Annotated in this window: 48 protein-coding genes (2 of these 48 running past the window's edge); 23 read left to right on the top strand and 25 right to left on the bottom strand. The window is 60.8% G+C overall.

Annotated elements, in window-relative coordinates; translation table 11 throughout:
* The 9 genes from AB4Z43_RS30385 to AB4Z43_RS30345 form a co-directional block, all read right to left on the bottom strand.
* Positions 1–88 carry the 5' portion of an HlyD family type I secretion periplasmic adaptor subunit gene (locus tag AB4Z43_RS30385; RefSeq protein ID WP_120145542.1) on the bottom strand. Its footprint begins 1,256 nt before the window's first position, so the window shows 88 of its 1,344 coding nt (coding positions 1–88); its start codon is at positions 86–88; its stop codon lies off the left edge, out of view.
* Between the two features lie 26 nt (positions 89–114).
* A complete protein-coding gene (locus AB4Z43_RS30380) occupies positions 115–1,827 on the bottom strand; it encodes a type I secretion system permease/ATPase (RefSeq protein ID WP_167470461.1) in 1,713 nt (570 codons plus the stop codon).
* Between the two features lie 391 nt (positions 1,828–2,218).
* The gene (locus AB4Z43_RS30375) at positions 2,219–2,980 is read right to left on the bottom strand and encodes a class I SAM-dependent methyltransferase (RefSeq protein WP_064986343.1); all 762 of its coding nucleotides are present in this window, start codon (positions 2,978–2,980) and stop codon (positions 2,219–2,221) included.
* A 237-nt stretch (positions 2,981–3,217) separates the two neighbouring features.
* A complete protein-coding gene (locus AB4Z43_RS30370) occupies positions 3,218–4,477 on the bottom strand; it encodes a polysaccharide biosynthesis/export family protein (protein ID WP_441940437.1) in 1,260 nt (419 codons plus the stop codon).
* Positions 4,464–5,747, bottom strand: coding sequence for a hypothetical protein (locus tag AB4Z43_RS30365; RefSeq protein ID WP_441940435.1), 1,284 nt, complete (start codon positions 5,745–5,747; stop codon positions 4,464–4,466). Before AB4Z43_RS30365 ends, AB4Z43_RS30370 begins: the two co-directional genes overlap by 14 nt.
* Entirely contained in the window at positions 5,744–6,748 is a 1,005-nt protein-coding gene (locus AB4Z43_RS30360; RefSeq protein WP_019860115.1) for an NAD-dependent epimerase/dehydratase family protein, read from the bottom strand. Before AB4Z43_RS30360 ends, AB4Z43_RS30365 begins: the two co-directional genes overlap by 4 nt.
* 46 nt (positions 6,749–6,794) lie before the next feature.
* The gene (locus AB4Z43_RS30355; protein WP_027047197.1) at positions 6,795–7,469 is read right to left on the bottom strand and encodes a sugar transferase; all 675 of its coding nucleotides are present in this window, start codon (positions 7,467–7,469) and stop codon (positions 6,795–6,797) included.
* The gene (locus AB4Z43_RS30350) at positions 7,466–8,602 is read right to left on the bottom strand and encodes a DegT/DnrJ/EryC1/StrS family aminotransferase (RefSeq protein WP_038644803.1); all 1,137 of its coding nucleotides are present in this window, start codon (positions 8,600–8,602) and stop codon (positions 7,466–7,468) included. The genes AB4Z43_RS30355 and AB4Z43_RS30350 overlap by 4 nt, the downstream gene beginning before the upstream one ends.
* A gap of 50 nt (positions 8,603–8,652) precedes the next feature.
* Positions 8,653–9,375, bottom strand: a complete 723-nt coding sequence (locus AB4Z43_RS30345) for a nucleotidyltransferase family protein (RefSeq protein WP_019860119.1) — start codon at positions 9,373–9,375, stop codon at positions 8,653–8,655.
* Between the two features lie 623 nt (positions 9,376–9,998).
* On the opposite strand from AB4Z43_RS30345, the gene AB4Z43_RS30340 reads away from it, so the two are divergent.
* The gene (locus AB4Z43_RS30340) at positions 9,999–10,676 is read left to right on the top strand and encodes a LuxR C-terminal-related transcriptional regulator (RefSeq protein ID WP_019860122.1); all 678 of its coding nucleotides are present in this window, start codon (positions 9,999–10,001) and stop codon (positions 10,674–10,676) included.
* 138 nt (positions 10,677–10,814) lie between these two features.
* Here AB4Z43_RS30340 and AB4Z43_RS30335 read toward each other — a convergent pair whose 3' ends face one another.
* Entirely contained in the window at positions 10,815–12,557 is a 1,743-nt protein-coding gene (locus tag AB4Z43_RS30335) for a sensor histidine kinase (RefSeq protein ID WP_038644798.1), read from the bottom strand.
* A 289-nt stretch (positions 12,558–12,846) separates the two neighbouring features.
* On the opposite strand from AB4Z43_RS30335, the gene AB4Z43_RS30330 reads away from it, so the two are divergent.
* The gene (locus AB4Z43_RS30330; protein WP_019860125.1) at positions 12,847–13,524 is read left to right on the top strand and encodes a helix-turn-helix transcriptional regulator; all 678 of its coding nucleotides are present in this window, start codon (positions 12,847–12,849) and stop codon (positions 13,522–13,524) included.
* Positions 13,525–13,761: 237 nt separating this feature from the next.
* Complete coding sequence (locus tag AB4Z43_RS30325) at positions 13,762–14,844, top strand: NAD-dependent epimerase/dehydratase family protein (protein ID WP_441940450.1); 1,083 nt, start codon at positions 13,762–13,764, stop codon at positions 14,842–14,844.
* Between the two features lie 277 nt (positions 14,845–15,121).
* Here the strand turns inward: AB4Z43_RS30325 and AB4Z43_RS30320 are convergent, their stop codons facing one another.
* From AB4Z43_RS30320 to AB4Z43_RS30300, 5 genes are all read right to left on the bottom strand, one after another.
* Complete coding sequence (locus AB4Z43_RS30320) at positions 15,122–17,356, bottom strand: oligosaccharide flippase family protein (protein WP_064986338.1); 2,235 nt, start codon at positions 17,354–17,356, stop codon at positions 15,122–15,124.
* 76 nt (positions 17,357–17,432) lie between these two features.
* Positions 17,433–19,637: a GumC family protein gene (locus tag AB4Z43_RS30315; protein WP_019860128.1), complete on the bottom strand. Its 2,205-nt coding sequence runs from the start codon at positions 19,635–19,637 to the stop codon at positions 17,433–17,435.
* Position 19,638: 1 nt separating this feature from the next.
* Positions 19,639–21,636, bottom strand: coding sequence for an asparagine synthase (glutamine-hydrolyzing) (gene asnB, locus AB4Z43_RS30310; RefSeq protein WP_441940448.1), 1,998 nt, complete (start codon positions 21,634–21,636; stop codon positions 19,639–19,641).
* A 1-nt stretch (position 21,637) separates the two neighbouring features.
* Positions 21,638–22,897, bottom strand: coding sequence for an O-antigen ligase family protein (locus AB4Z43_RS30305; protein ID WP_019860130.1), 1,260 nt, complete (start codon positions 22,895–22,897; stop codon positions 21,638–21,640).
* Positions 22,894–24,117, bottom strand: coding sequence for a glycosyltransferase (locus AB4Z43_RS30300; protein ID WP_441940430.1), 1,224 nt, complete (start codon positions 24,115–24,117; stop codon positions 22,894–22,896). Before AB4Z43_RS30300 ends, AB4Z43_RS30305 begins: the two co-directional genes overlap by 4 nt.
* A gap of 294 nt (positions 24,118–24,411) precedes the next feature.
* On the opposite strand from AB4Z43_RS30300, the gene AB4Z43_RS30295 reads away from it, so the two are divergent.
* The 3 genes from AB4Z43_RS30295 (at position 24,412) to AB4Z43_RS30285 (ending at position 29,304) form a co-directional block, all read left to right on the top strand.
* Positions 24,412–27,183 carry an AMP-binding protein gene (locus AB4Z43_RS30295; protein WP_441940428.1) on the top strand — a complete coding sequence of 924 codons (2,772 nt, stop codon included), beginning with the start codon at positions 24,412–24,414 and terminating at the stop codon, positions 27,181–27,183.
* Between the two features lie 303 nt (positions 27,184–27,486).
* Positions 27,487–28,974 (top strand): calcium-binding protein, encoded by a 1,488-nt coding sequence (locus AB4Z43_RS30290; protein ID WP_019860133.1) that lies wholly within the window; start codon positions 27,487–27,489, stop codon positions 28,972–28,974.
* Positions 28,975–29,091: 117 nt separating this feature from the next.
* Complete coding sequence (locus AB4Z43_RS30285) at positions 29,092–29,304, top strand: DUF768 domain-containing protein (RefSeq protein ID WP_019860134.1); 213 nt, start codon at positions 29,092–29,094, stop codon at positions 29,302–29,304.
* 130 nt (positions 29,305–29,434) lie between these two features.
* Here the strand turns inward: AB4Z43_RS30285 and AB4Z43_RS30280 are convergent, their stop codons facing one another.
* On the bottom strand, positions 29,435–30,160 hold the full coding sequence (locus AB4Z43_RS30280) for an AAA family ATPase (protein ID WP_038644785.1): 726 nt from the start codon (positions 30,158–30,160) through the stop codon (positions 29,435–29,437).
* 316 nt (positions 30,161–30,476) lie between these two features.
* On the opposite strand from AB4Z43_RS30280, the gene AB4Z43_RS30275 reads away from it, so the two are divergent.
* The 5 genes from AB4Z43_RS30275 to AB4Z43_RS30255 are packed head-to-tail and all read left to right on the top strand — an operon-like array spanning position 30,477 to position 38,112.
* Positions 30,477–33,233, top strand: coding sequence for an AMP-binding protein (locus tag AB4Z43_RS30275; protein WP_441940425.1), 2,757 nt, complete (start codon positions 30,477–30,479; stop codon positions 33,231–33,233).
* Positions 33,230–34,213, top strand: coding sequence for an NAD(+) synthase (gene nadE, locus AB4Z43_RS30270; RefSeq protein WP_083246621.1), 984 nt, complete (start codon positions 33,230–33,232; stop codon positions 34,211–34,213). The genes AB4Z43_RS30275 and nadE overlap by 4 nt, the downstream gene beginning before the upstream one ends.
* Before the next feature lie 6 nt (positions 34,214–34,219).
* Positions 34,220–36,247, top strand: a complete 2,028-nt coding sequence (gene asnB / locus AB4Z43_RS30265; RefSeq protein WP_441940423.1) for an asparagine synthase (glutamine-hydrolyzing) — start codon at positions 34,220–34,222, stop codon at positions 36,245–36,247.
* Positions 36,237–37,790 carry a class I adenylate-forming enzyme family protein gene (locus AB4Z43_RS30260; protein WP_441940421.1) on the top strand — a complete coding sequence of 518 codons (1,554 nt, stop codon included), beginning with the start codon at positions 36,237–36,239 and terminating at the stop codon, positions 37,788–37,790. Before asnB (AB4Z43_RS30265) ends, AB4Z43_RS30260 begins: the two co-directional genes overlap by 11 nt.
* A 55-nt stretch (positions 37,791–37,845) precedes the next feature.
* Positions 37,846–38,112, top strand: a complete 267-nt coding sequence (locus AB4Z43_RS30255; protein WP_019860142.1) for an acyl carrier protein — start codon at positions 37,846–37,848, stop codon at positions 38,110–38,112.
* A 54-nt stretch (positions 38,113–38,166) separates the two neighbouring features.
* Here the strand turns inward: AB4Z43_RS30255 and AB4Z43_RS30250 are convergent, their stop codons facing one another.
* Positions 38,167–38,859 carry a N5-glutamine methyltransferase family protein gene (locus tag AB4Z43_RS30250; protein WP_019860143.1) on the bottom strand — a complete coding sequence of 231 codons (693 nt, stop codon included), beginning with the start codon at positions 38,857–38,859 and terminating at the stop codon, positions 38,167–38,169.
* Between the two features lie 95 nt (positions 38,860–38,954).
* Positions 38,955–40,112 (bottom strand): aldo/keto reductase, encoded by a 1,158-nt coding sequence (locus tag AB4Z43_RS30245; protein ID WP_441940418.1) that lies wholly within the window; start codon positions 40,110–40,112, stop codon positions 38,955–38,957.
* Between the two features lie 467 nt (positions 40,113–40,579).
* Between AB4Z43_RS30245 and AB4Z43_RS30240 the strand changes: the two genes are divergently transcribed.
* The 3 genes from AB4Z43_RS30240 to AB4Z43_RS30230 all read left to right on the top strand — a co-directional run bounded on the left by AB4Z43_RS30240 (position 40,580) and on the right by AB4Z43_RS30230 (position 43,610).
* Positions 40,580–41,542, top strand: coding sequence for a GAF domain-containing protein (locus tag AB4Z43_RS30240; RefSeq protein ID WP_019860146.1), 963 nt, complete (start codon positions 40,580–40,582; stop codon positions 41,540–41,542).
* Between the two features lie 144 nt (positions 41,543–41,686).
* Positions 41,687–43,204, top strand: coding sequence for an aldehyde dehydrogenase (gene adh / locus AB4Z43_RS30235; protein WP_019860147.1), 1,518 nt, complete (start codon positions 41,687–41,689; stop codon positions 43,202–43,204).
* Between the two features lie 67 nt (positions 43,205–43,271).
* Positions 43,272–43,610 (top strand): DUF779 domain-containing protein, encoded by a 339-nt coding sequence (locus tag AB4Z43_RS30230; protein ID WP_019860148.1) that lies wholly within the window; start codon positions 43,272–43,274, stop codon positions 43,608–43,610.
* 216 nt (positions 43,611–43,826) lie between these two features.
* Here the strand turns inward: AB4Z43_RS30230 and AB4Z43_RS30225 are convergent, their stop codons facing one another.
* The 5 genes from AB4Z43_RS30225 to AB4Z43_RS30205 form a co-directional block, all read right to left on the bottom strand.
* Positions 43,827–44,192 (bottom strand): hypothetical protein, encoded by a 366-nt coding sequence (locus AB4Z43_RS30225; protein WP_027047201.1) that lies wholly within the window; start codon positions 44,190–44,192, stop codon positions 43,827–43,829.
* A gap of 153 nt (positions 44,193–44,345) precedes the next feature.
* A complete protein-coding gene (locus AB4Z43_RS30220) occupies positions 44,346–45,419 on the bottom strand; it encodes an HD domain-containing phosphohydrolase (RefSeq protein ID WP_019860150.1) in 1,074 nt (357 codons plus the stop codon).
* A 2-nt stretch (positions 45,420–45,421) separates the two neighbouring features.
* On the bottom strand, positions 45,422–47,611 hold the full coding sequence (locus tag AB4Z43_RS30215; protein ID WP_441940415.1) for an ATP-binding protein: 2,190 nt from the start codon (positions 47,609–47,611) through the stop codon (positions 45,422–45,424).
* Complete coding sequence (locus AB4Z43_RS30210; protein WP_064986495.1) at positions 47,608–48,111, bottom strand: molybdopterin-dependent oxidoreductase; 504 nt, start codon at positions 48,109–48,111, stop codon at positions 47,608–47,610. The genes AB4Z43_RS30215 and AB4Z43_RS30210 overlap by 4 nt, the downstream gene beginning before the upstream one ends.
* Positions 48,112–48,276: 165 nt before the next feature.
* Positions 48,277–48,543 carry a hypothetical protein gene (locus AB4Z43_RS30205; RefSeq protein ID WP_171880428.1) on the bottom strand — a complete coding sequence of 89 codons (267 nt, stop codon included), beginning with the start codon at positions 48,541–48,543 and terminating at the stop codon, positions 48,277–48,279.
* A gap of 24 nt (positions 48,544–48,567) precedes the next feature.
* On the opposite strand from AB4Z43_RS30205, the gene AB4Z43_RS30200 reads away from it, so the two are divergent.
* A complete protein-coding gene (locus AB4Z43_RS30200; protein ID WP_236952284.1) occupies positions 48,568–48,855 on the top strand; it encodes a potassium channel family protein in 288 nt (95 codons plus the stop codon).
* 12 nt (positions 48,856–48,867) lie between these two features.
* On the opposite strand, the gene hemN is transcribed toward AB4Z43_RS30200, so the two are convergent.
* Entirely contained in the window at positions 48,868–50,217 is a 1,350-nt protein-coding gene (hemN, locus tag AB4Z43_RS30195; protein WP_019860154.1) for an oxygen-independent coproporphyrinogen III oxidase, read from the bottom strand.
* A 156-nt stretch (positions 50,218–50,373) separates the two neighbouring features.
* On the opposite strand from hemN, the gene AB4Z43_RS30190 reads away from it, so the two are divergent.
* Positions 50,374–51,102 carry a Crp/Fnr family transcriptional regulator gene (locus tag AB4Z43_RS30190; protein WP_027047203.1) on the top strand — a complete coding sequence of 243 codons (729 nt, stop codon included), beginning with the start codon at positions 50,374–50,376 and terminating at the stop codon, positions 51,100–51,102.
* Between the two features lie 2 nt (positions 51,103–51,104).
* Here AB4Z43_RS30190 and AB4Z43_RS30185 read toward each other — a convergent pair whose 3' ends face one another.
* Positions 51,105–51,515, bottom strand: a complete 411-nt coding sequence (locus AB4Z43_RS30185; protein WP_441940446.1) for a hemerythrin domain-containing protein — start codon at positions 51,513–51,515, stop codon at positions 51,105–51,107.
* Positions 51,516–51,757: 242 nt separating this feature from the next.
* Between AB4Z43_RS30185 and ccoN the strand changes: the two genes are divergently transcribed.
* The 7 genes from ccoN to AB4Z43_RS30150 all read left to right on the top strand — a co-directional run.
* Positions 51,758–53,368 (top strand): cytochrome-c oxidase, cbb3-type subunit I, encoded by a 1,611-nt coding sequence (gene ccoN / locus AB4Z43_RS30180; protein WP_019860158.1) that lies wholly within the window; start codon positions 51,758–51,760, stop codon positions 53,366–53,368.
* Positions 53,369–53,377: 9 nt separating this feature from the next.
* Positions 53,378–54,109 (top strand): cytochrome-c oxidase, cbb3-type subunit II, encoded by a 732-nt coding sequence (gene ccoO / locus AB4Z43_RS30175; protein WP_441940412.1) that lies wholly within the window; start codon positions 53,378–53,380, stop codon positions 54,107–54,109.
* Between the two features lie 11 nt (positions 54,110–54,120).
* Positions 54,121–54,270, top strand: a complete 150-nt coding sequence (locus AB4Z43_RS30170; protein WP_019860163.1) for a CcoQ/FixQ family Cbb3-type cytochrome c oxidase assembly chaperone — start codon at positions 54,121–54,123, stop codon at positions 54,268–54,270.
* 2 nt (positions 54,271–54,272) lie between these two features.
* A complete protein-coding gene (gene ccoP / locus AB4Z43_RS30165) occupies positions 54,273–55,136 on the top strand; it encodes a cytochrome-c oxidase, cbb3-type subunit III (RefSeq protein ID WP_019860164.1) in 864 nt (287 codons plus the stop codon).
* Between the two features lie 210 nt (positions 55,137–55,346).
* A complete protein-coding gene (ccoG, locus tag AB4Z43_RS30160) occupies positions 55,347–56,906 on the top strand; it encodes a cytochrome c oxidase accessory protein CcoG (protein ID WP_441940409.1) in 1,560 nt (519 codons plus the stop codon).
* Complete coding sequence (locus AB4Z43_RS30155; protein ID WP_064986310.1) at positions 56,903–57,400, top strand: FixH family protein; 498 nt, start codon at positions 56,903–56,905, stop codon at positions 57,398–57,400. The genes ccoG and AB4Z43_RS30155 overlap by 4 nt, the downstream gene beginning before the upstream one ends.
* Positions 57,397–57,671: the 5' end (the start) of a cation-translocating P-type ATPase gene (locus AB4Z43_RS30150; RefSeq protein WP_441940406.1), read on the top strand. Its footprint extends 2,017 nt past the window's final position; the window shows 275 of its 2,292 coding nt (coding positions 1–275); it begins with the start codon at positions 57,397–57,399; its stop codon lies off the right edge, out of view. Before AB4Z43_RS30155 ends, AB4Z43_RS30150 begins: the two co-directional genes overlap by 4 nt.

The raw sequence follows: 57,671 nt of genomic DNA, 5'->3' as shown, positions 1-57,671 counted from the left end.
TCAGGTTGGACCTGATATCATCGCGCGCCTCGACCGAATTCGCCTCGACCCTTCGGCTCCCGTTATCGAACGGAGCATACGAGACCATCGTCGCGTCAGACATGAAACAGCACCTCACGCATGACCGCTCACCCCTTTCTGCATCGGAACAACCGATGCCTGCCGTTCGGCAGGCGTCGGGAAGGGCCGGATGACATTGGCCAGGACCTCCTCGCGCGAGCCGAAGGAGTGAAGCATCCCATTCGACATGACGAGTACCTTGTCGATATTGGTGAGGGCAGAAGGACGGTGCGCAACAATGATGACGATCCCTCCACGTCGGCGCACCCCCAGGATCGCGCCGGCCAGGGCGGCATCGCCATCGACGTCCAGGTTTGAATTCGGCTCGTCCAGGACGACCAGAAACGGGTCGCCATAAAGTGCCCGGGCAAGCCCAACCAGTTGCCTCTGTCCGGCCGACAAGGCTGCCCCGCCCTCGCCTACGCGTGTTTGAAAACCATTCGGCAACCGCATGATCATCTTGTCGATGCCGGCGGCCCTGGCAGCCGCCAGCACGCCCTTGGCGTCGTCCTTGCCACCAAATCGCGAAATGTTATCGGCAACCGTCCCGTCAAACAGTTCGACGTCCTGCGGCAGATAGCCGACATGAGCGCCAAGCTCTTCCGAATTCCATTGGTCGAGCGAGGCTTCGTCCAGCCTTACCCTTCCGCGTAGCGGCTGCCACACTCCAACCAGCGCGCGCACAAGTGTCGTTTTCCCAGAACCGCTCGGGCCGACAATGGCCATTCCTGCGCCCCCGGACAGGCTAAAGCTGACATTGGCCACCGTCGGTTTTTGCTGGCCCGGCGGCGCTATTGTCAGGTCCTCGACCGCAAGCGCCGCCTGCGGGCGCGGCAGTTCCATGACTTCTTCATGCCCACCGACGACAGCCAGCACCTTGGCCAGTTGGGAATAGCTTTGCCGGAAAGCCGCGAAGCCTCGCCAGTTTGCGAGCGCAGCGTCAACCGGAGCCAACGAGCGGCCCAGCAGTATCGACGATGCTATGATCACACCTGGCGACGCTTCCCCCCCGATCACGAGATAGGCGCCCAGTCCCAGAACAGAGGACTGCAAGGCCATCCGCAGCGCCCTCGAGAGGGCACCGGTGGCGCCGACAATGTCGGAAAGTCGTTCCTGGTGCGTGAGATAGGCGTGGTTGATCTCGCTCCAGCGGCGGGCAAGCCGCCCGGAAAGGCCCATCGCGCGCACAACCTCCGCGTTGCGGCGGCCGGAATCGGCAAGATTGCGTTGCGACACCATCGTCTCGGACGCGCGTGCCGCGGATGCGCGGCCAAGGACTTCCGCTATCACCGTGAGCAGAACGACAATAATCGCACCGCTTGTTGCCAGCAGACCGAGCGCAGGATGCAGAAGATAGATGATCAGCAGATAAAACGGTATCCAAGGCGCGTCGAAGATGACGGTCGGCCCCAATCCCGAAAGGAAGCCGCGGATCTGATCCAGATCACGCAGCGGCTGTATCCGGTTCGCGTCCTGCCCGCCGATGAGCGGTAAGGACAGCGACAGGCCGAACACCCTTTGCTGCAGATTCTTATGGAGACGATTGCCTATTCGAACCAGGAGGCGAAGCCGTACGAAATCCAGCAATCCATAGACCGCGTAAAGGCCCAGCATTCCGACCGTAAATCCGACAAGGGTCGGAACGCTCTGCGAAGGCAGAACGCGGTCGTAGATCTGCAGCATATAGACGGAGCCAGTCAGGGCGAGAAGGTTTATCACCGCCGAGAAGACGCCGACGCCTACCAGCCCGGGCACGGCACCAAGCATGGCGCCACGCAGATCGGGCGAACGTATCCCTCCGGAGCTCATCGCTTGCGACCTCCGGTGAGAAATCGTTGCGCAAGCTCACTGGCCCCGTTGGCCACGGACAATTTTTGGGTTTTCAGGAGCGTATCCCTCTTTGCCTTCTAATTTACGCCCCACTAACGTACGTGGCCTTCGGTCAAAATGTAGCGAAATCGTGGCGCCGAGCCGAGAAACCCGAATCTGACGCATTAAATCAGGGGAAAACTACCGTTTTAAGGAGTACCGGAAGGCTGTGGAGGTCGCGTTCCCGGCAACGCGAGCGACACCGCGCCGTCCTTTTCGGAGGGTGAGTCGCCCCTCAGGCAAACGGCTCCCGGCCGTTTTCACGTCGCCATTTGAGTGTGCGATTCCGCTAGCGCTTCTTCGCGATAACCAGGAAATGTTGCGCCAGTTGTCCAGGAACGTGAAGAGTTCTGGACGCCTTTTCGAAGGGCTCCATCAACGCTTCACAGACTCCGGGCAAGAGGTTTCCCGGCCGGGGCAGATAGCCGTAAGGTATCATCTCCTCGACAAGGAATCCCGACGCGGTCAGGAGCTCCTTGAACTTCGCCACGCTCAGCGTGTTGCGAATTGTCCGTCCAAACAGCCGATTGAGCAGCCGGCAAACCAGGCCGATTGGTGAAGTCGCATTCATGTGAACGTTGCACACAAGACGCCCGCCGTCCTTCAAATGTTCATTTATCGCCTTCAACGCATCCCGCTTCAGCTGATCCTCGGCGTTCAGGAAGAAGCGAAATGCCGTTACGACATCAAAGGTTTCGCCGAGAGGTTCTGTTGTCATGTCGACGTGGCGCAGTCTCACATTGGGCGGAACTTGCGCGCTGCCCAGCATGGATCTCGAAATGTCGGCGCCGACCACCTCGCCAAACACGCCGGCTGCCACGCTGGTGATGCGACCTGTTCCGCATGCGAAATCGAGGCAGTTCCGGCCGGCTCCGCCCATTGGGCGAAGAACGTTCAGGATCAAGGGTTTTTCGATTTTCTCCCAAAGCGCGCCGTAGTAGCCGGACTCGTGCGTCTTGTTGTAATGCGCGCCGTAGCCCGGTGCGCAATGGCTGGCCCTGTAGTCGTCCGACACCCGGTCGCCCGGCGTGTGGACCTGCTGGTTGGACATCAGCTCCTGCCAAATTCCGGGCTCACCGGTCCGCGGCTTGGCCCGGGGAACTCGCGATGCCGAAGGCGTATCGAAAGCGTAACTTGCTGACTGAGCCATCCGAGCCGCGTTCGTCGGCGGCACCCCTTGCCTGGAATTGAGCCTCACCTGTATCTCCCGTTCGCTTGTGTTCGACGCCCTGATCGAACAGTAAGTTCCCCCAACTCATTTCTTTTTTCGGACTGCGACTAAAGCGGCCTATTGGATTGCCGCGCTTTGCAGATCGCTGCTGAACTTGGCTTCGACAGTATCTCCCGGCATCACGATCGTGTCTTCGTCAGCCGACAGCTTGCGCCACTCATCGCCGACCTTGCGGACGATCGTGACCTGAGCCCGGATTGTTTCGCCGGCAATCGGCAATGGCTGGGCGGACGCTCCGGTCGGTTGCAGCTTCTCGCTGGCGGCGTGGAGCCTGGCGGTGACATCACCCAGCCGCGCGTTGGTGTCCTTCAGATCCGTCAGCAAGGCAATCTTCCTTTGATTGTCATTGCGTTCGTGCTGCCTGACATAGTCCTCCTGCTGGCGCCGCGCTCTCATGAGCTCGACCGAGGTTTGCAGCGCACCGCTCGACGACAGAAGCAAGGCGCGCCTGACATCGGCGAGCCGAGTGTTGGTCAGATTGCCTGCATCAAACGCCTTGGTTACTTTCGCCAGGTCTTCCTGATCCGCCTTCACGCTCTCGGCCTCGACCTGTTCGCGCTTCTGCAAAACCTCGATTTGATCAGCCGCATCCTTCTCGCCCCTCTCAAGAAAAGTCTGCTCCTGCTGGAAATCGCTCAGCGCAATCTTCAGCCCGTCCGTTTCAGCCTGGGCGATCGCAGCTCCGACGCTGGGCGACAGAGGTGACCCCTGCGGCGTCTGCTTGTCGAAATCCGCCTGGCCCTGAAGTTCGGCGCGGACACGGGCGGCGTGAAAATAGTCTTTGGTGTACTCCCCCCAAAGTGTTTCGTAATCGCGCCTGAGATCAACCGGATCGGGACCCGTTTGGCCCGCCCGTGACCGCAAAAGGCTGAAGCCGCCGGAGACGGCAAGCGCCTGCCGTACGGTCATGAGCGGACGGTAGGCCTGTTGTCCAGGGGTGAGCACGTCGCCCATCACGTAGATTGGACGATACTCCACGATGATGGCGGTCACGTCGTCCGGTTTGACGACAACCATCTGCTCCCGTCCATCGGCCAGACGCACGTGAAAGATCTTGGTCGGCAAAAGCGCTTGCATGCGCGTCTGCAATTGAGACGCCGTCAGGCCTGCGACCATGATCATCCCGACCTCGGGAAGGGCGATATTGCCATCCATCTGGACCACGGCGCGCTGCGCTCGTTCCGGGATCGGCGCTATCCCTATCTCGACGGTATCGCCAGGTGACAGTTGATATTGCTCGGCTTCGCCTGCGGCGGCCATCGATGTCAGGGACATCACCGCAACCGCGGCAAGAACGGTTCGTTTATTGAAGGCCATTTGCGACAATCTCCTTCTGGTTCGGGACCGGCTCCGAAGGCCACTCAACACGGGTAACGAAATCGTATACCGGGCCACCGGGCACACCCCAATTGCTCGACCAGATTACCTGTGAGCCGTCCGGCGAGGGCGAGGCATGCGTCTCGCTCCAGTAGTCGAAGTGGGTGTTCTGCGTTTCCACGATACGGCGGACCTCTCCGCTGCCGTCCGTGCGCACCGCAATGACCTGCTGCGCGTAAGGCGCCCAGTCCGGGTGCTGCGATACTTCGGCTGGCGTTCCGCCATAGCTCAGAAACACCCACCCGGGCCTGTCCAGGGACCTGAGCGACGCATGCATGGCCTCGCCATATTTCATCAGCGACGTGACCTTGCCGTCGGCCAATCGGCGCTTGATCACCTGATATATGTCGGGATTCGATTTGCTGATCCCGACATAGATTTCGCTGCCGTCGGCATCGACCGTCATGTCGCCGTGACCGGGCCGGTGGTGCTCCATCCACTTCTGTTGCAAGACGCCGTCGATGGAAAAGACGAAGGTCGGTTCATGGTCTTCCGACAATGCCTGTGAGCACACAATATTGATCCCCAGCGGAGAGATCGAGCAGGAGCCGGTGGTCCCCGGAAGCTGGGTAAGATCGATATCCGGGAATTTCCGCCGCTGCTTGAGGTCGTAGCCAAAGACCACCGATTTGCCGTCATTGCGCGTTGCACGCACCGCAATACGGTTGCCGTCGCGGCTCGGATTGCCTTTGTAAGGTCCGAACTGAAGTTTGCTGTAGGCTGCCGTGTCGAACACGACATCCTCATGATTTGTGCGCGGCGCCCAGGTGTAAATCTGCCTGCCAGCGACGCAGATCATCAGCTGGGGATCCCTGGGATGCCACTCGCATTCAGTTTCATTCGAGCGGTCGCGATGGAACAATGGCACGTAGCTGTGCCCGTCGAGGAAGCACATGCCACCACAACCATTGACGATCACGAGAAGGCTCTGGTCAGCATTCCAGGCCTGTGCACTCGAGTAACGGTGGGTGCAGTATTTCTTCCCGCAGACACCCGCCAGGCCGAGAATTCCAGGCTGGGTGATCCGTACGAAAGTCGTGCCGGACCAGAGATCCGTTGCTTCGCCAAGATAGTCCGGCAGGTTTTTCACCGGTGGTGTGGCCGACGTTTGCGATGCGCTGCTTTCGCGACCACCGAGCATATAAATATTCGCGAACATGGCACCGGCAATCAGCAGCAGTACCAACATGTGCCGGCGGAGCAGGGTCATGTCATGTAACCCATTTCGCGCCGTACCCGGCCTTCACTAAGGCGCGCGCGCCACCATGCGATCGTTCGCTCCAGCCCGTCGCGCAGGCTGGTCTGCGCCTGCCACCCAGTCTCGCCTTCAAAACGCGAGGAATCGGCGAGCAAGGCGCGAACCTCCGAATTTTGCGGCCGCAAACGCCTTTCGTCACGATGGACCGGTTTCTTGGAACCGCTTAGTTCCAGGACAAGATCCAATACGTCGGAGATGGTCACGGCGCGTTGGCTGCCGGCATTGTAGGCGTGGCCGAATTCGAGCCCGGCCAGGCCCGCGGTCTGGAAGGCCGCCGCGGTGTCTTCGACAAAGGTCAGATCACGGATCGGGCTCGTGTCGCCGACCATGATCGCCGGGCAATTCGGATCGAGAGCCTGCCGGATGATGGTCGGCACGATGGCGCGTTCGCTCTGGCGCGGACCATAAGTGTTAAAGGGCCGCATGATGACTACAGGGACATCGAACGACCTGGCGTAGGACTCCGCCATCATGTCGGCGCCTATCTTGGATGCCGAATAGGGCGACTGTCCCTGCAGCGGATGCGTTTCGCTGATGGGCATGGTCTGGGCGGTTCCATAGACCTCGCTCGTGGAGGTATGCACCACCCGCTCCGTCTCCCATTGACGCGCCGCTTCAAGAACGTTCACCGTACCCAGGATGTTGGTTTCCACATAGGACTGGGCAGCCGCGTAGGAATATGGAATCGCAATGAGCGCAGCCAGGTGAAACACGACGGCCTGACCGCGCACGATCCGGTTCAGGAACGCGCTGTCGCGGACGTCACCGCGGACGAGCTTCAGCTGGCTGCGGATCTTGTCCGGCAAATCGTCCAGCCATCCATGGCTGTCGAAGGAATTGTAAAGCGCCAGAGCAGTGACATCCGCGCCGTTGCGGACGAGCGCCTCAGTGAGATGCGAACCGATAAATCCATCCGCGCCTGTCACCAGAACTTTCTTGCCGTTGTAGCTCATGACTGCGCATTCCCTTGGCTGACTGGAGCGCTTTTCCTTTTGGGGTTCATACGTCGATCGGCTGTGATGGAACCCAGCCGACAACCGCCAGGACGCCACGCGCCATCCACACGATGTCGGAGACGATGGTGCGCTGCGGATAATAGGAGAGGTCGAGTCTGGCCTTGGCGGGGAACATAACCTCCCGATAGAACAGGATCGGATCCGCGGATCGGGGGAAGAAATGCGCCTCGTGCCGGAAGACAACCTGGGTTGGCCCCAGCAGGCCGGGCTTGTATTGCAGGACCGCCTCGAGGCCGCCTCGGAAACAATCGGCGAAAGCCATGCTCTCGGGTCGTGGCCCGACGATCGCCATTTCGCCTTTGAGGACGTTCCACAGCTGCGGCAGTTCGTCGAACTTTGTTGCCGCGAGGAACCGGCCCACCGTCGTCATGCGGCTGTCGCCCACGACGGTCAGTGCGAGGCCTTGGGAACCGCAGTTCACACCGAACTTGCGAAATTTGTACATGCGGAAGGGTCGGCCACCGGCGCCCATGCGGGTCTGTGCGAACAAGATCGAGCCACCGCCTTCGAGCAGAAGCGCTCCGGCGATCAAAAGCATCAGCGGTGCAAATACGATGAGCGCGGCGCCCGCGACCGCGAGATCGATCGAGCGTCGCGCCAAACCATGAGCGGGGTTTGAGACGAAGCGCCGATGAAGGGAACGGTCCGACGCATTCATGCCGCAGTTCCTGTTTGGGCACCGCCGTTGAGTGCGCTTGCAAGTGCAGCCACAACCGCCTCGGCGAGAGTTGAGGTGATTTGAGGGTGCAGCGGGATTGTCAGCTCTCGCTGAGCAAAGTCCTCTGTACGCGGCAGAGTGATGTCGGGATAACGCTCGCGATAGAACGTCATCTGGTGCACCGGCGGATAATGGATCGTGGTCTGTATCCCCTGCGTCCGCAGTTCGTCGATCACGTCCTGCCGCCTTGCGTAGCGCGGCAGGAGGATCGGCATGATGTGGTGAGCCGACGTCCGGGGTTCGCTGAATGGAATGGTCACGGCCGGGCAATGTTCCGCGATGAGGCGCCGATACAGGACGGCCAGGATACGCCTGATCTCGTTCCACTCTTGCAGGTTCTGCAGTTGAACGAGCCCGATTGCCGCACGCATTTCGTCCATGCGGTAGTTGAACCCGAGCATCGTGACATCATATTGCGGGGTACGGCTGTTCAGCCGCTGGTGCGTCCCGCTGGTCATCCCGTGCCCGCGGGCTTGGCGAACCCTGTCGAGCAGATCGGAATCACGGGCGATCACGGCACCGCCTTCCGCCGTCGTCATGTTCTTGTTGCCATAGAAGCTGAAGGCCGCCGCAGTGCCGAACGTTCCCACTTCCCTCAGGCCAGGGGCATGCGCGGCGTCCTCGATGATATGGAGCCCTCGAACCCGGGCGAACCGCTGCCATTGTTCCCTATTGGCGAGATAGCCCGCGAAGTGAACGAGGATGACCGCCTTCGTGCGTGAGGTGCACCGCGCTTCGGCTTCCGCGAGAGACATCAACGGCACGTCGACCGACTCGATATCGACGAAGACCGGAGTCGCTCCGACATAAAGCACTGCATTCGCGGTCGCCACGAAAGTCAGCGACGGGACCAATACTTCGTCGCCGGGTCCTATTCCCAGTGCATGCAGGATGAGATGAAGCGCTGCGGTGCAGGAACCAACCGCCACGCAATCTCGCGCGCCATGCATATCGGCAAAGGCCAGTTCGAATGCGCGCACCTGCTCCCCCATGGTAAGCCAGCCGCTGTCAATTACCTTTGACAAGGCTGCCTTCTCCGGCTCGCCTAGAATTGGGGCGCTCACCAAGAGCATCTTGACCTCCTAAAGATCCTTGTGATGGGTTCGGCCTCTACATCCGGATTTCATGCGGCCGCGGCGGCTACCTCGATCGAGGTCGACTGCTCTTCCCAGGCAATCGCCTGCGCATTTTGGAAGTCATCGACGCGACCGATATCGAGCCAGAGACCGTCATGCTTGTACACGTGCACGGTCGTGCCACCCTGCATCATCTGCAACATCAGGTCATCGAACCCGAATGGGATGCCCGAAGGTATGAACCGCAGGACATCCGGGTTCATGCAGTAAATCCCCATGCTGACAAGGTGGGAAAGCGTCGGCTTTTCCCGGAAGAGCTGAACGGCATTGTCGACCTCGTCGATGACGCCGAAATCCATCTTGATGAGGCGGCAGGCAGTGGCGATCGTAACCGGATCCTTATGCATGCGGTGCGCCGCCACAAACCGGCTGAGGCTCAGGTCGGTAAGAACATCGCCGTTGAGCACGACAAAGGTGTCGTTCAGTTCATCCCTGATCAGAGAGAGAGGCCCAATGGTGCCCAATGGCTCCATTTCCTGCGTGTATTTGATCTTCAGATTCCATTGCGATCCGTCGCCGCAGACGCTGCGGATCAGGTGCCCGAGATACCCGGTCGTGATATAGACCTCCTCGATGCCGTTGCGCCGCAGCCACTTCAGAAGCAGCTCAAGAACGGGCCTGGCTCCTATCGGCATCAAGGGTTTCGGTAGGACCGACGTGAAGGGCCGAAGGCGCGTACCCATCCCACCACATTGAATCACCGCTTTCATCCGATCCTCCTGATTTGCAATTGCCTGTGTCCGGGCATTTCGTGTTCGAGCTCATTCGGACCTGGCATTCCGTCAAATCCGGCTCGACCCTCGGCGGCAATCCGAACATCATACTTGAAGGGTATGTGACAGCCGGGGCGGCTGTCGTCGTGCATTCGAATGGTACCGATCCGAAGCGTTTCCGGTATTAGATAACCGTGAGATCAAGGACGGACCCAAGCATCTGGACCTGGCCATGAGACCAATGAAGCCGAACGAGTCCTGCGATCAAAAAGCAGCGATCCGCCAAGTGCCGGAACCATCCCGCGCACCCTCGGTGAAGGCAAGTGCCGCCATCAAAATGCCCTGCCGCACACCGAACATTGGAGGCGGGCACTCGATATCGCTCGGTAGGCAGGCACGGGACGCCAGCGTTAAAAAAAATAACGACGGCTCTCACAAATTAGTATTATATTAGCCATGTGTGATGTGCGTGGGTTGGGACGCTGCGACCATCACAGTGATGTGATGACCAGCGGTTGGCTACGACTTTTAGACTCACCGCGGTTCCGACCATCACAGAGGACTGGGAGGTTCCAGCGAGTGTTCTCGTCGGGAACCGGGTAACGCGTTGGGGTAGTTCAATGTATCGGATCGTCATCGCCGACGATCACGGCTTGTATCGGCGCGGCCTTCGGCTGGCACTTTTGGCTGGAATTCCAAACGCCGAAATATTCGAGGCCTCGTGTTTCGATGCTGTGGTCAATCTTCTAGAGGAGCAGGCATCCATCGATCTTGCGATCCTCGACCTGAACATGCCGGGGCTGGTTAACCAGGAGGTGCTCAGCGACGTTCTCTCTGCGTATCCTGACACACGTTTTGCGATCGTTTCCGGGGACGATTCTCGCTCGGAGATCCTGACCGCTCTTTCGATCGGGCTTCACGGTTACATCGTCAAATCGCAAAAAGACGAAGAAGTCGTTTTGGCGGTAAATGAGATCCTTGCAGGCCGGATCTATGTACCATCACTCTTGTCTCGAACGTCTGCCGACCAGAGAGCGTATGCCGCCCTCCCCTCGGTGAAAAATCCAATCCGTCAGCGCATGGGCTCAAGCGATCTTGGCAGACTGACATCGAGGCAAAGGGACGTCCTCAAGCTGATGGCGGAAGGGTACTCGAACAAGGAGATCGCCCGCAATCTGGATATTGCCGAAGCGACAACGAAAATCCATGCCGCCGCCATTCTGCGCGAGCTCGGGGTGCGAAACCGGACTGAAGCAGCCGTTTTGCTGCAAACGTGGATGTCGAGAAATATGAACTGATGTTTGCCACCCGAAGCGGGAAGCGGTTCGGACCGGCATGCATGGGATAGACTTAGGCGCGTCCCATGAACCGGCGCGCTTTTGATCGTCTTACTGTGCATGTGCCCAAATCCGAAGTCGCTTTCGGAGCGGCAGGCACTACAACTCAATCTCCTTCCGCGATAATCGCAACGAATATCGCAGTCCATACTCCGATATTTCCAATTTCGGCGAATGCCCGACAAGCGGCGTGCCGTCCACGCCGATTATCATGGACCCGAACCCATGGCGCACGACGTTTGAGTTCTTCCGACCTCCCGATTCCACCCAATCGAAAACCAGATCGTCCCCTGCCCCGTCGGATGCGAATTGCCACTTAACTCCGACCTTGCCTTGTGAGTCACCCAACGCGCCGTGTTTCACGGAGTTTGTCGTCAGCTCGTGAAGGATCATCGCAAAGCTCTCTGCGACGCCACTTGGCACTGTGAGCGAGGGGCCACTGATCGTTATGTCCCGTGTCTCCTTGAAGGGCTGCAACTCCCGAGCCACGAGATCGTGGAGCATCCCCGACAGGCTCTTATGACGAGACAGGATGAGATGCGTCGCTTCCAGCGTTCTGATCCGATCGATCAGCATCTCCTTGTATTTGGCAACGTCGTTCTCGGGAACATTGATCATTTTTACCAGGGCCGTGATCACCGGGAACAAATTGCTGAACCGATGGCGGTCTTCGAGCATGATGCGCTCGTGCTTCTTTACGGCGGCGCGAAGAAGCGTGGTCTGTCGACGTTCTGTCAGATCGGCCGCCACCCCGATGCGCATTGCGCGGTCGCCATGTTCTTCCTGCCGTCCGCGCAGAGCAACCCAGCGTATGTGCCCGTCCATCCGCCTGACACGAATCTCGACGTCGTAGTTCACTGCCTGCGAGGGTTTTGCCGAGGCAGCCAATTTCGGCCAGTCGGCCGGATGGACCACGGCCGAGAGTTCTTCCAAGGGGCGGACGGGCTTGGAGGGCAGGCCGAGAATGTCCCAGAACTTGCCGGAGCCCGCGACTGTCCCCTCCTTGATATCTATTCGCCACGTGCCCAGGCGTCCGGCAGACAGAGCGAGATCGAGCCATTCCTTCTGAGCCCGGAGGGCCTCGCGTGCGGCTCGTCGCTCGGAAATATCGTCGACCACCACGAACACGCTTTCGGTGGATGCCTCGTCAGGCCGCGACGAGGACAGGGCCAGACGAGCCCAGAATGCCTTGCCGTCCTTGCGCAACACGCGAATATCGGCCGCGGACGACGCGGCGCCATTATCCAGATCCTTCAACAAGGCCCGCACGGCATCTCGATCGTCGGGAAGAACGAGCCCTTCCAGCTTCAGCTGGGCAAGCTCCTTTTCTCCGTAGCCGGTCATCTCAAAAAAACGTCTGTTCGATTGCAACAGTTCGCCACGTCGATTGGCATTTGCAAAACCCAAGGCAGCGCGCTCGAAGGCCCAACGATAGCGGCTCTCGGCTGCATCGATGGCAGCGAGCCTCGCCTCTGCAACCTCGAGCGCCCCGCGCAAATCCTGTCGCAGGCGATGGAACACGGATGCGATCAGGCCACCCGAGACCAGAAGGAAGATAGCGCTCGTCCAGTCTTCAGCTGAGAGTTGGGCGTTCAGGACGCGTCGCATCCACAAGCCGGCGGCGGCCATGAGAAGCGTTACGGCGATGGCAACCAACCGCCCTTCGAGGTACACGATAACAATAATTACGGGGATAAACGCAATAAACGTAACCCCCTGGCCGATGTATATCGTATTTATCGCTTCGAGTATTATCGATCCCGCAAGCACCAATAGCGAAGCTACATGAGCCAACGGGGTGCTTGACACGTTCGATTTAAGCCAGCGCAGATACGAACCCATGCGCCCAGACTACATCCTTATGTCTAGTTCGTCGAGACTAGGCCACGAGGAGGCAGCCTAATACCACTGCCGGATTGCCATGCCTTTGCCTGCGAATAGAATCAGGATCGGCAGGGTTCTTCAGGAAGCCATATTCAAGGAACGCTGCGGAAAAACCTTCCGCAGATTTCTACAATTGTGTCGAAATTCGAGTCGAAGGAGCAAATTCCCGCCAGCAGGCGGAATTCGAATCAAGTAAATCACACAAAATTTACTTGAGTGGGCAGCAACTAGGGTTGGGGTAGAAGCGATGACACTGATTGAGAGGCGCAACGAAACCGTTGCAGTCAGCCAATACATTGTATTGAAAGATTCTCGTCACGCACGTCCGATACATCTTTCGGATCGGCCAGACGCCAGACCTGGCGGGCCGCAGCGACGCAGTTTGGAATCCATAACCGGCATGCTTGAGCGTATCGGCTGCGGCTATATCGTGCTGGACCGCGACAGGAAAGTAATCGAATGGAACGCAGCCGCGCAGGAGACGCTTGAGCGCCAGGGCGAAGCGGCTGACACGGCCGTCGAGCTGTCCGCAGGGCTAAGGCGGCTGGTCGCGAATGTTCCGGTCCATTTCCAGCCGGGATTACTCTCATGGGTGGTGATCCGCAGCAGAGGCGATAGGCCTGTGATCCTGAATGAGGCGGGCGTCGTCACACCCGACGGGACAAGCATCGTCGCATTGCTGGACCGGGAGAACACATCGGCGGCCAACCCTCAGACCTTGCAAAGGATGTTCGGTCTGACCAGCGCGGAGACGCAGCTGGCATTGCGCCTGGCGCAAGGCGATGCGCCCCTGGAGATTGCTCGCAGTTGGCATCTCAGTCGCACGACGATCCGCTCCCAGCTTGCCTCGCTGTTCGCCAAGACCGAAACAAGGCGTCAGGCTGAACTGGTTGCTCTTCTGGGACGCATTTCGGTCCTGCCATGAAATAGCGATTTCGGCGGGCGTCAGCACCCGCTCGAATTCAGCAAACCGAGATATGTGCCATGGCAACGCGGCCGCAAATTCTGCGGCCGCGGTTGCGCAGATTGCAAAGCTGGCGGTGCCATCTCCAGCCTGTCCACGCGCTATCGAACGCGGGCGGAGCGCGGAATCTCACAATTGGAGTGACTTGCCATGGTCGAACCAAATTCGACGGTCCACAAGCTGGCTGATGCCGCTCGTATGCGGTCGGATGGTGCTGTACTGAAACTTGCACGCGCGGGACCGATCGTCGTCACAGGTGCCGCCGGTTTCATCGGGTTTCATGTCGCGTTGCGGCTTTTGCGGCGCGGCCTTGTCGTTATCGGCGTCGACAATTTTACGCCCTACTACGACGTCGGGCTGAAGGAGGCGCGATTTGCGCAGCTCTGTGCCGAGCCGAGGTTCACTCCCATGCGGATGGACCTGGCGGACCAGGCGCGGGTGAAGGCGCTGTTTTCCGACTTCCAGCCATCGCACTTCGTGCACCTCGCCGCCCAGGCTGGGGTGCGTTATTCGCTCGCCGACCCGCATGCCTATGTGCAGTCGAATGTAGTCGCGTTTCTCAATGTTCTGGAGGGCTGCCGGCACGCCGGCGTCAGCCATCTCGTTTATGCCTCGTCGAGTTCCGTTTACGGCGCCAATCGAAGCATACCTTTTTCCGAGCACCATGGCGCCAGTCATCCGGTCAGCTTCTATGCCGCAACCAAAAGCGCAAACGAATGCATGGCGCATTCCTACAGCCACCTGTTCGGCTTGCCGGTGACAGGATTGCGCTTCTTCACCGTCTATGGTCCCTGGGGCAGGCCTGACATGGCAGTCTATACGTTCACCCATGCCATCGCCGAGGGGCGGACGATCGAGATTGCCAATGCCGGCCGCGTATGGCGAGATTTCACCTATATCGACGACATCGTAGAAGGGGTGGTTCGCGTGCTCGCCGCGCCGCCTCGTCCGGATCCGGACTGGGACAGCCGCGCGGCTGACCCCGCCACAAGTTCGGCGCCATATCGGATCTACAATATCGGCAATGACCGGCCCGAAGAAATCAACCGTCTGATCGCAATCATCGAAACTGCCCTTGGCCGCCGCGCCCTTCGCGTCAACGTGCCTTTACCTCCAGGTGACGTCCTGAAAACCCGCGCCGACGTAAGCGATCTCCGCCGCGCTGTCGGCTTCGCACCGGCGACGGCACTGGAGGACGGCGTGCAACGTTTCGTGGAATGGTACCGGGATTTCCATGCAAGCCCCGTCGGCCGAGAACGACAAGCGTTCATTCAGGCATAGGGCGAGACCACGGGAGGCCGGACGGCGAGCACACCGCCGGTTCGGCTGACGAGGCGCGCCTCCCACCAATACTCCTTCAAATGACGCATGAGGTCCATAAGATGCAAAGGCCGCGTCGGCGGGGTGCGATTGTGTCGCGAGGCAGATGACCATCGATGCGTCTTTGGGGCCGCCACTGACCTGCTCCTTCAACCATGTTGGAGGCATGGGCTAGCGGTCGCACGCCGATCGATGCGCCGGCGCTGTCGTGAGGGACATCATCGATGGATCGGCCACTTCATTTGCCGGCTCTCAATAACCAGTTCCATTGTAGGCCGCCAATCGCGCTTGGCCTGATCGAGAGCAGGGCAGACACCAAGCCAGGCAGCATCTTCAGTCGCTTGCCGATATAGACCGCCATGGCAACGTTCCAGATGGCCAGGGCAAGCGCGACACCGACAGCCGCGCCAATTGGGCCGTATATCTCGACGCCCACGGCACAGGCTATGACGTTGGCCGCCGCGCCGGCGATCATGGTCGTTGCCGCGGCCCATTCGTTTCCGGTCATCGCCAGCAGATTCTGCTGAGGCCCGCACAGCGCAACAAAAACATAGCCCAAAATGAGAACCCGCGCGATCGGCGCTCCCGCAGCAAAGCCCTCCCCGAAGAAGCTCAAGAACGGCTCGGCAATCACCATCATTGGGATGGCCACCGCGATGGCGCCGCCCGCAGACAGCAAGGTGGCCCGCGCGAATAGCTGCTGCAGGCCTTTATGATCGCCTCTGGCATGCAGGTCGGCCGCTGTAGGCGAAAACATGGTAGCGACAGCGATGCGGGAAAGCCCCACAAGCATCGCCACGTTCAACGCCAGGGCGAAAATACCGGCCTCACGGATATGATTGGTCCAGCCCAACACCAGCACGCCGGCACGACTGACGAAAACATCGAGGCCGGTGATGAGCATGAGCGGGGGGACGGCAAGCCACCATCCCCTCGGTTCGTAAGCGGGCTGAGCCTGCCGCAGGCCAGGTGGTTCAAACTTCCTGGCGGTGATGAACACCAGCGCGACCGTGATGGCCGAACTTGTCAGCACCGCCAGCATCACTTGCGGCGCGTGCACCGCCCACAATCCGGACCCGGCCATGATCGCCACCAATACCAGCAGCAGCCCGTCACGCACGATGCGCTCCGGCAACAATGCCGAAACCACGCCGCCGAAAGCACGCACAAGCGTAGCGCCAATGGCATAAGCGGTAATCAAGGGTACGGCCGCCATGCCAAGCATGGTGCTTATCTCAAGTCCTCTTTGCGTATGATCCGGTTGCGCCTGCTCTGAAAAGAAAAGGACCAAGGCAGCACCCGCCATCCCGAACAGTGTCGCCGCGAGCAGCGATCTCCGCAGGGCGAATCTTATCACCCCTCGCGCCAGATCAAGCCTGCCGTTGGCTCTATAGGCGGGCACGAAACGCAACAGGGACACATTGAAACCAAGCGTTGCCAGATAGGCGAGCACGGAGGTCCAGGCTAGAACGTAGGCATAGATCCCGTAGTCGCGAGGCCCGATGAGGCGCGCAATGGCCAGCTGTGCAAGGCTGGTCAGCCCAGCACCTCCGATATAGATCAAGAGGGCGAAGACGCTCGCCCTCGCGAGCCGCGAGCCGACGTCCCTATTTCGCCGGGGTGTGGCTATTGGAAGAGCACCGGCGGGATGGCCCGGAGACTTTCGAGACACGCGACTATCGATTGCCGCAGCATGCGCAAGTGGTGCGCTTTCTTTTTGGTCTCGATTTGCGAATCCTTTATCCATCCGTGACAGGGCGGAAATGATTTGCTTCTCGACCTTACAAATACTTTTGAGCCCTGATTGACTGTCGGCGTTCTCAACGGAAACGACACTTCGGCCGGAAATCGCGAGGAGATCGTTTATCGATTCGAACACGCCAAAGGCGCTCATATTCACGTCCAAGTCGGCCTCGAAAATCCGCTCCGCCGGCGGCTCGTGCTCCATCCGATGTCTGAGACGGCTCTCAACGATCGCAGATGGCACCACCAGCCTGATGGTGAGATCGGCCGGCGGCGCGAGGCTGAGCGCCTTTTCGAGCGCTTCGCGGTCGTTGCCCCCATTGAACATCGCCAGCGATCCAATCGCTTGAACGTATCCTTGATCGAATATGACAATTTCGGGCGATTGCTTCGCGGCGCTCCAGCAACGCGAAAGGTGCAAGATATATCGCCAGATCCGGGCGCGCCACATTCGTTTCTTTGGCGGTATCAACCTCACCATCGACACCGAACTTGAAATATCGTCCAGTCGCCCGATCGACGATAGAAATATTCCAGCAGTCGAGAATATCGCCGATACTATTCTGGAGACGAACAGAATGATCCCAAGGTCGAAGCTTCCGGCCCTGGTGCTGGGCTTATAGCTGAGAGCGACCTTGGCGTGATAGCCTTTCCCGCGCAACTGCTGCGCGAGCGCATGCGCAAATGTTGTTTTGCCGGATCCTGGCGGTCCGAAAAATTCAATGATCATTCTGGGGCAGGTCCGATTGCTGGAACGCAGTTGGTTCCCTGTGGCATTTTTTGAAGAGCGGAGACGACGGTTCTCATCAAACCCTCTCCAACAGCAGGTCGGCGTTGTCCTCGAGCCTGGAGCCGGCGTACCGCTTTAAATTCACCTGGGTGAGCACACTCCCGACTGGAACTGCGACGGATCCACCGGCCCGGAGCGACTCCAGAACGCCACGGGCGATGCTGCGCCTCGTCTTGGCCCATCGAACGGCAAAAAGCACTGCGTCGGCCCAACGCTTCAGGAGCCTGGTTTCGGGGCCTCCGAGTCCCAACGGCCCGTTGATGATGACGACGTCGTAGACCGAGAGAAGTTCTTCGGTGAACTGGGATTTGTCGACCGTGGACAGAAGCGTCAGCAGATCATCCGAAGGTGCTGGAGCGGCCATGAGATCGATGCCGACTTCTGGCATTCTCGTGATCGCATCCTGGAGCACGCAGCGTTCACTCACATAGTCCCCAAAGGAGTTGTGAGCCTTGATGGTGCCGAATTCGCCACGAAACTCGTTCGTGAGGCGCGCGTCCTTGCGGTCGAGGTCGAGGAAAAGCACCCTTCCTCCCAATCGCGTTGCCGCCAGCGCCAGGCTCCACGCCAACTCTGTCTTGCCATCGTCCAGGATGCTGGACGTCACGAGGACGATGTGCGGCGGCTGCCCCCTTCCCTGAGTTGGCGCCGCAGTGACCAGAAGGGATGTCGCCGCGCGACTGAACGGCGAGTTCTGCTGGCCCAGAACCAGATGCCGCAATTGTTTGGCATGGAGTCCCGAAACCTTGGGAAGCAGTCCTACGCACGGGATCCCAAGCTCGGCCTCGGCTTCAGCTTCGCTGCGCAAGGTCTGGTTGAACATGTTACGGATCAGGACGAAGACCGCCGCCATCAGACCAAATACGATCATGCCGGGTGGAACCAGGAAAATTCTCGACAGGGTGCTGGGATTTGACGGCGGCCATGCCGTCGACAGGACCGCTACACCTGGCGAGGGAGCGGCGATGCGCCGTATCAGGTCCTGCTGCCGGCTAAGGAGCTCGTTGTAGTGCTGTGTCACGATGGTGACCTGCGGCTCAAGGGCACGCAAGCCGGAAAGCTGGCTCGCAGTGTCGGCCACGGCCGCGTCGCGCACCCTCTTGCGGTCCTCGAGAGCCGCAACCTGGGCGCGGTAGACGTTTGCCTCGGCGGCAATGCGCGCGATGCCCTGCTCAATCTCACGGTTGATCGCACTGCCCAGATCGCCGTCCGCAGCGGCACCCGACTGACGTGTCAGGAGGTCGGCCAACACAGGCGATCCGATTTCTTCGGCGATGGCCGATACAGGGGCGCCCGCCTTTCGCAGGTCCTCGATATGGTGAAGGCGCGATTCCGAGGCGGAAAGATTGGCTTTCGACAAGAAAATCTGTCGGCCAAGCTCCGCTGTCTCATTGGCCGCGTTGTTGGCCGCGCTTTGATCAACGGCGCCATGCGTCAGCCGGTACGTCTCCAGCCGATCGGTCGCGTCGACCAGGTCCCTTTGTACTTGCGGCAGGCTGGCGACCAGCGATTCCAGTTCGCGCTGATCCGATGCACGCCGTTTCTGTACGAGATCTTCGATATACACCTGAGCGAATGTGTTCGCGACAAGCGCGGCACGTACCGGACTGGTATCGGTGAAGCCGATGGTGATGACGCGCGAGCGCAGCTCTTGTCCGACCCTCATTCCGCCCCGCAGCGTCTTCAGCGCGGCCGCATCCGCAGCTTCCGGACTTTCGGCGGCAGGTCCACCCTTCGACCAGACCCGGCTCAGCAGGTTGCCCACGAACGAGCCTGACGTGGGCGGGACGGCACTGATGCCGCTTTTTCCGGCGGCGTCGGCTGCCTGCGGTTGGCGCAGTGCCGTCAGAACTCGGCGCAGGTGGGCTTGCGACGAGAGCATCGTCAGATGGTCATCGATGCTCGAATCCAGCGAGTCCTGAGCGGTCGCCGTAGGGTTCGAAGTGCCGGTGCTCGGGGCGTCTATGATGATCTGGGTCGTCGCCTCGAACAGCACCGGACGAGCAAAGCCCGCGAGGCCGGCCAGTATGCCGCCCAGAAGGGCCACGGCAAGCAAGAGCCATTTTCCCGTCGCCAGGGTGACGACGAGCTGATGGAAGGGAGACGGCGGTTGCACGGGCTCGCGCGGCGGTCGCCTCATCCGCGGATTGGTGTCGAGCGTAGCGACGGCCATCTGCGTGGCACGCGGAAGCCTGGCGCGGCTGGCTATGGAACCTTCCATCTCAATCCCCTGTCAGTTCGATATCGTAAGAAGCGTGCATTGCCGGCGCCGATGGCCGCATGGCTTCGTTGCGCCATGCCTGGAACATCAGCAGCGGCCACAAGTCACGGAAATGATCCTGGTTTCCATGCAGATGATCGCGCCAACATGCGTCGACCTTCGCACAGTCGATGACCCCATCTCCGGACAGGCGTGTCGTGGCAATGATATCCGTTGCCCAGTCGCGCAGGGGTCCTCTCAGCCAGGCTCCGATCGGAACGTCGAAACCCTGCTTGGGCCGATCGACCAATCGGCGCGGTACATAACGATCAAGGAGCTGGCGCAGTATCCATTTGCCCTTGCCACTTCGCACCTTGGCATCGGTTGGCAGGCGCCAGGCGAATTCAACGACGCGATGGTCCAGGATCGGGCATCGCCCCTCGAGGCTGTTAGCCATGGTGGCGCGATCGAGCTTCACCAGGATGTCGCCGGGGAGATAGCCGGTCATGTCGTCGAACAGGAGGCGCGACAGCAGGCCGTCGAGCTGTGTGGCGCTGGCATTGGATGCCGCTGGCTTGTGATGAAGAAGCTTGTTGGTCGAAGATTCCGTCAGCCGCTGAAGCAGTTGGTCCTCATTTGCCGCCGCGAACAGGCGGGCGAGGCGGTTCAACCGGTCACCGCGCAATCCGTGCCGCATGTTCGCCGACAGCGGCAGGCTGCCGAACATGTCTTTCTGGGAGGCCTGGGCCAGCAATCCTGCCCCCGCCGCCAACATCCGCCGAAATGATGATGGCAGCTCATGCTGCCTTCTGAGGCGGGTTGCCAGGAAGTGTCGAGAGTAGCCCGCGAAGCACTCGTCGCCGCCATCGCCCGACAGAGCCACGGTGACGTGCCGCCGGGCGAGGCGCGACACCAGCAGCGTCGGTATCTGCGACTCGTCGGCGAACGGCTCGTCCCAGATCCTCGGCAACTCCGGGATGACCTCAAGCGCCGCGGCCGGTGAAAGATGAAGTTCCGTATGGTCGGTGCCCAGATGCCGCGCAACCGCGGCCGCATGAGGGGCCTCGTCGAACCCGCTCTCGCCGAACGCTATGGTGAACGTGCGAACGGGCGTCGGGGACTGCGCCTGCATCAGGGCGACGACCGCCGAGCTGTCAATTCCACCCGACAGAAAGGCGCCAAGCGGCACATCGGCAACCATTCGTTCTTTGACGGCAAGGCGAAGCAGGCTGTCGAGTTCGGTCGTAAGGTCCTCGTCGCTGCCGGCGATCGGATTCCGCTGCGCCTTGCAGGCGACATCGGCCAGCGACCACCAGCGGCGAATGCGATGCGCAAGCGAGCCGGCGCCACGGGCATTGGCGAAATCCGCCGCCGTCACCGACAGGACTGAACCGGGCGGCAGCTTGAACACGCCCTGCCAGATGCAACGGTCATCCGGCACCCACCCTTTCGAAAGCATCGTCGCCGCCGCATCGACATCGAGTTCAGGGGCGAAGCCCGGGAAGCAGGTGATCGCCTTCAGCTCCGAGGCGAAGACAAGCGCTTCAGGTGTCGAGGCGACGTAGAGCGGCTTTTTGCCCATCCGGTCGCGGGCGAGGTGGAGAGTCCGGTTCTTCAGATCCCATAGCCCGAAAGCAAACATGCCGGCGAAGCGCGCAAGTGCCGCCTCGAGACCCCAACTCTCGATCGCGCACAGCATCACTTCCGTGTCGCTGGTGCCGCGGAAATGGTGGCCCCCCCCTTCCAGTTCGCGGCGCAGATCGCGAAAATTGTATATTTCGCCATTGAAGGTAATGACATACCGGCCGCTCGCGGAGTGCATCGGCTGGCGACCGGCCTCCGACAGGTCGACGATGGCCAGACGCCGGTGCCCGAAGGCGATCCCGGCTTCACGGCTCGTCCAGAATGCCTCGCCATCGGGCCCGCGATGACGAAGGGCCATCATCATCGGCCCGATCGCCCTGAGCGAGTTGGTATTGGCTGCATCGGGCGCCAAGAGGATTCCGGCGATCCCACACATTCTAATATCTCCTCTGGCGAACGATCGCGGGGACCGCCTGCGGCGTTCCGGCGACAAGGCAGAGGGTCACACAGAACCACACGATCGGATGGCGGATGATCAGGTGCGGAGCACTGAAGACAGCGATCGAAGCCACGAGCGCCACGAGCGTGTCCTGTCTCGCGCCCCAGGCGGACAAGGCGGCCGAGCCGAGGATCCACAGCAAGGCCAGGACTGAAATCAGGCCACCCTGAGTGTAGAGATCGAGGATCGTGCTATGGGCCTCGAAAGGCCGCGGCAGAAACTGCTGATCGACTGTGGAGGGACGATCAAGGTGCGGGCCTGGTCCGAGACCCAGCGATCCGGATCTTGCTCCCTTGTCCAATGCCTCGTCCCAAAGCTGGAGGCGAAGTGTCGCGGTTTCCGCGGTTGCTTCCCCGCCCTTGTCCTTGGTGAGGCTCTTGGCGAAGTTTTCGGCGTTGGCGGCCTCGCTGAGGGCGTAAGGCGCGATGGAGACCGCCAATGGAAGGAATGCAACGGTGAACAGGAGGGCAAGTTGCCGTGAAAGGCTGACCTTGCCGCCGTCGCTAGTAAGCCATGCCCGAACCCTCAGCCCAAGAAGGATCAGGCAGGCCAGGATCGTCGTATAGAGATAGGTATCGCTCTTTGTCAGCCTTCCGACATAGAAGGTGAGGATCAGGCTGGACAGCCCGAGACATCTTCCCCATGGATTGCTGGTGGTTGTGGCAAGATGCAGGGCCAGTGGACCGAGGAGCGCGCAGTAGAGCGCAAGCTGGTTCGGATTGTCAGACCAACCGCTGAAGCGGTCCCAGAACCAGGGGTGGACGCCAGACTGATGGATCCAGCCGAAACCAAGCCCCACCTGGATGACAAAGCCTGCATTCGCGACAGCGATCATCCACCAGGCGATACGGCGTAAACGGGAAGCAGCGTTGGGTTCCGCGGCTGCCAGGCAGGTAACGCAGACCAACAGCACGTACGCCATCGTGTCATGCATCAACGGATCGAGGAACAGCGTGGTGGTCAGAAAGCCGATGATGGACCCCACGCCCAGGGCAAGCGTCAGGATCACCCAGAAACATGCAAGTTTGGTGAGGGCCGGCGTAACCTCCAGTCGGCCGCCGGCAAGGATGCGGGTGATCGACAGCAATATCCAGAGCGTGAGGAACAGTTCGCTGTAGCCGAACGGCAGCCCGGGGATGCTGAGCTGCACCGCGTAGGACATTGCGATGCCGAAGGCCAGGATCACATCACGGATCATTGCCGCGCCTCACCCAGTCGGGGGCCCCGCGCACCCTCTTCCCTGGAGATCACCGACGCGGGCCGAGCAAGACTGCCGCGGTATTTGCCACCGAGGACAGTCTTGTACAGATCGCAATACTGGTCGACGACCCACGACAGCGAAAAGCGCTCCCGCACGAGGCCGACGGAACGGCTGCCCATGACCTTTCCACGGGCGCGGTCGGACAGAAGATCGATTATTCTGGACGCCAGGCCATCGGCATCGCGCGGCGCGACGAGATAGCCATTCCAGCCATCTTCAACCACGTCATTGCAGCCAGGCATTCTTGAGGCGACGATTGGCAACCCGGACAAACCCGCTTCCAGCAGGACGCGCGGAATACCCTCGCGATACTGTGTTGGAAACGCGAACAGATCCGCCATGCCAAGGAGAGCTGGAACGTCCCGCCTTGGCCCCAAGGCGACGACGTAAGGAGCATATTGCTCGATATCGGACCTGCTGACCGCGAACGGACCTTCAGAGTCCTGCGGACCGACAAGCACGAAACGCGCATTGGGCCTCTCGGAGAGGACGCGGGGAACCGCCTTGATCAGGGTCGGAATCCCTTTCTGGCGAGTCAGCCGACCGACAAAGATTACGACTTCGGCCGACTGAAGCCCAAGCTCCTCGCGCATGGCGGCGGCCGAAGGGCCACGGTACTTTGCTGTCGAGAATGCATTCGGGTCGATGCCAGAACTCCGGATCAGTCGCCCTTTGCCGCGACCCACCAGCCGATAGCGGTCGAAGAAGGCCTGATCGTCACGATTCTGGAAGACCGTCATGGCTGTCCAGAGTGACGCCAGCCCCTGAAGGCCACAAAAGACCGGACGTAGCGCCAGCGCCCGCGGTTCCCGTGATGAGAATGTCCAACCAAGCCCATTGATGGTGCGAATGACCGGAACCTGCCCGCGCACGGCCAGAGGCGTGAGGAGGTTGGGCTTGGTGTCGAAACTTTGAACAATGTCCGGACGCAAATCGGACATCAATTTACGGATCGCGCTGACAGCTCCCCATTCTCCACCGCCACTGGCAAAGCGGTCGAACCCAAAGCTGCGATGCGGAATGCCGTGAGGCGAAAAGGCGTCTCCGGCATCGCTCGAGACGGCAGTGACCCGAAAGCCCCTTTCGCGCAGCGCCAGGAGGAACGGAATTCTAAGCCGGTGATCCTCGCCTCCTATGCAAACCAGATGTGGACTCATCCTGTCCCTCCTGGATGCCGGCAGAATCCCAACCGCGCAAAGCCACTGGCCCTGTGATCTGTTCACGGCCCGGCTTCATCGCCCCAGTACGCACAACACCCAGCCTCACGCTAGGAGCAGGCTTGCGCGTTGTCCTCGTCTGTTTAAATGAAGCAAGGCATTGGGCGGTGCGGCGATGCAGCGGCAACCGCTGTCGGATCGATGAGTTGAGCGGAAACTCATTCGTTCTAACGATGCCAGGGCCGACATGGTCGCGTAGGACACGGCAAAGCCAATCAGCAAAACAAGGGGGCTGTGTTGGAGACGTCGGGGTACCCGCGTTTAGAAAGCCGTTTTCCACGTGCCTTGCCATCCGTTGGCGGTCCGACAACGGATCAAGATGTTGTGATAGATCGCAACAGCAGCCCTCCAGACGGCTTCACATGGAAACAGGCCTCCACCCGCCCTCTGGATATGGGCGGACCAACCACCCGTCTCTTCCCGCGGATGGGCGACGACTTCTCCGAAAAATCGGCGTTCTCGCACCTGGAGCGGGTTGTCGAAAAATACCCGGCCAAGATCGCGATCAGTGACGGCTCTACGTCCCTCAGCTTTTCGGAACTGCTCAACGCAGTCCAAAACCTGGCGGCTGCGATTGCCGGTTCCACCCCACCAGGCAAGGCGGTCGGGATTCTGATCGGAAATACCCTCTGGTATCCGGTGGCCATGCTCGCCGCCATGCGGGCCGGCAGGCCCGCCGTGCCGTTGAACCCCCGGGATCCATTTCAGCGCCTCGTCGCAATTTCCACCAGCGCGCGGCTGGCCGCGATCATCAAGCCAGGGCCAGGTAAACCGGCAGGCTGGCCGGATGCTTCCTCGCTTGAATGGATCGACGCGACAAGTTGCACGGCCACAACGCCGCATGGCAGCCTTTCGGCGTTGCCGCCCGAAGTATCGGTCGATGCTCCGGCAATCGTTCTGTACACGTCAGGCAGTACCGGAGCGCCGAAGGGCGTCGTGAACAGCCAGCGGGCGATCCTCCAACGCGTTCAGCAATATGTGGATGCCTGCCACTTCGGTCCCGACGACGTCTTCATGCCGTTGACCGGGCCGGCGACGATCGCGGGATGCCGCGAGATGATGACCCCGATGCTGTGCGGCGCCACATTGTACCTCTCGGATATAGAGAGCGCCGGCATTCGCGCCGTCCGCGACAATTTCGAGAAATGGCAGGTGACGGTCGTCTATCTTGTGCCGGCGCTGCTGCGCGTGTTGATGAATGGTTCTGCGGCCAACACATTCTCTTCCTTGCGGATCGTGCGGGTCGGCGGAGAAAAGATTCTATGGTCCGATATCGACCGGCTCCGCGACAGCGTCCCCGAGTCCTGCCTTGTCCAGATCAGCTATTCGTCCACGGAAACGACCGGCACGCAATGGTTCCTGCCGAGGGGCTACCAGGAACGCGGCGCAACGGTCCCGGTTGGCTTCGTGCTACCCGGCATCGAATACACCGTCGTGGATGAGAACGCATGCGAGGTCGCCCCGGGCGATGAAGGAGAGTTGCTGATCAGAGGCAACTACTCCACGCTTGGCTACTGGACGGATGGGGAAAACGTCCCTCTCCAGGCGAACTCCGGCAACCCGCTGCTTCGAATCTTCGCAACAGGTGATCTGGTCAAGGTCGACGACACCGGAATGATGTGGATCGTCGGACGAAAGGGACGCCAGATCAAAATAAACGGAAGGCGGGTCGAACCTGCCGAACTGGAACTCGTCCTGCGCCGGGCGCCTCAGGTGGATGATGCCGTTGCGGTGGTGACGGACGCGAACGAACTGGTGGCCTTTGCCGTCCCCGCCAGACCTGGCGGAAGCGAGTTCATTGCTGAATTGCGCGACCTGATCAGGACGGCCCTGCCGCCGGCTGTTCATCCGACGCGCCTGCACAGCGTTGCCGAGATACCGCGGCTCAAAGGCGGCAAGGTCGACGGTGTCAAGCTGCGGGAACTGGATCGCGCACTGAACGCGCAAGGCGCCCAGAACACGCCCATGGCCCGGCAGGCGGCAAACCCGCTTGATATCGAAGGCACCGCGGCGGCCGTATGGGAGAGAATTCTCCCGGGCAAAAGGGCAGCTGGCAGCCGCTGGGACGATGCCGGCGGCGATTCATTGAAATTGCTGCAATTCGTCATGGAACTGGAGACGGCTCTGGGGCGGGAACTCAACCTGGACGCGTTCACGGTCGGGATGAGTTTCGCCGATGTCGTCCGGGCAGCGTCTCCAGGACAAGACACAAGCAGCTCGCTTGTCGAGGCTCCCGACCCGAGACCCGTTTTGTTCATCGTGCCCGGATCGATCGGTTACGGTCCAAGCCTGGCTGCCTTCGGCGCCGAGATGGGCAATGTCGCCAGGGTTGTTGCCGTGCGCTACGGGGATCTGAACGATCTGCTGATGGGACATGGCACGATACCGCGGATGGTGGATGCGGTTGTCGACCAGATCAACCAGGCCCAGCCCGATGGCAATGTGAAGCTGATCGGTTATTCGCTTGGCGGCGGCGTCGCCTTCGAGGTTGCCGCCAAACTTGCTGCCGCCGGTCGGTCGGTCACGTTCCTGGGAATCCTCGACACCAATATCGGGCCTGGACAGCACAACTATCGTGAAAGACTCGCACGCACCGCCCAGCGCATCCGCACGCATCGCGTGACGGTGGATCGCATGATTTTGCGGGCTCTGGCAAAATTGTTTGCCCAATTTGGCGCCGAGGCTTTGCTTGCGAGGGGTATCGACTGGCTGAAATGGAGGAGCTTCGCCAGAACGCGATTCATCTTGCGCCTTGAGCTCGAAGAAGTCCTGCGGATGCGCGCATTTGGCCAGTGGCTCGCGCAACCGAAGCCCACATTGCCGATCACCGCCACCCTGTTTCGATGCAGGCGCACAGGCGTTCCGTCAGACCTTGGCTGGAGTGCTTTCGTCACAGGCCTGAACATAATCCCGATCGTCGGCGGGCACCTGGACATGCTCGTTGAACCCTATCTCAGCCACAACCGTCCGCTGATAGAAAAAGCCTTTGTAGTGAGCGGCACATAGCGGGTGATTCGCGCACGCGGAGGCTGAATCCAGACCGGATGCCCGTGTATCTTGCTGACGGATCCACAACAAATCCGCTGGCACTGCCGTCGTAGCGAGAACAGCCTGGTGCTGCGTCGCCGCGCTGAAATATCCCTAAATAATCAACAAGTACCAGGACCCGGGCAGCCTTCCCGTCGCATAGGCTCTCCTTGCCATGATCAACGATTCTATCAATGGGCGCCGGTATTTGATTTGGCCCTAATATATCCTTTCCAATAGGCAGGCATGGGGCACCACCGAATCGGACGTAAGGATATTTGCATGACAACCCTCCACTATGCCTCGGGTGGGTCGGCCTCCGAGGTCGCAACCGCCGGGTTCAATCTTGTCGACGTTTCATCCGTGGACGAACTCAACGCCTTGCCGGCTGGCACGAAAGGTCTGGTTTGGCTGGATGAAGCCAATGGCGCAACCTCGTCTTTCATTGACAAAGTCACGCCCTTCATCGGCAACCCGAAGGTGTTCGGCTTCTTCCTCGTCGACGAGCCCGATCCCACGGGCAAATGGGGAACCTATGCCACAGCCGACAATCTGAAGGCGGAATCCGACTGGATCCACACCCACCTGCCTGGCGCCAAGACCTTCATCACCATGATGAACATGGGGTCTTCGGCTGATCCCGATTTTTCAAACACTTTCAATCCCGCCAACACGCATATCGACTATTACGGCGTGGATCCCTACCCGGTGCGCACCGGCACAAGCACCGTCGACTACAATATGATCGACAGGACCGTGGCCGCGGCGGTCGCCTCTGGCGTTCCGCTCAGCCAGATCGTTCCGGTTTATCAGACGTTCGGCGGCGGCAACTACACCACCGATACGGGCGGCCAATATGTCCTTCCCAGCGTCGCCCAGGAGCAGACCATGCTGGACCACTGGGCCAAGGTTGCGCCATCGCCCGCCTTCGACTATGCCTATGCATGGGGCTCTCAACAGGGTGACACCGCGCTTGGCGACTCGCCGGCGCTGCAGGCCCTCTTCCTTCAGCACAATCAGAGCACCACCAGCGTGCCTTCGACCGGCGAAACAACTCCGCCCACCAGCACTGTGCCCCCTCCCAGCACGGTGCCCCCAACCAGTACCGTGCCTTCGAGCAGCGATCACACTTTCTACGGCACGGGCGGCGCGGATGTGTTTCACAGCACCACCGGCGTAGATACGATGATCGGTGGCGGCTACAACGACACCTACTATGTCAACAACGTCGGCGACAAGGTGGTGGAACTGTTGGGCGGCGGCAACGATACTGTGCTGGCATCGGTGAGCTATGCGCTGTCGGCCGGCTCGGAGATCGAGCACCTCGCCATCACAAGCAAGTCCGGCACTACGACCATGAACCTCAAGGGAAACGAGTTCTCCCAAACCATAGACGGAAATGCCGGCAGCAACGTCATCAACGGCGGTGGCGGGAAAGACGTGCTGACGGGAAATGGGGGCAAGGACTTCTTTTTCTTCAATGCCGCCCTCAAGACCGGCAATGTCGACAAGATAACCGATTTTAATGTGACCCAGGACAAGATCGTGCTCGACCACAATGTGTTTACCGGCCTTCAAGCGGGCACCCTTCCCACCTCGGCGTTCCACGAAGGCAGGGGTGCGCACGACAGCGGCGATCACGTCATCTATAACAGTTCGACCGGCGCCCTGTCTTTCGACAGCGACGGCGAGGGTGGCGCACATCAGATCCAGTTTGCCACCCTGTCTCCGCATCTGTCTTTGACTGCGTCCTCGTTCATCGTAGCGTGAGCCTTGGGAAACGTCAGACCCTGATCACAAGGGTCTGACGTTTTCTTGAATATACCTCAATATACTTCGGTGAAATACTTTGATGGAACGAACCGCTCCAACGAGCATTGGTCCATCATGAGCACTCGCGGCATCGAATTCCTGCAGAAATGGGTGGAGGATAATGTGCCGCCCTATTCGAAATCCGACCCGACCCTTGCGGCCAAACTCGCCGAGCAAGTGACGGCGGACGCCATCAAGGCGGGAATTCGCCCCGAGGAAATCTCGGAAGAAGTCGGAAGCATGTTGACCACCATGCTTGAAGTGCTCGACCAACGCGATACGAAATGATTGCGCGGCCAGTTGCATTGGCAACGTCGCACAGGTCCACGGCCAACACGCCTGCTGCTCGGCCGAAGTGAGGTCCCCACCACTTCATGATCACCAGCCAAGCCAGTGTTTATGGCTTTTATCGCCTTGGTCAACCCGGGACAGTCTCGTACTCTTCCAAGACTCGCGCGATGATCTTGTCGAGGTCGTGAGGTTCAGCACCGTTGACTTGTATCAAGGGCCATCCATCCTGACGCAGGCACTTGCCGATCTCCCTTGAGATATTGGCCTGCCTCAAGCCCCTGTCCACGCCGAGTTCGAACAGGAGGACCTCCAGGAGCGGTTGCTGGGCATGCCGATCCATAAGACGGCGGCGCAGCGTTTCCTGCGGCGCATCGAGCTGGATAAGGAGGTCTGGTCGCGGCATGAACGCCAGGCAGTCACGAACCACGTCAATGCTTGGAGTTCGCGCCAGCACAACCAGCGCGCATAAAGCCTGGATTAGGCCCTCTTCGAAAATGAAATAACCTTCCGATTGCTGCGCTTGACGCCATGACTCACACAGCAGGGCGATATCGACCTTCATGCGCCATGACCATGTGCGGCTTCGTAGTGGGATTGACGCCAGAAGCCGCGCCGCGACACCATCCTTCGGCAGGGTCGACAGCAAGACTGGGCCGGAGGTGGCAATCTTTTTGCCAATGCGCCCAATGCCATGGCGTACTTCCGGACCATCTTCCTGGGCCGACCCATATTCAATCAGGCGATACCCGTTCACTGTCTTCACGTTGATGCCGTGTTTCGCCATCCCCTGGCAGAGGCCGCGAAGAAGTGTGGTCTTGCCTGCACCAGGCGGCCCAAACAACTCGATGATCATCACGCAATGCCCAAATGTCTCCGAGCAGGCAGTCATTCGCCTGCATGTCGAAGATTAGCCGGATTACGAGCCACACCAACGTTCATTTGAATGACCTTTCATATATGCCGGAGGCACGCGGGATTGGCCCTTGGCAAGCGTCTCAAGATCGGGGACCTCCGGGCGGCCCGGCCGTTCCTGAAGGGGAATTGGAGAACTTCCTCGAGGCCGGGGGCGGGAAAGCGCTGTCTGATCAAGATTGAGGCATCATCCGAATGATTGATGAAAAGATTTCGGTGGCGAGTGATGGTCGACGTTCAGCTTGGTGGGGCCCTGAATGTCTTCAGCGTATTTGCAGTCTGAAGCGGTGAATCAAGACCTGCGGGTGGATTGTCGACCGACGACGACCCGCGGATGGTCAGATATTCCCGAATATGCTCTTGACGAAGAGGGACCCCTCTGGCGCCCCTATCAGCAGATGGGCGCCGGTTTTGCTGACATTCCCATCTTCGATCACCTTAGAAACGTCGCAAGGCAATATCCCGACAAGCTCGCGATCGGCGACGGCGTCAATCGCCTGACTTATTCCGAGCTTTTCAGGGCTGTCGAGACATTGTCGTACCGTATCGCTGCCGTCGTTCCCGAAGGACAGGCGGTCGGAATCCTTCAGGCCAACTCGGCCTGGTACGCTGTGGCGATACTGGCGAGTATGGCGGCCGGGCGGCCTTCGGTTCCGCTCAACATGAGAGATCCGGGCTCTCGGATCATCGAGATTGTGAATGCCGCACGCCTCGGCGCCATTATAGGCGCTGGAAACGTTCGCCCAATCGATTTGCCGCAGGAAGTCCTATGGATCGATATTGCGGCTGGCGTCGCGCCGAACGGTCAACAGGCATCACAGCAGCCACAGCTCCCTTCGGTTTCCGTCGATGCGCCCGCAATGGTGCTTTACACATCAGGCAGCACAGGACGCCCCAAAGGCATCGTCAACAGCCAACGCAGTCTGCTGTGGCGGGTCCGGCAATATGTCGACGCGTGCCATATCAACGCGGATGACGTTTTCCTGCCGCTGACCGGGCCTGCCACGATTGCCGGTTGCCGGGAGATTTTTACCGCACTGCTGACGGGCGCCACGTTGCACCTTCTCGAGGTGGAGGCGGTCGGCCTCCGCGCAGTCCGTGCTCGGGTTCAAGCCGAAGGTGTGACGATCGCCTATCTTGTGCCGGCGCTGCTTCGAGCACTGTTGACCGAGGCCCCTCCTGACGCTTTCCAGTCGCTCAGAGTGGCCCGGATCGGTGGCGAGAAGGTATCGTGGACGGACATCGCCTTGCTGCGCAAAGCCGTTTCGGACCAGTGCCTGATCCAGATCGGCTACTCGTCAACCGAGACCACCGGCTCGCAATGGTTCCTGCCGCAGGATTGGCCGGAGCAAGACGCATCGATCCCCGTCGGCAGGCTGCTTCCCGGGATGGCATTCGCCATTGTCGACGAAGCAGGACACGATGTCGGGACAGGCGAGAGTGGAGAGCTTCTGATCAGAAGCCCCTATGTTCTGCTTGGCTATTGGGAGAACGGCGTCGTCATTCCCGCGCGGCCGGACCCGGACGATCCCGGTGTGCGGGTTTTTGCGACGGGCGACCTCGTTCGGCTGGACGATGATGGCCTGTTGCGCATCGTCGGCCGCAAGGGGCGCCAGATCAAGATCAATGGTCGACGCGTCGAGCCCGCCGAGCTCGAACGGGTCCTGCGTTGCGCGCCTTCGGTGGCGGATGCCGTGGCAATCGTGACGCCGGCCGAGGAACTCATTGCATTCGCGGTTGCAAAGCGCTTCGCCGAAGCTGCTTTCGCGGAGGAGCTTCGTCAGCTCGTCAGAACGACGTTGCCGGCGCCGCTGCGTCCCTTGCGGTTGCACACCATCGCGGAGATCCCACGCTTGCCGGGAGGCAAGGTTGACCTGGCAACGCTCACCGAAATGGATCGTACGGAGAGAAAGACCGCGCCAGCCGTCCAGCCGCCCGCTGCCCGACCGCTCCCCGCAGGAGGCCAACTGAATACAAGGCAAATGGTGCAGCACGCGTGGATGCAGGTTCTCAACACGGGCGCTGCGGCTGGAAATTGGGATGAGGCGGGGGGAGATTCGCTGCAGCTGCTGCATTGCGTCATGGCGATCGAGAGCGCCATAGGGCAAGAGCTCGGCCTCGAGGCCTTCACCGTCGGTATGAGCTTCGACGAGATGGTTGAGGCTGTCGTATCCGCACAGGCGGGCGAACGACACGCCAAGAAGCATCACCCTCCGGTTCTTTTCCTGTTTCCAGGGTCCGTCGGTTATGGTCCGAGCCTGGCTGCGTTCGCAGCCGCCATGGGCAAAGTCGCCCGGGTGAACCCCATTCGATATCCTGGCCTCGCTGCGATATTGGACGGACGTAACAGTCTCTCTGCCATGGCTGCCGCCGCACTCGAGCAGATAGACCGCGCCCAGCCTGACGGCCCTGTGCGACTTCTCGGCCATTCGCTTGGTGGCGCGGTTGCGTTCGAGGTCGCGGCGCGGCTTCTGGCGGCCGGTCGATCGGTAAGGTTTTTGGGTATCCTCGATACGAGCCTTCTGGACGAGCCGAGCAACCATTGGGAAACACTTACCCGCACATTCCATCGCATTCGCACCAATCGCATATCCGCCCACCGGATGGCTTGCCGAGCTCTTGCCAAGATCACCGTCGCCATGGGTTGCGAGGCGTATCTCGCCAGGATTCTCGACCGCTTTGGCAAGGGAGAATTCAGCCCGACAAGCTTCAGAACCAAACTGGAACTGCAGGAAGTCTTGCGGGCGCGGTCTTTCTTCCAGTGGCTCGCGGCACCCAAACCGGCCCTGCCCATCTCCGGCACCTTGTTCCGATGCCGTCGGGAGGGAATGCCTCGGGCCCTGGGCTGGGAAAGTGCTCTGGCACATTTGGACGTGGTTCCGATCATCGGCAACCACATCGACCTTGTCGTAGAGCCCAATCTTGCCACCAACCGCCCGCTCATCGAGACGGCCGTCGTGCAGACCTACTCCCCGGCCGAGTCTCGCAAAAGGGAGGATCTGTCATCGACGTGATCTCACATTTCAGCAAGGACATGCTGGTGCTCGATGCTCGTGCGGAGGTCGATCGAATCGTTGACACCTTGCGCAAGCAGGTTCTTGGCACGCTCCGCCGTCGCGGAGTGGTTGTCGGCCTTTCCGGCGGCATCGACAGCTCCGTCGTCGCGACCCTGTGCACACGGGCGTTCGGCAAGGACAAGGTCTTGGGCCTGTTCATGCCGGAGCGCGATTCCTCCGGCGACTCCCTGAGACTTGGCCGCCGTGTCGCGTCACAGCTTGGCATTGAGAATATCCTGGAAGACATAGGCCCGGCAGTGGAGGCCGTCGGCGCTTACCGTCGGCAGATCGAGGCGATCCGGACCGTCGTTCCCGACTATGGGGACGGCTGGAAATGCAAGCTGGTGATCGAACCGGTTCTCGAGAGCAACGGCCTCAACATCACCCGGCTCACCGTCCAGGATCCGGAGGGCAAGGTCGACACGGTGCGTCTGTCGCCTGCTGCCTATCTGCAGATCGTCGCCGCAACCAACTATAAGCAGCGTCTGCGCAAGATGACGGAATACTACCACGCCGACCGCCTCAAATATGCGGTTGCGGGGACACCAAATCGTCTTGAGTACGACCAGGGGTTCTTCGTCAAGCAGGGTGACGGAACCGCCGACGTGATGCCGATCGTCCACCTTTACAAAACCCAGGTTTACCAGCTCGCGGAATATCTCGGCGTGGACGAGGAAATCCGCCAGCGGGCACCGACCACCGACACATTCTCCATGGCGCAAAGCCAGGAGGAGTTCTACTTCGCGCTGCCCTATCATCTGATGGATCTATGCCTCTACGGCCTGAACCAAGGGATCGCCAACGACGAGGTCGCGGCGGTTGCCGGCCTCACCGAGCCCCAGCTGCAGAAGGTTTTCAAGGACATCGACGCGAAACGGCGGGCCGCCCACTATCTTCACGCACGGCCTTTGCTCTCCGTGGAAATTGGCGAGGATTGAGCGGGAATGTGCGGCATCGCTGGAATTGTGGCCCTGAACGCCGCGGCGGCTTCTCCTTCACGCGAGGCGCTGATGAGAATGGTGGGCACGCTCTCGCACAGAGGTCCGGACGAGCGCGGCCTTTACCGGGACAAACGCGCGGGGCTGGCGCATGCCCGCCTGTCCGTCGTCGATCTTTCCAGCGGCCAGCAGCCGCTTGCGGACACAGGCGATACGACCTGGATCGTGTTCAACGGCGAGATATTCAACTATGTCGAGCTGCGGGAAAAGCTGATTGCGCTCGGCCACCGCTTCCGAACCCGCAGCGACACCGAGGTCGCGCTGCATGCGTATCGCGCGTGGGGCGAAGCGGCCTTCGAGCGGATGAACGGCCAATGGGCGATCGCAATCTGGGACTCAATAGCAGGTCGTCTCGTCCTGTCGCGCGACCGGTTCGGCATTTGCCCCCTGCATTTTTGTGAGCATGCGGGCCGCCTTTATTTCGCCAGTGAAGTGAAGGCCATTTTCGCCGCTGATCCAACCATCCCCCGCGCGTTTGATCCTGCCGGCCTCGATCAGACTTTCACGCTCTGGACGGTCGTTCCACCGCAGGGGGTATTTCAGGGAATCCACGAGCTCGTGCCCGGGCATGTCCGCATCTACCAGGATGGCACTGTTCGCGAGCAGGTCTTTTGGCAGCCTTCCTACCCCGAGAATTTCGGAGTGCTGCAGGGCGAGTTCACCGGGTCGTGCGATGACGCGGTGGACCGCGTGCGTGGCGCCCTCGAAGCCGCGACGGCACTTCGAATGGTGCGCGCCGACGTGCCTGTGGGGTGTTACCTCTCGGGAGGGCTGGACAGCTCGCTTGTGGCGACACTGGGAAGGCGCTTCGCCGGCCGACGCTTCCAGACCTTCTCCTTGCGTTTTGCCGACGCCGAATATGACGAGACCCGCTTCCAGCGGCTGGTTGCCGAAGCAACCGGCAGCGAACACCACGAGGTGGTGGTTTCGCGCGGCGATATCGCGGCAATCTTTCCTGAGGTGATCTACCACACCGAGCGCCCGATACTGAGGACCGCCCCGGCGCCGCTGTTCCTGCTGTCGAGGCTGGTGCGCGAGCGTGGCATCAAGGTCGTGCTGACCGGCGAGGGTGCCGACGAAATGTTCGCCGGCTACGACCTGTTCCGCGAAGCCAAGGTCCGCCGATTCTGGGGACGCCAGCCGACGTCGACACGACGCTCACGCCTCCTGGAGCGGCTTTACCCGTATCTCACCCGCTCGCCGGTGCAACAGCAAGCGATGGCGCGCCAGTTTTTCGGGCGCGGGATCGAGGCCTATGAGGCGCCCGGCTTTGCCCATGATACGCGCTGGCGCAGCACCGGCGCCATCAAGCGTCTGTTCTCCGCGGATCTGCGCGCCGAATCCCAGCGCCGCGACGCCGTGTCGGAGTTGCTTGGCCGTCTGCCCGAGGCGTTTTCGCGCTGGAGCCCTCTTGCGCAGGACCAGTATCTTGAGGTCCAGACGTTGATGTCGGGCTATCTGCTTTCCTCGCAGGGCGACAGGATGCTGATGGCTAACTCCGTCGAGGGACGCTTCCCATTCCTGGACGATGAACTTGTGAGGCTCGCCAATTCACTTCCGCCTTCCTACAAGCTGCGTGTCCTTGATGAGAAGCACGTGCTGAAACGCGTGGCGGAGCCAATCGTGCCCTCCGAGATCGTAACCCGCAAGAAGCAGCCATTCCGGGCACCCAATGCGCTTTGCTTCGCTGCCGACGCCGCACCGGAGTACATTCGCGAAGCGCTTTCAGAGACGGCTATACGCAAGGCGAATGTTTTCGATCCGGCTTCGGTGACACGCCTGCTCGACAAGTGCCAGGCCAGGACCGGTGACGGTGATCTTTCCAATGCCGACAACATGGCGCTTGTCGGCGTGCTGTCGACCCAGCTCCTTCACCAGCAGTTTGTCGCGAGCTGTCCCAGTGCAACCCACGTGCGTGGGCTCAGCGTCGACGTCGACCGCGAACATCGGGAGGAGTGCTTGCATGTTGCATGATGCCGTACCCCTGCTGCATGACTACCTCGCCCACTCCGCCGGCCGGCTCGGCGACAAGGTGGCGCTGGTGTGCGGCAAGCAACGTGTCACCTATGGCGAGCTCGAGGCGCGCGCCAATGCAGTCGCCACGGATTTGGCCGCATCAGGGGTCGCACGCGGCGACCGCGTGATGATCTTCGCCGACAACACCGTCGAGACGGTGGTGAGCTTCTGGGCGGTGCTCAAGGCGAATGCGGTGGTGTGCATCGTCAACCCGCTGACCAAGAGCGACAAGCTTGACTATCTGCTCAACGACTGCCGACCCGCAGCGCTGATCACGGATGCGCATCTGCACTCGATCTTCCGCGAACCGGCGCGCAGCTGCCCGTCACTTCTGCGGACGATCGTTTCCGGATCGATCGATGACGACGAACTCTCCCGATTGCCGCAAGCCGTACGCTGGGACATCGCGGTCGCCGCAAGCGACGCGCCGCCGGTGCGGCGCTGCATCGATATCGATCTTGCCGCCATCATCTACACGTCCGGCTCGACAGGGGAACCCAAGGGCGTGATGCTGACGCACAGGAACATGATGACCGCATGCACGTCGATCGCTTCCTACCTCGAGCTTGCCGAGGAGGAGGTGATCCTCAATGTCCTGCCCCTCGCCTTCGATTACGGCCTGTACCAGATGATCATGGCGTTTCGCACCGGCGCCCGGCTGGTGCTCGAACGTTCGTTCGCCTTCCCGGCGCAGATCCTTGGGCTGATCAGGCAAGAGGGGGTTACGGGTTTTCCCGGCGTGCCGACCATCTTTGCGGCGCTCTCCGAGCTCAAGTCCCTCAAGGACCAGGATTTCTCAAGCATTCGCTACGTCACGAACACCGCGGCGGCCCTGCCTCTCAAGCATATTCTCATGCTTCGGGAACTGTTTTCGAGCGCACGCATCTATTCGATGTACGGCCTCACCGAATGCAAGCGTTGCACCTATTTGCCGCCGGAGGATCTCGCGCGAAAGCCGTTGAGCGTCGGGATTGCGATCCCGAATACGGAAATGTGGATCGTTGACGAACATGACAGGCGGGTCGCCCCCGGCGTCGTMGGCCAGCTCGTCATTCGCGGCGCGACAGTGATGAAGGGATACTGGGGCAAGCCCGAAGCGACGGCCAGGAAGCTCAAACCCGGCCCGCTGCCCGGCGAGCAGGTCCTATACACCGGCGACTACTGCCGGATGGACGCGGAGGGCTACCTCTACTTCGTCGGCCGTGGTGACGAGATCATAAAGTCGCGAGGCGAGAAGGTGGCGCCGAAGGAAGTCGAGAACGCCCTTATGGATATTCCCGGTGTCCGGGAAGCAGCGGTCATCGGTGTTCCCGACGAACTCCTTGGGCAGGCCGTGAAGGCGTTCGTCGTGATGGAGAATGGAAGAACCATCGGCGAAAAACAGCTGCAGATGGAATGCCAGAAACGACTAGAAAACTTCATGGTTCCGAAGTCCATCGTCGTTGTGGCCAGCCTGCCGATGACGGATACCGGCAAACTCAAGAAAACGGCTTTGTCATGAGGTGGGCTCGGGGACGAGGTCGCTTAATTTATGGTGTCTTACAGAGGGCGAATTCATGTTGACGATCAAGGACCGCACCGGAATCTACAGCGAGCAGATCCGCAGTTTCCTGGTTTCGAATTTCTACGTGAGCGACGTGAAGACATTGATGAACGACACGTCCTTGCTCGATCAAGGCATCGTCGACTCGACGGGAGTGCTTGAGATTATCGGCTTCATCGAGGAGACCTTTGGCATCATCGTGGAAGACAGCGAGCTCTTGCCTGAAAACCTCGATTCCATTCAAGGGATCGAGCAATACATCATCCGCAAGATGAACTGATTGCCGGCGCAAAGCCCGGACCGGTTCGCGCAATTGCTCTGGCTTTCGGCACGCTCATGCCTGCGCCTTGGCTTGTCCCAGAACCACCCGGCCCTCGCCCGCTTCATTCGACACAGCGCGGATGTTCTCGTATGCCTTGCTGCGCTCCAGCAGTCCCATCACCTGCCGGTCCTGGCCAAGGCCGACCTCGAAGAGCAGGGTGCCGCCAGGCCGCAAGTATCGTGGCGCGTCCTTCATCACCCGCATGTGGATGCTCAGGCCGTAAGGGCCGGCCGCGAACGCTTCGCGCGGCTCGAGTTCGACCAGATGCGCTCGGTCGCCCTCTAGCCGCTTTTCCGAAATGTAGGGCGGATTGCAGACGATCACGTCGATCGTCCCGTCGAGCCCGAGGCCCGAGAGAGCGTCGAACAAGTCGCCCTGAAGCACCGAAACGCGGTCAGCCATGCCGTGATGGGCGGCGTTGCGGCGCGCCACGTCGACGCATCCATCGGTGAGGTCGCTCGCCCAGACACGTGCGGTGGGAATGTGGTGGGCGATGGCACACGCCAGATTGCCAGTGCCGCAGCACATATCGACGATGCGCGGCGCCGGCAGGTTCATTTGATGCAAAACACCAAGGGCCGTCGTGCCCAGCAATTCCGTCTCTGGCCGGGGGACGAGCGCACCGGGCGCGACGAGCAACTCAAGTCCCATGAAGATGGCGCGGCCCGTACCATAGGCGTCGGCGACACTGAACTCTTTGCTCATGGCGACCCCACTGGCTTGATCTTCCCAGTATAGCTGTTCGGCATTCCTGCGCCAGTCAAACCTGTCGTTGGATAACCCGGCAAGCTGCCAGCCGATCAGTCTTCCACACCCATGTCGAGCGCGGCTATGGCGGCATTCAGGCGGTCGGGTGTTGGATCGTGCTTCAATCGCCGCAGATTGAAATCGAGGTGTTCCTTCTTGAACATGGAGACCAGGGTGACGCCGGCTGAATTCGTTGCGAATGCGTAATCGGCGAGAAATGCGATCGCAATTTCAGTGGGACTGCCGTGGTATCCGAGGTCACCAAGAGCGACCAGTATTTCCTTGCGCGCATTGAATTTCGCGACGATTCGATTGAGGCCCGAGAATGTCCCGTGCGTTACGAACGTTCTGTGCCGGTGAGAGCGCGCCTTCAACTTGGCGAGGTTTGACTCCAGCGGGGTATTGGCAATCTGCACGAACCGATAAGGCAGCGATTCCTGGAGAGCCGTCATTCCGGCCTCGAGATCCCCCGCGACCGAGATGGCCCGGGCTTTCCCGTCCTGAATCACGCGCTCCACGGCCCGGATGATATCCTCGCGAACAAGCTCTTCGGCGGTCGGACGATGCAGTGCGAGGACATCGACATAATCCGTGCGAAGACGCCCCAGGCTTTCCTCGACACTTGATGTTATCAACGCCGCAGACAGCGGCACCTTGAAAGGCGTGGGTCTCACTCTTGAAGCATGCTGCTTAAGCGCCGGAACCGTCGCCACAGCTATCCGCGACAACGGCTTCAGCAGTCGCATGGTGGCGGAGGTCTTCGGTGGGCGCATGCCAACCTTGGTGCAGACACAGACGCGATCGCGTTTCCTGGACGCAAATTCACCCCAGATCGATTCAGCCATGCCGTCGCCATAAGAAGGCGCTACGTCGTACCAGGTCACCCCTGCTTCGTAGGCGCGTTCCAAGGTCTCGATGCCCTTGCGAACTCCGATGCGAGAGCCAAGCGAAGCGCAGCCAAAACCGATACTTGAAACCTTGCTGCCGATAGCTTCGACAAAGACGCGCTTCATGGCGAAGCCTCTTTTTGATATCGGCACCCCAAGCCGCCGTTTTCTCAGTCGAATGATTTTTCTTCTTTCTGTCAAGAGACAAGTGAGAAAATCATGACTCCTTCCCCAATTAAAAGGCGGCATGAAATGGCATATCTGCGGGTTTCGGATCGCAACCCCAGGTGACTTCATGCATAGTTTGGCCAGATGCTTCTCCATTTGAACTCACTCCTGAAAGATATTTTCAGGCGCGGAATATAAATTTATATTTTTGATTCTGTTGATTTTTCGTGGATTGGGATCAGAAATCTTCCTGCATCGTTCCGTATCGATCAGCGACGTCTGCAGGGCAGTTATCTGTATGCCTTGGCGGTAATTTCGGCGACCAGGCCATAATGAGCAGATCTTTGCTCTCGATCAATGAATGCCCGGTTCTTTGTGCTAGATTTTGAACCACCTGATGGACGCCTAGGAGCAAAGAGTGTTCTCGGCGAGTAGGGCTATGGCTTGGCCGGATATCGCAGTTCGATGACTCCTCCTCTGGTTCTTCTGTCGAATTGACAGTGTCATGACTGAAAGCCGAATCTGGTATGGCACCAGCGCGACCTTGTCTTGAAGCAGCGATGTTCCAGGAGCTGAAGGAAAGCCTGATTTAGTTGAAGGAAAGACTGGTCTTGGGAGGAAGCATGGGCGAGGACCTATCCGGTCATCATGCCGACCGCATTCAGGCCGCGATCGCTTCGGACGCGGCGGCGAAATCCGCGCTGGTCGCGTCCTGGCGACGGTCTTCCAATTTGCACCGGCTCGATCCAGCCGACTGCAGTTCCCCACGCTACCTCACGGAGACTGAGCTGGGGCAGGCCCGACAACGCATCGAACCACTCGTCCGGGCTGCCCAATCGAGTCTGGACCGGCTCTATCTTGCGGTGGGCGGCGTCGGGTGCTGTGTCCTCCTCGCCGATCGTGACGGCGTGCCGGTCGAACGGCGCGGCGCGCCCGTGGATGACGAAACGTTTCATTCCTGGGGTTTGTGGACTGGCTCCGTCTGGAACGAACAAAGCGAGGGCACCAACGGTATCGGCACCTGTCTGGTCGAACAGCGCGCGCTGACGATCCACCGCGACCAGCATTTCCATACGCGCAATACGGGGCTCAGCTGCACCACGGCTCCGATCTACGATCACCAGGGAGATCTGGTGGCAGCGCTTGATGTGTCTTCCTGCCGTGCTGACCTGACCGAAGCTTTTGCCAACCTTATTTCGCTGGCCGTTATCGACGCGGCGCGTCGGATCGAAGCAGAAAACTTCAAAATGGCATTCCCCAAGGCGCGCATTTTGCTGGCGCCGGTGGCCGACAAAGGCTCCGGCGCTCTAATCGCTGTAGATACCGACGATTTGGTGGTCGGCGCGACCCGGTCGGCTCGCCTTGCGCTTGGAATTACCCAGCAGTGCCTCGACAAGCCGATGCCCGCGGCCGATCTGCTCGGCTGGGCTGGCCCCGAAGTCTTTGCCGAGGCGGAGCGCGGTGTTCTGCAGCGAGCGCTCGCGCGGGCAGACGGAAATATCTCGGCCGCAGCCCAGGCGCTTGGCATCAGCCGCGCGACGCTTCACCGCAAGCTCAATCGCCTGGATGTACACAGGTCGCACTGACCAGTCGAAACCTCAAAGGACTGTCGCAATTCTGCGACACATCCCGCCCGCCCGCTGTCTCCGTGGCGGTGACATTGGCAGCATAAATCGCAAGTCTCTTCCGAAGCGTCGCATCCCGCGACGTCAGCTTTGGGAGGAAGACACATGAACAAGGTTGAATTCTCACGCCCGGTCAAGGCGCCTTTCGACAAGCGTTACGGCAATTTCATCGGCGGCAAATGGACCGAGCCTCGCTCCGGCCGCTACTTCGATAACCACTCCCCGGTGAACGGCCAGCTGCTGTGCGAGGTGGCGCGCTCGGATGCCCAGGACATCGAGGCGGCCCTGGATGCGGCCCATGCCGCCAAGGACGCGTGGGGACGCACCAGCGTGGCCGAGCGGTCGCTTATCCTCAACCGCATCGCCGACCGCATGGAGGAGAATCTCGATCTCCTCGCCTGCGCCGAAACCTGGGACAACGGCAAACCGATCCGGGAAACGACCGCGGCCGATCTGCCTCTGGCCATCGACCATTTCCGCTATTTCGCCGGCGCCGTGCGCGGCCAGGAAGGCAGCCTTTCGCAGATCGACGACGACACTGTCGCCTACCATTTCCACGAGCCGCTCGGCGTGGTCGGCCAGATCATTCCCTGGAACTTCCCGCTGCTGATGGCATGCTGGAAGCTTGCGCCCGCGCTTGCGGCCGGCAACTGCGTGGTGCTGAAGCCCGCCGAGCAGACACCGGCCGCCATCCTGCTCTGGGCCGATCTTATCGGCGATCTGCTGCCGCCAGGCGTGCTCAACATCGTCAACGGCTTCGGCCTCGAGGCCGGCAAGCCACTCGCGTCGTCGCCGCGCATCGCCAAGATCGCCTTTACCGGCGAGACCACGACGGGCCGGCTGATCATGCAGTATGCCAGCCAGAACCTCATCCCCGTCACACTGGAACTGGGCGGCAAGTCGCCCAACATCTTCTTCAAGGACGTTGTCGCCGAGGACGACGATTTCTTCGACAAGGCCATCGAAGGCTTCGTCATGTTCGCGCTGAACCAGGGTGAGGTCTGCACCTGCCCGAGCCGTGCGCTCATCCATGAATCGATCTACGACAGGTTCATGGAACGTGCCCTCAAGCGCGTCGAAGCGATCGTGCAGGGCGATCCGCTCGACCCGGCGACGATGATTGGCGCCCAGGCCTCGTCCGAGCAGCTGGAAAAGATCCTGTCCTACATCGACATCGGCCGCCAGGAAGGCGCCGAGGTGCTGACCGGCGGCGCTCGCAATGTTCTGCCTGGCGACCTGGCGGGCGGCTATTACGTCAAGCCGACCGTGTTCAGGGGCCACAACAAGATGCGCATCTTCCAGGAAGAGATTTTCGGACCGGTGGTTTCGGTCACGACCTTCAAGGACGACGACGAAGCGCTCAGCATTGCCAACGACACGCTCTACGGGCTCGGCGCCGGCGTCTGGACCCGTGACGGCAACCGCGCCTATCGCTTCGGCCGCGCGATCCAGGCCGGCCGCGTCTGGACCAACTGCTACCACGCCTATCCCGCGCATGCGGCCTTCGGCGGTTACAAGCAGTCCGGCATCGGCCGCGAGACGCACAAGATGATGCTCGACCATTATCAGCAGACCAAGAACATGCTGGTCAGCTATAGCCCGAAGAAGCTCGGCTTCTTCTGATCGGCTCTTTGTCGCACAGGCGCGGCTCCGCGAGGGGCCGCGCCCAAGACTGGAGATCGGAAAGACCATGCACGCAAAGGTCACGGCGACGCCGGCCGCCATCGAACTGATCGCGGAGATCGTTGCCGAACATGGGCCGGTGCTGTTCCACCAATCCGGCGGCTGCTGCGACGGCTCGTCGCCCATGTGCTATCCGCGCGCCGGCTTCATCGTCGGCGACCACGATGTACTGCTCGGCCACATCGAAGACGCGCCCTTCTACATCGGCGCTTCGCAATTCGAGGCCTGGAAGCACACCGATCTGATCATCGACGTGGTGCCTGGTCGCGGCGGCATGTTCTCGCTCGACAATGGTCGTGAGAAGCGATTCCTGACGCGGTCGACGATCTGCGCCGTTCAGATGTGATGTCGGTGCATCGGGCTGCTTCCCCTTTGCCTCGGTGAAAGGACGCACCAGAAAACAGACGCGTGGACAACCGACAGGCGGCAGGCGGCGCGTGCTTCGGTCCCCACATGCGCGGCTTCCCAGTCCGAACCCGCCACCTGCGACAGCAGCGGGCAAATCGACAACTCTCGGACGAAGACGGTGTTCGCCAAGCAGATCTGCGGGCTCGGTCGCGCCTTAAAGGCTTAGTATAGCCTTGGACAGTGCCAGGCGTATGTTCATCGCCGATGGATCGGCCGCCGCTACCGATGGCAGCGGATCCACCGCCATGACCTTGACCGCGTTTTCACTGTGCTCGGACAGAAACACGTTGCACCAGATCGCGTTGGCGGTGCCGTTGGCGCCTTGGAAGACGATATCGCGATTGGAAACTCCGAGCACCCTGAAGCCGAAAATCCTGGAACCGTCTTCGGCCCGCTTTTGGCTCCTCATGCCAATGGACTGCACGACGTCGAAGCCATGGGCGGCCAGCGCGCCAGTAACATAGGGAACGGCCCTGGCCAGCGTCATATGGATCATTGTGCTGATGCCGTTGGTAGACATGACGTCGCGTGTGCTCCCCCCTCGCCTCTCCGGAGCGTTTCGCACACAAACGACAGTCGGGCTTTGATCTGGCGCAAAGGCGTCGGATCAAGCAGCCGGCAAGGAGGGAACTGGCAGACCTGCGCCCCGGTTGCTGGACACCTGTATGCGACTTCAAGCCATGTAGCGCTTCTCGGCGGGATCGTCTGGATAGGCGGCTTTCACTTCGAGGATGTCCTTGGACGCCGCTAGCAGTGCCTGGACGCAGGCTGGGTCGAAATGGCGTTCGGATTGTTCCTTGATGTAGTCGAATGCCCGGCCGACAGGCCATGCGGCTTTGTAAGGACGCTCCGAGGTGAGGGCATCGAAGACATCGGCCACCGCGGCGATGCGTCCGACCTGCGGAATTGCCTCGCCCTTGAGACCGTTTGGATACCCACCCCCGTCCCAGCGCTCATGGTGCGATTCAGCGATCTCGGCGGCCAGTTTCAGCAGCGAGCATGTCGATCCGGAGAGGATGGCGCTGCCGATCAGTGTGTGTTCGTTCATCCGCTGTCGCTCGGCATCGCTGAGCTTCTGCTGTTTAAGGAGGATAGCATCGCGAATGCCCACCTTGCCGATGTCATGCATCGGTGCCGCGAGCTGGATGTCGCGGCATTGCTCGGGGGAAAATCCCAGCTGTTTCGCTAGCACGGCGCTGTAGTGCGCCATCCTGGTCGTGTGCATGGCGGTTTCCCGGTCCTTGTATCCGGCGGCGAGGGTCAAGCGATTTATGATCTCTTCCTCGCGGTGGCGCAGTTCGAGCGTGGCCTTTGCCACCTCGCTCCTCAGCCACTCCGCCCTGTGGGCAAGCTCCTTCTGCGCCTCGCACAGCCTCACCAGGTTTCTTGTGCGAGCCTTGAACTCCACGGGCTCGATCGGCTTGTGCAGAAATTCGATGGCGCCCGCATGGATGGCATCCATGCGCGTGCTGGCGTCGCCATCGGCCGTCACCATCACGAAGGGCGTGTCGGCGAACCGTCGGTCGCTGCGGATGTGTTCGATGAGCTCGATGCCGTTGATGCCTGGCATCTGGTAGTCGACGATGCCGAGGTCGAAGCTGATCGAAGGCAGATCGCGCAGCACATCCGCCGGCGCCGGATAGCTGGTGACAACACAGTTCGGGATCTGGCCGACCAGCATCTCCATCAGCATCCGGTTGGTGCGGTTGTCCTCGACGATCAATATGCCGATGCTTTCGTTGCTCATCACTACGCCGCCCTTCTGCCGTTTCGGTCGATCCGCGCAACTTCCTGCTCGATATCCTTGGTCAGCTTGACGTCGAGTGGTCGGCAGCGGCCCTCATCAGCCAAGGCCGCGAGTGACGTCAGGCCCAGATTGGCAGCGGCGCCTTTGAGCGAATGGAGCGTTCTGTCGGCGAGCGTCCGGTCGCTGCTCGACATTGCGCGATGCAGGTCGCGAAGCAGCGCGGCGGAGTCGTCCAGAAACGAATCCATCAATCTGTGGAATGCATCCTGTCCAAGAGTCTCGATCAATTCGCGCGTCCGCAGGTCCATGGGAGTTCCGCCGTCAGCGGCTTCATCGCCGCCCAGGCGGGGTATGACAGGCGCCATTCGGCCGGCGGCTCCGGCGAGCCCGTCAATCAGATGGCCGAGCCTCGCCATGGTGACCGGCTTGGCCTCGAACCCGTCCATGCCCGCCTCGATGCAGCGTCTGCGATCTTCATCGGACGCATTTGCCGTCATCGCAACGATCGGCACCCTATGGCCCGCCGCCCTGATGGTACGGGTGGCCTCGATCCCATCCATGACCGGCATCTGCATGTCCATGAGGATCAGATCGAACTGCCATTCCGATGCCAGGCGAACGCCTTCGCGGCCATCTGCGGCCAGAACGGCGCGTTGGCCCAGCAATTCGAGAAACTGCTGCGCCACCTCGCGGTTCACCGCATTGTCCTCGACCACAAGGATGTTGAATGATGGCAGCACAACGGCGCGCGTCGTGGTGACGACGGGCGGATCGCTGCGCTTGGCCGGCACCTCGAACCAGAAGCAGCTCCCGACCCCTAGGCTGCTGTCGACCCCGATCGTGCCGCCAAGCCCCTCGACCACTTTCTTGCAGATGGCCAGCCCAAGGCCGGTACCCCCGAAGCGTCTGCTGATCGTGCCATCGACCTGGCTGAACGGCATGAACAGGCGATGGCGTGATTCCAGCGGGATTCCGATGCCGGTGTCGGACACCTGGAAGCGCAACCGCGCCCCATCTTCGCTTTCCGCCATGCTGAGACGTATCAGGCCATTCTCGGTGAATTTCACCGCATTGCTCAACAGATTGAGCAGCACGCGCCGCAGCCGGGTGGGATCGCTGACGTACCATCCGCCATGATGCGCGCAGCCATTCGATATCTCGATGCGATCGCGCTGCTCGCCCGCCCTGCCCTCCATGACCCTGGCGACGTCACGCAACATGGCCGGCGCGTCGAAGGGAACACTTTCGGCGGCGAAGTCGCCATGTTCGATCTTGGCGAAGTCGAGGATCTCATTGATGACCTCGAGCAGGGCCTGGCCGGAGCTTGTGATGATACGCACACTCTCCATGTCGCGCGGCGCGAGTTGCGAAAGGGAGAGCAGTTCGGACATGCCGAGAATGGCATTGAGTGGAGTGCGGATCTCATGGCCGACGGTGGCCATGAATTCGGACTTGGCGCGGTTGCCAACCTCGGCCGCACGGTACGCCATCGACAATTCGTCCGCCGTCGCCTCAAGCTGACGGCTGGTGACCTGAACGATGCGCAACTGGCGCATGAGATTCAGGATCAGCAGTCCGATCGAGCAGCCCAGCGCCAGGACGACCAGCGCCGACAGCTGCTGCAGCCGCATCACCTCGTCGCGGGCATCGGCGCGTGAGGCCGAAACCGAGGCGTTGGTGTAGCTGAGCAGGCCTTCCGTGACCTTCAGCAGGCGAACAAGGGTATCCGAGGCGCCGATCAAGGTCGCATGCTCGACCGCTCCGTCGGCGGCTATGCGGTCGAAGACGGATTCAAGTCCGACGACGAGACCCCGCACCTGCATACGCACGCCTCGGAAGGTTTCGTTGGTTTCAAAGAAGGAGGCATATTTTGAATTGTCGAGGATCGAGAGCCGCGAATAAAGGATGTCATAGCGCAGATTGAGCGCCCTGACCTCCTCGGCGCTGACGGCGCTTTTGCTGGTCAGCCGGTCTATCGCCTGCGCGAGGCTCCGGCTTTCCCTATCCAGCTGGTAGACCGCCCACAAGGCGTCCTCGCGAATGCTATCCTGCAGTGTGTTCTGCCTAGCGGCCAGATGGGCGAAGGCGCCCCCAAGCGCAAGCATCAGCCCCACGGAGACCGCGATCAGGTATCGCGTCGCCTTCCCGGCCCGCCGAACGGCCTCCCGGCTCTCGATCAGCTCGGGTTTCAATCGACGACCTCGATTTCCTTGATCTGCCACACCGAACGCGAGAAGTATTTCTCGTTGTAGAGTTCGTGGTTCTTGTCGAACGGGTAGATCATGAAGAGGGGCCCCTTGTCGCGAACCGACATCGGCTTGCCGTTCATCTTGAGTGCAAGGATCGTCTCATAGTCGGTGGCATCCTCGACCGGAACGTCGGCCGCGTAGTCGTTGAGGGCTTTGACCCGCAGCGTCTTGCCATGGGCGCCGGCGGCATCGAGGACGGCCTTCAGATATGGCCCATCGAACTCGGTGGCGCCCTCGGTCCAGGGGGTTTCCATGATCGCCCGCCTGCCGGCAAGTGCCTGCAGCATGGCAATGTCAAAGGTCGCGGTGTTTCCAGCGTTGGTGTTGTCGATGTGACCGGTGACCGTCAGGACGACATCGCCCCTGGGTGCTCCAAGCGTGGCGCACATGGCATTGGAGAGAGGCAGTGCGCCCAGCAGCGCCGCCACGATCAGGATTTTCATCGGATAGCCTTTCGGAAGCCGACGCGATTGGCGCGGCGGCGAAACAGGGCGCATCGCCGGCGCCGCAGTCATGCGTGAAGAGCGCAACCGCCGGCCTCAAACCGGCACGGACGGGGCGGCATCATGCCTTCGCCTGGCGGCGATCGTCCGAGATATCGATGTACCTTAGCAGATGACTGATTGTAATTCGGTAAAGTCGACCGCGAAATATTTGCGCAATGCCGGATCTTGGCCGGCGCCCCAGAAGAAGGCCGCCTCCATCGGTTTGATCTTGCACAATGCAAAGCGCCGCTGCGCCGCTACGATCAGCATATGGTCATAAATCTGTTCGCCGGCACGATCGTCATCAGCCTGACGGTCCTCATCCACACCTTCGGCCTCATCGCGATCACCCACGCCATGGCGCACCTCGTGGCTCGCTTCCGCATGCATGGCCGGCGCAGCCGAGTGATTGCGATGATCAGCGTCGTCATGGGGCTCTTTGCCGTCATCACGGCCGAGGTGTGGCTGTGGGCCGGCGTATATCTTGAACTCGGCGTCTTGCCTGACTTCGAGACCGCGCTTTATTTTTCCACCATCACCTTTTCGACGGTCGGATATGGGGACGTGGTTCCCGCCCATGGCTGGCGCGTCCTGGCGGCGCTCGAGGGCGTGAACGGGTTTCTCCTGATCGGCTGGTCGACCGCTTATCTGATCGCGGCGGGAACGCGTATCGGCCCGTTCAGGGTCGGCGAGCACTTCTGACCGGACAGGCGCTCAGACCGCCACTGAATGCCTGGCCGTGCCGGCTTCGAGGTACTTGTCGAACTTCGCTGCCACCGTCCTGACAAGCGGGCGGCTGTCCTTCGGCACGACGAAGTTTTCGCCGTCGAGCCGAAGCAGCAGGTCGCCGCCGCTGATCGCAAGTCGACTTGCTAGGGCCAGGAGTCGCTGGCCGACGTCGCCGAAGCGTTCGACCAGTTCGATGGCCGAGAAGGCGAAATGGCACATCAGACGCTCGATGATCCAGCCTCTCGCCAGATCGTCGACGCTGAGCTCGATGCCGCGCGCCACTGCCAGCTGTCCGGAATCCACGGCCTTCTCGTATGCGCCGGTTGCGACGATGTTCTGGGCGTAGCCCTGGCGGTACCGGCTGATCGCGGACGGCCCGAGCCCGATCAGCGTCTCGCAATTGTCCTCTGTATAGCCCTGGAAATTGCGACGTATCTTGCCGGTGCGAGCCGAGATGGCGAGCGTATCGTCCGGCTTGGCGAAATGGTCCAGGCCCAGGGCCTCGTATCCGGCGTCCACGATCAGCCGGGCGGCGAGCTGCGATTGCGCCAACCGTCCGGCAGAATCGGGGAGCCATGCTTCGTCGATCATGGTCTGATGTTTCTTGAACCAGGGAACATGTGCATAGCCGAACAGCGCTAGCCTGTCGGGCTGCAACGTCAACGCCTGGGCGACGGTCCGGGCAACACTCTCAAGGGTCTGGTGCGGCAGTCCGTAGAGCAGGTCGAGGTTCACCGAATTCACGCCACGCGCCCGCACGGCGTCCACCACGCTCTTGGTCAGCAGGAAGCTTTGCTCGCGATTGATGGCTTGCTGCACCTTGGGATCGAAATCCTGAACGCCGAGGCTCGCTCTCGTCATGCCGATCGCGCAGAGGGCGTCGAGCCGGGCCTCATCCATGTCGCTGGGATCGATTTCGACACTGAGGCTGGCATCGTCGAGCACATCGAAACGATCCCGCAGCGCTTTTCCCAGCGACAGGATGTCCTCGGGCTTCAGCATCGTCGGCGAGCCGCCGCCGAAATGGATGGCGCGCACCCGGCCCTTGCCGCGCACGAGGCTGCCAATCGTCTCGATCTCTCTATGCAAGGAGTGTAGAAAATTTGCCACCGGCTGATAGTGCCGGGTCTGCTTGGTGTGGCATGCGCAGAACCAGCACAGCTTGTCGCAGTAGGGAATATGCAGATAGAGCGATATCTCGTCATGGCTTTCGAGCGCTTCGAGCCAAGTCCGACAGACAGTCGCATCAACCCCCGGGTGGAAATGAGGCGCCGTCGGATAGCTCGTGTAGCGCGGTACATTTTCGCCAAGCCTGGCGGCCACTTCCGGTTGCATGTCGCTTTCCCTGTGTTTGCAAGGTCAGGCAATGGCCGCAATCGCGCGCCAATGCCTTGATTTCGGTCAAAGCCTTTGCACCGGACAAACTGTCACAAGGCTTTTTCAATGGCCGACACTTATCTTGCCGATACCCAGGGCCATGGGACGATCGTGATGACAGTGCGTCAAGATGTTCATAGCGCCGGCATTCCCGTGCTTTGCCAATCATGCGAGGCGCGGCATCGCGGCGTCTGCGGTGCGCTCGACGCCGATCAATTGGTCGGGCTCGCCAAGATTTCGTCAAAGCACACCATTGAACCGGGCGTGGAACTGATTGGCGACGCCGAGACCGTCGACAGCTATTCCAACGTGCTTTCCGGCGTGGTGAAGCTGACGAAAAGCCTTTCGGACGGTCGCCAACAGATTGTCGGGCTTCAGTTTGCTCCCGATTTTCTGGGGCGGCCATTCAAGGTGGAAAGCGCTATCAACGCCGAAGCGGCAACGGCCGTCTCCCTGTGCTCGTTTCCAAGAGCGTCCATCGAGAGAATGATGAGGGAATCGCCAGAGCTCGAGCATCGCCTGCTCAAGCAGACATTGAACGAGCTTGACGAAGCACGCGACTGGATGGTGACGCTGGGACGCAAGACGGCCGCCGAAAAAGTGGCGAGCTTCCTGCTGATGATTGCCAGAAACATCGATCCCACGCTCGATCCGGCCACCAACGCGACGAGCTTCGAGCTGCCGCTCACACGCGCCGACATCGCCGATTTCCTCGGCCTGACGATCGAGACGGTGAGCCGCCAGTTGACCCGGCTGCGGACAGATGGGCTAATCCGGACCGAGAACAATCGACATGTAACGGTGACCAGCCTTACCCGCTTGGCCGGCCGCTCTGGCGCCTGACCTCAATCAGCGATCCCGATCATCGGCAGCACGTGCTCGCGTTCAAACGCGATGTGCCGGCGCAAGTTCTCGAACAGGCCGCGCAACATGAACCCGATGGCTTCGGGATTCTCGACTGTCTCGCCATGTCCGATGGCCAGCAGGATTTCAGTCACCTCACCGGCAAAGCATTCGTCTTCCACATGCTCGGCCCGCAATCGTCGGGTCGAGGCAAGGTTCGCCTCGCTGCCGACCACCGCCTCCTCGTAAGCCGGAAAAATGATCGCCTCTTCGTACTGATGGATACTGCGCAGAAGCGGCACGATCGAGTTGGCTGTGCTGAGGCATGTCATCCGATCAACACCCGGCAGAGCGTCCGCGATTTTTTCCAAAGCATCGCAAAGGCGGAGTTTCTCGTCATGCGCACGCCGCATCACAGCGGTCGGGACGGCCTCCCGCCCGGCCAGCGTGGAGATGTCCCGGTAGTTTTCAAACAGCGACGATCCTCGCACTTTCTCCGAATTCAATGTCAGCCTCCGGTCTTTCACAAGGCTTACGCTGCCCAATGATAACGCGGTGGGCTTTGACATGGATCAAGGCGCCGGCAACCCGGCTGAGGAATTGGTGCTGATGCGGATTGTTTTCCGCGCACGGAATCCGAGGTCGGGGACATGTCATGAAATTCGGCACTGAAACTGTGGCTCTAAGCCTGTTTGCATTCGCGGCCCTGGTGGCCGCCGGCTTTGGCGTGGATGAGCCTTTCCGCCAGCATATGTGGGTGCTGTTCATCGTGCTGCTGGGCTTTATCGCTATTCTTCTGCGCAAGACCAGTTTCGCGCCGGCAGCGCGGATCGATCCGTCCGCCTATATGGATGGGCCGATCCGCTACGGCGCCATCGCCACCATGTTCTGGGGCGTGGTCGGCATGCTCGTCGGCGTGGTCATCGCGCTGCAGCTTGCCTACCCGGATCTCAACATCCAGCCCTGGTTCAATTTTGGGCGCTTGCGGCCGCTGCACACATCCGGCGTCGTTTTTGCCTTCGGCGGCAACGCTCTGCTTTGCACGTCAATGTATGTGGTGCAGCGCACCTGCCGCGCCCGGCTTTTCGGCGGCAATCTCGCCTGGTTCGTGTTCTGGGGCTACCAGCTTTTCATCGTCATGGCGGCCACCGGCTATCTGCTCGGCATTACCGAATCCCGCGAATACGCCGAGCCTGAATGGTATGTCGACATCTGGCTGACCATCGTCTGGGTCGCCTATCTCCTCCTGTTCCTCGGCACGATCCTGAAGCGCAAGGAACCGCATATCTACGTCGCCAACTGGTTCTACCTGTCGTTCATCGTGACCATCGCGATGCTGCATGTGGTCAACAACCTGTCGATGCCGGCCTCCTTCCTGGGCTCGAAGAGTTATTCCGCATTTTCCGGTGTCCAGGATGCGCTGACGCAATGGTGGTATGGCCACAATGCGGTCGGCTTCTTCCTGACGGCCGGCTTCCTCGGCATGATGTATTACTTCGTGCCCAAACAGGCCAACCGGCCGGTCTACTCCTATCGCCTTTCGATCATCCACTTCTGGGCGCTGATCTTCCTCTATATCTGGGCTGGCCCTCACCATCTCCACTATACCGCCCTGCCCGATTGGGCGCAGACGCTCGGCATGGTGTTCTCGATCATGCTCTGGATGCCGTCATGGGGCGGAATGATCAACGGCCTGATGACACTGTCCGGTGCTTGGGACAAGATCCGCACCGATCCGATCATCCGCATGATGGTGATCGCCATCGCCTTCTACGGCATGTCGACCTTCGAAGGCCCGATGATGTCGATCAAGTCGGTCAACTCGCTCAGCCACTACACCGACTGGACCATCGGCCACGTTCATTCCGGCGCACTCGGCTGGGTCGGCATGATCTCGTTCGGCGCGATCTATTACATGGTGCCGAAGCTGTGGAACCGTGAACGCCTCTACTCGCTGCGCCTCGTGACCTGGCACTTCTGGCTGGCGACACTCGGCATCGTCGTCTACGCCGCGGTCATGTGGGTTTCCGGCATCATGCAGGGCCTGATGTGGCGCGAATACGACGAGCAGGGTTTCCTGGTCTACTCCTTCGCCGAAACCGTCGCCGCCATGCATCCCTATTACGTCATGCGCGCCATCGGCGGAGCCATGTACCTGTCCGGCGCCCTGATCATGGCCTGGAACATCACCATGACGATCCTCGGCCACCAGCGCCAGGAGCAACCGTTGCCGGGCTCCGTTCCCGCTCTCCAGCCTGCACAATAGGAGCCAGAAATGGGCTTGATGGACAGACACGCGATCATCGAGAAGAACGCCACGCTTCTTCTCGTTGGTTCCCTTCTGGTGGTGACGGTCGGCGGCATCGTCGAGATCGCCCCGCTCTTCTATCTCGACAATACGATCGAGAAGGTCGAAGGCATGCGGCCTTACTCGCCGCTCGAACTCGCCGGCCGCAATATCTATGTGCGTGAGGGCTGCTACCTCTGCCACAGCCAGATGATCAGGCCATTCCGGGACGAGGTCGAGCGCTATGGTCATTACAGCCTGGCGGCCGAGTCGATGTACGATCACCCGTTCCAATGGGGATCAAAGCGAACCGGGCCGGATCTGGCCCGGGTCGGCGACCGCTACTCGAACACGTGGCATGTGCAGCATCTGTCCGATCCCCGATCGGTGGTGCCGGAATCGATCATGCCGGGCTATGCCTTTCTCAAAGACAAGCCGATCGAGGTGAAGGACTTCTCGACGCATCTGGTTGCGAACAGGCGCGTTGGCGTCCCCTACTCCGACGACATGATCGCGAACGCCAACGCCGATTTGACGGCGCAGGCCGATCCCAACGCCGACACATCCGGCCTCTTGGCCCGCTATCCGAAAGCGAAGGTCGGCGATCTCGACGGCAATCCGCGGCAGGTCACCGAGATGGACGCGCTTGTCGCCTATCTGCAGATGCTCGGCACGCTGGTCGATTTCAAACACTACGACGAAGCCGCCGGTTACCGCTGAGGAGGACGACCATGGACTACAATCTGATGCGGGAATTCGCTGACAGTTGGGGCTTGCTGGCGATGGCGCTCTTTTTTGTCGGATGCATTGCCTTCGCACTTCGACCAGGCGGCCGCAGCCAGGCCGATGAAGCCGCCCGCATTCCCCTCAAGGACGACTGATCATGAGCACAGAGCATATCGACGACGTGTCGGGCATCTCGACGACCGGCCATGAATGGGATGGCATCAGGGAACTCAACAACCCTCTTCCCAGGTGGTGGGTGATAACCTTCTACATCACCATCGCCTGGGCTATCGGCTACACCATCGCCTATCCGGCATGGCCGATGCTGTCCTCCGCGACGAGTGGGCTGCTTGGCTATTCGAGCCGAAATGACGTCAAGAACGAGCTGGCGGCGGCCGAACTTGCGAAGGGCAAGTATGTCGCGGCAATTCAATCGAAGACCGTGTCCGAGATTGCCGCCGACGATGCCCTCCGTGAATTCGCGGTCGCGGCCGGCGGAGCCACATTCAAGGTCAATTGCGTTCAGTGTCATGGCTCGGGCGCACAGGGGTCCAAGGGCTTTCCCAACCTGAATGACGACGACTGGCTCTGGGGCGGCAAGGCCGACCAGATCCAGCAGACGATCACGCACGGCATCCGCTTCGCGTCCGACCCGGACACGCGCATCTCCGAGATGCCGGGCTTTGGCGACATCATCACGCCCGAGCAAATCACACAGGTCAGCGCCTACGTGGCGAGCCTCTCCGGCAAGGTCCAGGACGCAAGTCTGATCGAGCCCGGCGCCAAGGTCTTCGCGGAAAACTGCGTGGCCTGTCATGGCGCCAACGCGAAAGGCAACAGGGAGTTCGGCGCCCCCGATCTGACCGATGCCATCTGGCTCTACGGGTCCGGCGAGGCAGCCATCGCCGCCCAGGTGCGCGCGCCGAAACACGGCGTGATGCCAGCCTGGATTGACCGTCTCGGCGAGACCAAGGTCAAGGAGCTCGCAGTCTACGTACATTCGCTTGGCGGCGGAGAATAGCGACGGGGGCCTATTCTCCTGCCCTCTCCGTCCAGGCGACGAGGCCCGGCCCTGCCGGGCCTCGTCTGTATTCTAGTCCCGGGATTGACCTGCATCAACGCGGCGCGATCCAACCGGAGGCAAAGTCCGGTCGACGCTGCATTTCGCGCTGCCACGCATCGATAGGGCGACCGCCTGGCGAAATCACAAGCTGCATGACGGGAGAGACCGGTGCTGGACAATACGCAGGTAGAACGGCTCGAAGCAGAGGCGGTCAACTCCGCCAAAGTGCGCCAGCCATTGTATGCTGCGCGCAACAAGGTTTTCCCCAAGCGTGCATCGGGCAGCTTTCGCCAGTTCAAATGGCTCGTGATGGCGATCACGCTCGGCATTTACTACCTGACGCCGTGGTTGCGATGGGATCGCGGTCCGTTCGCCCCGGACCAGGCCGTGCTGCTCGATGTCGCCAACCGGCGCTTCTACTTCTTCTTCATCGAAATATGGCCGCAGGAATTCTACTATGTGGCCGGCCTCCTGGTCATGGCCGGCGTCGGCCTCTTCCTGATCACCTCGACGGTCGGGCGCGCCTGGTGCGGCTATACGTGCCCGCAGACCGTTTGGGTCGATCTATTTCTGGTCGTCGAGCGCGCCATCGAGGGCGACCGCAACGCTCGCATGAAGCTCGATGCCGGCCCCTGGACCGCCCGCAAGCTCGTGCTGCGGGTCTCGAAACACGCCATCTGGCTGGTCATAGGCGCGGCCACCGGCGGCGCCTGGATCTTCTATTTCGCCGATGCGCCAACGCTGGCCGGCGAAATCTTCACCGGCACGGCGGCTCCCGTCGCCTACATCACCATCGCCGTACTGACGGCGACGACCTATACGTTCGGCGGGCTGATGCGCGAGCAGGTCTGCACCTATATGTGCCCGTGGCCGCGCATCCAGGCGGCCATGCTCGACGAGAACTCCCTCACCGTCACCTACAATGACTGGCGCGGGGAGCCGCGCTCGCGCCACGCCAAGAAGGTGATCGCCGCGGGGCAGCCTGTCGGCGACTGCGTCGACTGCAATGCCTGCGTCGCGGTTTGCCCGATGGGGATCGACATCCGCGACGGCCAGCAACTCGAATGCATCACCTGCGCGCTCTGCATCGACGCTTGCGACGGCGTCATGGACAAGCTCGGCAGGGAGCATGGGTTGATCTCCTACGCGACGCTCTCCGACTACAACGCCAACATGATGCTGGCGACCGCCGGGGGCTCGGGTTCAGTCAATCCGTCGCTGGTCCGAACCGCTGACGGCCTGTTCTCCGACAAGGTGGCCCATTTCCACATTCGCAAGATCTTTCGGCCGCGCACCTACGTCTACATGGGCCTGTGGTCGCTGATCGGCCTTGGGCTGCTGTATTCGCTGCTGACGCGCGACCGGCTCGAAGTGAACGTGCTGCACGACCGCAATCCGCAGTTCGTCACTCTTTCCGACGGTTCCATCCGCAATGGCTACACCGTCAAGCTGCTCAACATGATCCCCGAGCCCAGGACGATCGTCGTCACCCTTCAGGGCCTGGAAGGAGCAGAGATGAGCGTGGTCGGCATCGATCAGCCGGCAGGCCGCTCCGTTCCCATCTCGGTCGAACCCGACCGGCTGAAGATGCTGAAGGTTTTCGTACGTCAGCCGGCAGGCCAGATCCAGGGCACGGCACAGACCTTCAAGTTCCGGGTCGAGGACAAGGCGAGCTTCGAGTCGGACGAATACACCGCCACCTTCAACGCACCGGAGATCGCCAGATGACCGCCAAGGCGCAAAAGTCCCGCGAATTCACCGGCAGGCACATGCTGGCCATCGTCCTTGCCTTCTTCGGCGTGGTCATCGCGGTCAATCTGACCATGGCGACGCTCGCCAGCACGAGTTGGACCGGCCTGGTGGTCGAGAACACCTATGTGGCGAGCCAGCAATTCAACAAGAAAGCCGAGGAGGGGCGCGCGCAGGCGGCCCTCGGCTGGACCGGCAAACTGGCCATCGCAGCGGGCGAGGTTCGCTACAGCCTTACCGATGCCGGAGGTAAGCCGGTTGCCTTGCATGGCGTCAAGGTGCTCTTTCGCCATCCCGCCTATGAGAAGGAGGATAAGGCCATCACGCTCACCCTCGCCTCGGGTCAGGACTTCGCCGCGCAGCATACGCCGAAGGATGGTGTCTGGATCGTCGAAGTCGACGCCGATGCCGGTCTGGACAAAGCCTATCGTGACGTCCGCAGGATCATGATTTCCCATGGGGCGATGAAATGAGCTGTTGTGCACCTGGCGCTGAAATGACGCTGGATCTGGCGGGCGCCACATCGGTTCTGCCGTCCAGCCAGGAGATCAGGCTGGCAAGCCGATCGATCGGCGACAACCTTTGCCAGACCGATCTTTCGGTACCCACGGTCCACTGCGCGGCCTGCATCCAGACGATCGAGACGGCACTGGGAAAGCTCGATCACGTCGAGAGCGCTCGCGTCAACCTGTCGACCAAACGGGTATCGGTCCAGTGGCATGGCGACGAGGCTCCGCCATTTTT

This window comes from Mesorhizobium sp. 2RAF45, from assembly GCF_052115225.1.
Classification (GTDB): domain Bacteria; phylum Pseudomonadota; class Alphaproteobacteria; order Rhizobiales; family Rhizobiaceae; genus Mesorhizobium; species Mesorhizobium jarvisii.
Note: the sequence above shows the minus strand (reverse complement) of the source record. Positions and strands in the feature narration are given on the sequence as shown.

Bases quoted from the DNA above. Each gene is read 5' to 3' on its own strand.
- AB4Z43_RS30255 (WP_019860142.1), top strand. From the start codon at position 37,846: ATGTTGACGATCAAGGACCGCACCGGAATCTACAGCGAGCAGATCCGC.
- AB4Z43_RS30230 (WP_019860148.1), top strand. From the start codon at position 43,272: ATGCACGCAAAGGTCACGGCGACGCCGGCCGCCATCGAACTGATCGCG.
- AB4Z43_RS30330 (WP_019860125.1), top strand. From the start codon at position 12,847: ATGACACTGATTGAGAGGCGCAACGAAACCGTTGCAGTCAGCCAATAC.
- ccoO (WP_441940412.1), top strand. From the start codon at position 53,378: ATGGGCTTGATGGACAGACACGCGATCATCGAGAAGAACGCCACGCTT.
- hemN (WP_019860154.1), bottom strand. From the start codon at position 50,217: ATGCAACCGGAAGTGGCCGCCAGGCTTGGCGAAAATGTACCGCGCTAC.
- AB4Z43_RS30360 (WP_019860115.1), bottom strand. From the start codon at position 6,748: ATGAGCTACAACGGCAAGAAAGTTCTGGTGACAGGCGCGGATGGATTT.
- AB4Z43_RS30315 (WP_019860128.1), bottom strand. From the start codon at position 19,637: ATGGAAGGTTCCATAGCCAGCCGCGCCAGGCTTCCGCGTGCCACGCAG.
- AB4Z43_RS30245 (WP_441940418.1), bottom strand. From the start codon at position 40,112: ATGGAGAAGCATCTGGCCAAACTATGCATGAAGTCACCTGGGGTTGCG.
- AB4Z43_RS30200 (WP_236952284.1), top strand. From the start codon at position 48,568: ATGATCAGCGTCGTCATGGGGCTCTTTGCCGTCATCACGGCCGAGGTG.
- AB4Z43_RS30240 (WP_019860146.1), top strand. From the start codon at position 40,580: ATGGGCGAGGACCTATCCGGTCATCATGCCGACCGCATTCAGGCCGCG.
- AB4Z43_RS30185 (WP_441940446.1), bottom strand. From the start codon at position 51,515: ATGCGGCGTGCGCATGACGAGAAACTCCGCCTTTGCGATGCTTTGGAA.
- AB4Z43_RS30300 (WP_441940430.1), bottom strand. From the start codon at position 24,117: ATGAGTCCACATCTGGTTTGCATAGGAGGCGAGGATCACCGGCTTAGA.
- AB4Z43_RS30285 (WP_019860134.1), top strand. From the start codon at position 29,092: ATGAGCACTCGCGGCATCGAATTCCTGCAGAAATGGGTGGAGGATAAT.
- AB4Z43_RS30370 (WP_441940437.1), bottom strand. From the start codon at position 4,477: ATGGCCTTCAATAAACGAACCGTTCTTGCCGCGGTTGCGGTGATGTCC.
- AB4Z43_RS30350 (WP_038644803.1), bottom strand. From the start codon at position 8,602: ATGCTCTTGGTGAGCGCCCCAATTCTAGGCGAGCCGGAGAAGGCAGCC.
- AB4Z43_RS30290 (WP_019860133.1), top strand. From the start codon at position 27,487: ATGACAACCCTCCACTATGCCTCGGGTGGGTCGGCCTCCGAGGTCGCA.
- AB4Z43_RS30365 (WP_441940435.1), bottom strand. From the start codon at position 5,747: ATGACCCTGCTCCGCCGGCACATGTTGGTACTGCTGCTGATTGCCGGT.
- AB4Z43_RS30335 (WP_038644798.1), bottom strand. From the start codon at position 12,557: ATGGGTTCGTATCTGCGCTGGCTTAAATCGAACGTGTCAAGCACCCCG.
- AB4Z43_RS30355 (WP_027047197.1), bottom strand. From the start codon at position 7,469: ATGAATGCGTCGGACCGTTCCCTTCATCGGCGCTTCGTCTCAAACCCC.
- AB4Z43_RS30210 (WP_064986495.1), bottom strand. From the start codon at position 48,111: ATGAAAATCCTGATCGTGGCGGCGCTGCTGGGCGCACTGCCTCTCTCC.
- AB4Z43_RS30325 (WP_441940450.1), top strand. From the start codon at position 13,762: ATGCGGTCGGATGGTGCTGTACTGAAACTTGCACGCGCGGGACCGATC.
- AB4Z43_RS30250 (WP_019860143.1), bottom strand. From the start codon at position 38,859: ATGAGCAAAGAGTTCAGTGTCGCCGACGCCTATGGTACGGGCCGCGCC.
- AB4Z43_RS30380 (WP_167470461.1), bottom strand. From the start codon at position 1,827: ATGCTTGGTGCCGTGCCCGGGCTGGTAGGCGTCGGCGTCTTCTCGGCG.
- AB4Z43_RS30225 (WP_027047201.1), bottom strand. From the start codon at position 44,192: ATGTCTACCAACGGCATCAGCACAATGATCCATATGACGCTGGCCAGG.
- AB4Z43_RS30205 (WP_171880428.1), bottom strand. From the start codon at position 48,543: ATGCATGCGGAAGCGAGCCACGAGGTGCGCCATGGCGTGGGTGATCGC.
- AB4Z43_RS30305 (WP_019860130.1), bottom strand. From the start codon at position 22,897: ATGATCCGTGATGTGATCCTGGCCTTCGGCATCGCAATGTCCTACGCG.
- AB4Z43_RS30275 (WP_441940425.1), top strand. From the start codon at position 30,477: ATGTCTTCAGCGTATTTGCAGTCTGAAGCGGTGAATCAAGACCTGCGG.
- adh (WP_019860147.1), top strand. From the start codon at position 41,687: ATGAACAAGGTTGAATTCTCACGCCCGGTCAAGGCGCCTTTCGACAAG.
- AB4Z43_RS30375 (WP_064986343.1), bottom strand. From the start codon at position 2,980: ATGTCCAACCAGCAGGTCCACACGCCGGGCGACCGGGTGTCGGACGAC.
- ccoN (WP_019860158.1), top strand. From the start codon at position 51,758: ATGAAATTCGGCACTGAAACTGTGGCTCTAAGCCTGTTTGCATTCGCG.
- AB4Z43_RS30320 (WP_064986338.1), bottom strand. From the start codon at position 17,356: ATGATCATTGAATTTTTCGGACCGCCAGGATCCGGCAAAACAACATTT.
- ccoP (WP_019860164.1), top strand. From the start codon at position 54,273: ATGAGCACAGAGCATATCGACGACGTGTCGGGCATCTCGACGACCGGC.
- asnB (WP_441940423.1), top strand. From the start codon at position 34,220: ATGTGCGGCATCGCTGGAATTGTGGCCCTGAACGCCGCGGCGGCTTCT.
- AB4Z43_RS30345 (WP_019860119.1), bottom strand. From the start codon at position 9,375: ATGAAAGCGGTGATTCAATGTGGTGGGATGGGTACGCGCCTTCGGCCC.
- AB4Z43_RS30340 (WP_019860122.1), top strand. From the start codon at position 9,999: ATGTATCGGATCGTCATCGCCGACGATCACGGCTTGTATCGGCGCGGC.
- AB4Z43_RS30190 (WP_027047203.1), top strand. From the start codon at position 50,374: ATGACAGTGCGTCAAGATGTTCATAGCGCCGGCATTCCCGTGCTTTGC.
- AB4Z43_RS30280 (WP_038644785.1), bottom strand. From the start codon at position 30,160: ATGATCATCGAGTTGTTTGGGCCGCCTGGTGCAGGCAAGACCACACTT.
- asnB (WP_441940448.1), bottom strand. From the start codon at position 21,636: ATGTGTGGGATCGCCGGAATCCTCTTGGCGCCCGATGCAGCCAATACC.
- AB4Z43_RS30170 (WP_019860163.1), top strand. From the start codon at position 54,121: ATGGACTACAATCTGATGCGGGAATTCGCTGACAGTTGGGGCTTGCTG.
- AB4Z43_RS30220 (WP_019860150.1), bottom strand. From the start codon at position 45,419: ATGAGCAACGAAAGCATCGGCATATTGATCGTCGAGGACAACCGCACC.
- AB4Z43_RS30155 (WP_064986310.1), top strand. From the start codon at position 56,903: ATGACCGCCAAGGCGCAAAAGTCCCGCGAATTCACCGGCAGGCACATG.